The sequence below is a fragment of the Streptomyces sp. NPDC021080 genome, from assembly GCF_044333225.1.
Taxonomy (GTDB): Bacteria; Actinomycetota; Actinomycetes; order Streptomycetales; family Streptomycetaceae; genus Streptomyces.
In genome coordinates this window covers 659,001-716,671 of the sequence record NZ_JBIRQM010000001.1, presented here as the reverse complement: position 1 = coordinate 716,671, position 57,671 = coordinate 659,001, and the positions used below count along the sequence as shown (strand labels likewise).

Genomic DNA, 57,671 nt, shown 5'->3' with positions numbered 1-57,671 from the left:
CATGGTGAGTTCCCCGAGTCCCCAGGCCTCGATCGCGCGTGTGGCACGGGCCCGCATCTCGGAGACGGCGGCCGGGTCCACCGGGACCTCCCACGAGACGACGTGGTCGTCCCCGAGCGTGTGGGTGCGGGCCAGGAGCAGGGCGATGTCGTCCGGCTGGGGAACGGGCACGAGGTGCCGTACCGCCTCCGTGCAGAGCGCGTCGAGGTCGGGGTCCGGCCGGGCGAGCAGTTCCCCCAGCTGTGCCATGCCGAGTTCCATGTCGTAGTGCGCTCCCGCCACGAGGCCGTCCGTGTAGAGGCCGATCAGGGTGTTCTCGTCGAGCTCGACCTCCCGGCTCTCGAAGGCCATCCCGCCGAGGCCGAGCGGCGGCCCGGCGGGCAGCTCCGGATAGGAGAAGCATCCGTCGGGGGTGACGAACACGGGCGGCGGGTGTCCGGCCCGGGCCATCGAGCAGCGCCTGGTGACGGGATCGTAGACGGCGTAGAGGCAGGTCGCTCCGAGGAAGGAGGAGGAGGTGTTCCGGTCGGCCTCCTGCTCGGGGGTGCTCCGGTCGGCCCGCTGTTCCTGGGTGCGCTCCTCGCTGAGCCGGAGCACGAGGTCGTCGAGGTGGGCCAGCAGTTCGTCGGGGGGCAGCTCCATGTCGGCGAGGGTCTGCACCGCGGTGCGCAGCCGGCCCATGGTGGCCGCCGCGGTGATGCCGTGGCCGACCACGTCGCCGACGACCAGGCCCACCCGGGCCCCGGACAGCGGGATGACGTCGAACCAGTCGCCGCCGACCCCGCCGCTCGGGTCCGCGGGCAGGTAGGAGGAGGCCACCTCCAGAGCTGTCCCGCCCGACAGGGCGTGGGGCAGCAGACTGCGCTGCAGGGTGACGGCCGCCGTGTGTTCGCGGGTGTAGCGGCGGGCGTTGTCGACGCACAGTGCCGCGCGCGCCACCACCTCGCGGGCCAGCAGGACGTCGTCGGGCTGGAACGAGACCGGGTTGAGGGAGCGCAGGAAGGTGGTGAGGCCGAGGGCGGTGTTGCGCGCCCGCATCGGCACGGAGATGAGGGAGTGCAGCCCGTACCGGCGGATGCTGGCCGCTCGTTCGGGCTCCTCGGCGATCCACAGGTCGTCGTCCGGGTCGAGGACCTGCATGAGGACCGGCTCGCCGCTGGTGAGCAGGTGCACGTCGTGGGGCGGCGGGAGGAAGTCCGCCCGGTCGCCGATCCGGGCCACGGCCTCCGGGCACCCCTCCCGGACCGAACTCATGCCCGCGCGCCGCATGACGGGCTTGACGGGTGCGGGTCCGGCGTCCGACAGCCAGGCTCCGTGTCCCTCGGTGCTGAGGACGGATTCGAGGAGGTCGACGATGACGAAGTCCGCGAAGCGCGGCACGGCGAAGTCGGCGATCTCCTGGGCCGTGCGCATGACGTCGAGGGTCCCGCCGATGGTGGTCCCGGCTTCGTTGACCAGCGACAGCAACTGCCGGGCGTTCCACCGCTCGGTGACGTCCAGGACCATGTAGCACACGCCGGTGTAGGAGTTGTCGACGCCGAGCAGCGGGAAGAACGAGGAGGAGTAGGCGTGCCGCCGGTGCGGGTCGGCCCAGCTCCATCCCAGGTACTCGTAGTCGATCATCGGCTCGCCGGTCGCCAGGACCTTGCGCATCAGTCCCTCGATGGTCTCCGCCTGCAGCCCCGGCAGCAGTTCCGTCAGCCGGCGCCCGAGCCGCTGCCCGCGGGGCACACCGCCGAGGTGTTCCAGGGTGTCGTTCATCCAGACGTAGCGCAGTTGGAGGTCGAGCACCGCCATGCCGACCGGGGAGCGGGTCAGGAACCCGTCGAGGAAGGCCGGGCCCACCGTCCACTGCCGTGCGCGGTCCCGGGCCGAGATCAGGAAGCACTCGCTCTCGCCCATGCGGAAGGACGCGGAGACACGCAGGTCGGTGTCGACGCGCCGGCCGTCGCGGTGCCGCAGGGGGATGTGGCCGCTCCAGCCCATCCCGCCGCGGCAGCGCTCGGCGACCGCCGCCACCCGTGAGGGGTCCCGGGGCAGCGCGAGCAGACGGACGGCCGGGGTGCCGACCATCTCGGCCGCCGGATGGCCCAGGAGTGCTTCGGCACCCCTGGTCCAGCCCACCACCACCCCGTCGCCGGACACCACCACCGCCGCGTCGGTGGACGCGTCAAGGGGATCGCCCGGTTCTTCGGACACGGGTGCGTCGGAACCTTTCTGCGCAGAAACCATGAAGCTCTCATCCTCTACACGACCATGTTCCTGCTTGTCCGTCCGATGCGCAGGCCCGGCGGACGATCACCGCCCCGGAACGGCACAGAGCACCACTCGCTTCCAGACATGAACACGCCAATAGAGGATCCTGGAGTGGGCAAGGCCGGGGGCAGGGCGCAGCATGGAAGGGCCGGGGTCGGCACCCAGGTGCCCGGCAGCGGCGACGGAGCCCGGCACACCACGCCGGCCCGGTGGAGGAGGGCCAGGGATGACAGCCGAGTCCACGCAGTCCGACAGTGCGGGCCACGAACCCGAAGCGGCCCGGCCGACCGGCCTGCTGGACGTACTGCGCGTGGGCGCGCTGGTCCTCGACGCCGACGGGCGCATCGTGTTCTGGACCCCGCAGGCCCAGGAGCTCATCGGATACACGGCGGAGGAGGCGCTCGGCAAGTACGCGGCGCGTCTGATCATCCACCCCGATAACCTGCAGGCCGTCACCGAACTGTTCGCCGATGTCCTGGAGACGGGACGCAGTTGGGCGGGCGCGTTCCCCATCCGGCACAAGGACGGCAGCACCCGTCTCATGGAGTTCCGCAACATGCGGCTCCTGGACGATCACGGAGACGTCTACGCCCTGGGCATCGCCGCCGACCACACGCTGCTCCAGCGCGTGGAAACCGATCTGGCCCTCTCCGAGCGGCTGATCAACCAGTCACCCATCGGGCTGGCCCTGATGGACCCCGACCTGCGCTATCTCATGGTCAATCCGGCACTGGAGAGGATCGACGGCATCCCCGCCGAGGACCACGTCGGGCGTCATCTGCGGGAGACACTGCCGTTCCCCGACGTGGACACCGTCGAGTCCGCGCTGCGCCAGGTGCTCACCACCGGCACACCGCTGCTCGACCAGTACCACGTGGGCCGCCCGCCGACCGATCCCGACCACGAGCACGCCTGGTCCCTGTCCTTCTACCGGCTGGAGGACCCGGGCGGACGCGTCCTGGGCGCGGCCACCTCGGTCGTCGACGTCACCGAACGCCATCGCGCGGCGGCCGAGGCCGACCGCGCACGGCGTCGCCTCGCGCTCGTCGCCAGCGCCTCCACCCGCGTCGGCACCACGCTGGAGGTGGAACAGACCGCCCGTGAACTGGCCGACATCGCCGCCCCGGAACTGGCCGACGTGGTCGCCGTCGACGTCCTCGACTCCGTCCTGGCCTGCCGCCCGAGGCGCAGGCCGGACAACGGTCCGGAGTTCTTCCGCGCCCTCGCCCTGAAGGCGTCGCACCCGACCGTGGCTCTGCGCGCCGCCGACCCTCCCGGTGACCTGGCGACGTACGACGGCGACCGGCTGGTGACCCTGTGCGTCCACACCGGCAGACCGGTCCTGGTGCGGCACGTCGGCGAAGGCGATCTGCCCCGCATCGCCCGTGACGCCGAGGGAACGGCTCTCCTGGCGCAGGCCGGCGTCCACTCCTACCTCGCGGTGCCGCTGATCGCGCACGGCGAAGTACTCGGCGCCCTCGACCTCAAGCGCACCCGCAACCCGCTCCCCTTCGACGAGGACGACGTGGTGCTCGCCGGCGAGCTGGCCACCCGTGCCGCCGTGGCCATCGACAACGCCCGCTGGTTCCAGAGCGTGCGCAACACCGCCGTCACGCTGCAGCGCAGCCTGCTGCCCGAGCACCCCCCGCACCTCACCGGTCTGGAGGTCGCGTCCCGCTACCAGCCGGCCCAGTCCACCAGTGAGGTCGGCGGCGACTGGTACGACATGATCCCGCTGGCCGGCGACCGGACCGCCCTGGTCGTGGGCGACGTCATGGGCAACGGCATCGACGCCGCCGCCACCATGGGCCGGCTGCGCACCGCCACCTGTGCCTACGCCGACCTCGACCTGGACCCCGGCCAGGTGCTCCAGCATCTCGACAAGATCACGTGCGATCTGGAGCACTACATCGTGACGTGCATCTACGCCGTGTACGACCCCCGCAGCAGGCAGTGCCGCATCGCCAACGCCGGACACATGCCGCCCGCGCTGGTCCGTTCCGGTGCCGCCCCCGAACTGCTGCAACTTCCCTCGGGCGCCCCCCTGGGCGTCGGCGGCGTCGCCTTCGAGACCACCACGGTCGAACTCAACCCCGGTGACCTGCTCGTCCTCTACACGGACGGCCTCGTCGAGACGCGGCTGCACGCCATCGACGACCGTCTGAACGTCCTTCTCGACTTCCTCGACGAGCCGGACAGGCCGCTGGAGGAGATCTGCGACCAGCTTCTGTACGGTCTGCGCAACCCCGACGACCACGACGACGTCGCCCTGCTGGTCGCCCGCGCGAAGTAGCCCTACCGCTCCTCCGTGTTCTTCGCGTTCGTCGCGTCCTTGGTGCGCTTCGCGTTCTTCGTGTCCTTCGCGTTCTTCGTGTCCTTCGCGCGGCGGCGCGAGGAGACCTGTTCGCGGGTGGTGCGCCAGCGCAACCGGGCCTGTTCGACCACGCTGTCCCATTCACGGCGGACCGCGTCGTCGGACGGACGGTCGCCCTTGCGGATCCGGTCGAGTTCATCACGCATCTCGCGTCCGAGGGCCGCCGACGCGACGACGACGAACATCGCGGCGAAGAGCGCCGAGATCATCGCGAAGACGGCACCGACCGAGCCGTAGCGTCCGGCGTAGGAGTTGAACAGGCGCGGCAGATAGACGGACGCGCCCACGGAGTAGAGCGCGGTCAGCGCTCCCGCCGTGACGCCGAAGGGCAGCAGGTCGCGCCAGGGGATCCGCTTCGCGGACAGCGTCCAGCCGGTCCAGACGAGGAAGGCGACGCTCACCGGGATCTCGCACACCGAGGCCACCACCCCCAGCTTGCTGCCCCCGAGAACCGCGTGGAGCCACCCGGTGACGACCGCGTAGCCGCCGAGCCCGAGGATCCACCACAGGCCGTTCCTCGTGTTGCGGACGCTCAGCGGGGGCAGTTCCCACGTCTGTTCGAAGAGCCGCTGGGAGGCGCGCGCGAAGCTCAGTGTGGAGATGATCAGGAACAGGCTGCTGAAGACGCCCACGCCGGTGCTGGCGCTCTCGGCGGGGGCCAGGAGCGACTTCACCGCCTCGGCGCCCTGACCGGTGAGGCCGTAGCGCTGGATGATCCGCTCGGCGGCGTCGTAGTCGGAGAAGCTGCTCAGCAGGGCACCGATGAGGATCGTGAGCGGGATGAGCGCGGTGAGCGCGCTGGACGCCAGGGCCATCGAGCGATCGAAGCCCACGATCTTCTGGAACCGGTTGACGACCCGCAGCGCGAAGGCGGGACGCAGCCAGAACGTCAGCGTCCGGACGAGGCGCTCGCGCTGGATCCCCGCCGTCCTGTCCTCCGTATCCTCGGGCCCGGTATGCCGCTGCGAGCGTAGCCGACCGCTCTCGGACCGTGACGGACGACACGGCCGGGTGACACTGTCCGGGCGAGCGGCCCGCGCCGGGCCACCCGGCCGACGCTCACCCGGGTGACCGGCGGGTGTTCCGCGTGCTCATCCGTCGTCGGACAGGGCGATCTCCGCCCAGATCGTCTTCCCGCGGGCCTCCGGTCTGGTACCCCAGCTCCGGCTGACCTGCCAGGTGAGGTACAGGCCCCGGCCGCCCTCGTCGACCTCCTCGGCGTGCCGGAGGTGGGGGGCGGTGCTGCTGTCGTCGGTCACCTCGCAGACGATGACCGGGCCGTCGAGGATGAGACGGACATCGATGGGACCGTCCGAGTAGCGGACCGCGTTCGTGACGAGTTCGCTGACCACCAGCGTGGTGGTGAAGGCCTGCTCCTCCAGACCCCAGGCCGTCACCACGCGCTCCGCTCGCGCGCGCGCCTCGGCGACCGCCGCGGGGTCGTTGGGCAGCGTCCACGAAGCGACCCGGTCCGGTCCCAGGGCGCGGGTACGGGCGAGCAGCAGGACCGCGTCGCTCTCCACCTGTTCGGGTGTGAGCTGGTAGACCACCTCGTCACAGATCTCCTGCAGGGGCCGGGCGGCCGGCAGCAGCGCACCGCCGATACGGGCGAGCTGGCTCCGCGGATCGTCCGAGACGGCCCGCAGCATCGCCGTGTTGGACATCAGGAGGAGACTGCCCTCGGGGAGCTCGAACTCGGCCGTGCCGTACTTCGCCAGACCGCGGCCGAGCGGCGGCCCCGCGGGGACCATGGCGTACTCGACGGTTCCGTCGGGCAGCGCCACCACCGGAGGCGGATGTCCGGCGCTCGCGATGGAGCAGCGGCGGGTGATGGGGCTGTAGACGATGTAGAGGCAGGTGGTGTCCTGGTTCTCGTCGTCGGCCGGGGTGTCCGGGGGCCGGGGCCGTTCTCCGCCGAGGCGGGTCACCAGGGCGTGCAACCGCTCCAGAACCTCGTCGGGGGTCAGGTCGAGGACGGCCAGCGCGCTGATCGCGGCCCTCACCTCGCCCATGGTGGCGGCCGCCCGAAGGCCCTGCCCCGCCGTGTCGCCCGCCGCCAGGGCCACCCGCGCCCCGGACAGGGGGATGACGTCGAACCAGTCTCCGCCGGCGCCGAGCGGGTGGTAGCTGTAGGCGGTCTCCACCGCGGCGTGACCGACGACCCCGGCCGGTCGCAGGCTGAGCTGGAGGACACGGGCGGCCGATCGTTCCCTGGCGTAGAGCCGGGCGTTGTCCAGGCACAGCGCCACGCGGTCGGCGAGTTCGGCCGCGAGCGCGAGCTCGCCGTCGTCGAAGGGCTGCGGCGTGTGATGCCGGTAGCAGTGCGCCACTCCGACCACGGACCCGCGGGCGGCGAGCGGCAGGACGAGCAGCGAGTGTGCGCCCGCCTCGGCCAGGCGGCGCCCCCGGACCGGTTCCCGCTTCAGCCACGGGGCGTCCAGGTCCAGGTGCTCGAAGACGCGTGGCTCGAGGTCGGACAGACACTGGGCGAGCGGCGTTCCGGAGGTCAGGCCGATCGCCTCGCCGATGGAGGGAAGGTGCCGCTCCGCGTCCAGGGCGACGGAACGGCGGCCCGTGCACCGCATGGCCCCGTACTCCATGATGGTGCCCGGTGCGCTGGCCTCTCCGCGCAGGACGGAGTCCAGCACCTCCACCACCACGGTGTCGGCCAGCGCGGGGACGATCTCGTCGGCGAACTCCTGCGCCGTACGGAAGATGTCCAGGGTCGTGCCGATGCGCCCGCTCGACCGCTCCAGAAAGGCCAGGCGCGCCGCCGCCCGCTTCCGCTCCGTGATGTCGAGGACCGCCGTCGCCACTCCCAGGACGCCGCCGGCCGCGTCCTCCAGACGGAAGCAGGAGACCGACAGCACGATCTCGGATGAGCCGGGATCCAGATGGCCCCGCACCTCCACGTCGAGGGACGGCACGCCGGTCTCCAGTACCTCCAGCACCGTCTGCTCATAAGCCCCGGTGTAGAAGTCACCGGCCCACTCCCGCGGGTGGCGTCCGAGGGCCTCCTCCAGGGCGAAGGCGCGGACGTAGCGGGCGGCGGTGTTGAAGCGCACCAGGCGCAGCTCGGTGTCCAGGACGTGGAGGCCTACGGGCGACTCGGAGAAAAGCGCCCCGAGAACGGCCTCGTCAAGCTCCGAACCCGACCGGCCGTACCCGCCCAGCAATGCAACCATGACACTTCCGTTGACCGTTGACCACCTATACATTCCGTTTTGTCAGGGTTCCACCCTATGCGCTCACCGGTGACGCGCTACCGGAGCGCCGTCGGGGCAGGGACGAAGGCATCCCGCACCCCGCCCGTGCCGGGCGGCGCAGACGGGGCGGGCGGGGCGCCGGGCTCTAGAAGGGCGACAGGGTCAGACGGATCGCCGTGGGGGCGCTGTCCTGGATGAAGGAGGCAAAGTCGGCGACGTCGTCGAAGGCGAATCCGTAGGCCTTGCCGTCCTTGGTGGCCGCGTGAACGGCCTTGGAGTAGTGGTTGGTGAGCTTGGTCCGGTAGAAGTCCGCCGCCTTGGTGGTCGGCTGTGCCGGGTTGCTGAGCAGGGTGGAGCGGTTGAACCCGGCGCCGAGCACGGCGGCCACCGGTCCGGTGGTGCCGTCGTTGGGCGCGGCGAGGGTGCCGTCGCAGAAGAGGACGTCACGGGTGGAGGGCTTGGCGAACGAGACGGAGGCGGGCCCCGAGAAGGTGAACCTGCCCGCGCGCACCCGGCCGGTGAACGTGCCCGCATTGGTCTTGACGGTCAGATTCTTGCCGGTGTAGGTGCTCCACACCTGGTCGATGTACGGGGCGAGGTAGTTCTTGGCGAACACACCCGCGTCCAGGCCGTGGCCCGGGGCGATGATGCGGAGGTCACCGACCACGAGGGGCGCGAAGTCCGCGTTCTTCTTGATCGCGGCGAACGCGGCGGCCCGTCCGCCGTCCCGGACGACACCGGTCGTCTGCTGCTTGGCCCCGGTCAGCCGGATGTTCATGGGCACGCTGAACATGTCGACCATGGTCGTGTTGCAGAACATGCCGGCCGAGTTGTAGGTGAACTCGGCGCAGTCGTGCAGCACCCCGAAGCTGGGGTCGGACTTGACCCAGCCGGCGGGGAACTGGAGGGCCGCGTTGCCGTTGCCGTCCTTGATCGCCTTGAACTTCAGTTTCGCGCCCAGCGACACATAGATGCGGCCCGACATGAACGGGAGCTTGAGCCGGGTCTCCCCGCTCGCCGCCAGGGTGAGCGCGTAGTCGGTGAACCCGTCGGCGCGGTTGTCCGCGAGGGAGATGGGCGCCAGCTTTCCGTCCTGGGTGACACGGACCTGCTTTCCGTCCTGGTTGCCGACGATGTACACGTGCACCGACCCGTTGCCGAACGAGCCGCTGTTGTTGACGATCGTCAGCGGGAGCGAGCCCGTGGCGGCCTTGGTGGAGGCGTTCGTCTGGCCGGCCATGGCGTACGGCGCGATCGCCGCGGCGGCGGGCGCGGCCACGGCCGCGCCACCGAGGGCGAACAGCGTCTTGCGGCGGGTCAGGTTCCGCTGGTGACGAGGCGTCATGTGCCGGGTTCTCCTTGGTACTTGTGCCTGGGGGGGGGAGGCGGTGGGGGATCGCGGGGAGGGCCGGCCGCCGGAAGGGCCGGCCGGGCCGCGCGGGAGGACGGCGGATCGCCGCCGTCACGCCGGGCGCCGGACGGTCAGCCGAGCGCCCACTTCTGGTTGGCCGTTCCGGCGCAGGTCCAGATCTGCAGACGGGTGCCGTCGGCGGAGGAGTTGTCCTTGGCGTCGAGGCACTTGCCCGAGCCGGTGTTCGTCAGATCGCCGGCGGAGGCGAGGGTCCACTGCTGGGCCTTCGTGCCGTTGCAGGTGTAGAGCTGGACCGGGGCCCCGTTCTCGGTGGAGGCGGCCCGTACGTCGAGGCACTTGCCGAGCGCCCGTACGGTGCCGTCGGCGCCCACGGTCCACTTCTGGGCGTCGGCCCCGTTGCAGTCGTGGAGCTGGATCGGCGTCTCGTCGGCACCGGAGGCGCCGGCCACGTCGACGCACATGCCGCCGATGCCCTTGATGGGGCCGGTGGTGCCGGTCCCGGCGGTGGGCTTGCCGGAGTCCGCGGCGGTGACCCGCACGTAGTCGACGGTCATGGTCTGCGGGAAGGAGGTGGCGGAATTCGGGCTGCCGGGCCAGTCACCGCCCACCGCGAAGTTCAGGACGAGGAAGAACGGGTGGTCGTAGACCCACTTGTTCCCGTTCACGTCGGACGGCGTGCGGGTCTCGTACGCCTGCCCGTCCACGGACCAGGTGATGGCGGTGGGGCTCCAGTCGACGGCGAAGACGTGGAAGTCGTCCGCGAAGGCCTTGCCGTTCGGCAGCGTGTACGCGGCGCCGATGCCGCCGGCACCGGAGTATCCCGGGCCGTGGATGGTCCCGTGCACCGTGCCGGGTTCGTTGCCGACGTTCTCCATGGCGTCGATCTCGCCGCTGTTCGGCCAGCCCACGCTGCCCAGGTTGTCGCCCAGCATCCAGAAGGCGGGCCAGACACCCTGCCCGCGCGGCACCTTGATGCGGGCCTCGAAGTGGCCGTAGGCCTGGGTGAAGGTCTGCGCGGTGTTGAGGCGGGCCGAGGTGTACTGGCAGGTTCCGTTCCAGCACTGGAGCCCGCTGTCGCCGTTCTTGCGCGCGGTGATGACCAGGTGGCCGCTCCCGTCGAGGGCGGCGTTGTCGGTGCTCTTCGTGTAGTACTGCAGCTCATGGTTGCCGTTGCCCGAACCCCCGGTCTCCAGGGTCCACTTGGCGGAGCTCGGCGCGCTTCCGGCGGCTCCGTCGAATTCGTCGGACCAGGTCTGTGCGACCGAGGCGGCGTGGGCCCGGTTCGCGGCGGGACCCGTGGTGGTGAACAGGACACCACCGGCGGCCCCGGTGGCGAGCAGCAACGCCAGCCCTCCGAGGGACCATCGGCGTGCGCGATGAACAGCCATGACTGAACACCCCTTGTCTGTGCGGTGTGGGGGAGTGTGAACCCGCGCGGCGTCCACGTCCGCTGTGTGCGCAGGGAGAGCCCGTGCCATGTTGAGAGCGCTCTCTGCCGGCGGTGGACCGCACCGGTGGGCCCCGATGCTACGCACGAGTCATTGAGAGACCAACTGCCGCCGGTGACGGTCAAATCACTCTGACCTGCGGTTACTTGATGAAGGGCGAAGCGCCCACGGTTGCTTAAGACGCGTTTAACCCGCACTTAAGAAGGAGCGCTCCGCTTCCTGATCGCAATCCGCCCGGTCTGTCGCGGATGCGCCGATCGGCCACCGGAGCTCAGCTCCCACCGGGCGGTGACTCCCCGCTCACGGCCCCGGACAAACGGTAGACGAAGGTCGGGAATTCCTCACCGGTCGCCCGCCTCCAGGCGGGTACGACCGTGTCCGGGTACGCGGCGCGGGCGTCGGCGAACGCGGTGACGCAGCGGGCGTGGACGTGTGTCCGGTCGGTGCGGCGGGTGAGCGCGAGCAGGGAGCGCAGCGCCGCGACGGCGTCGTCGGTCCGGCCGTCGGCGAGGTGGGCCCGGGCCTCCGCGTCGAGCGCGCGGGCGAGACCGGACCGGGCGGCGGCCAGCGAGGCCGCGTACCGGGCGGCGTCGGAACCCGTCGACTCGTCGACGAGGATGGACTCCGACTCCGTGTAGCAGGCGACGGCCGCCCCGTGGTCGCCGGCGCGGCGCAGGACGCGGCCGAGCACCCGTAGACGGCGGGCCGTCAGGGCGTGGTAGGCGGACCAGTGGGACTCGGCCAGGCGGCGGGTGAGCGCGACCGCCTCCCGGGCCGCCCCGACCGCGCCGTCGAGGTCTCCGTCGGCCAGCCGCAGCAGACTCAGGTCCGCCAGGACCCGGGCGAGTTGCGGCTCGTGCGCCGTGGGGTCGAGCTCCGCCGCACGCCGGTACGCGGCCACGGCACGTTCACCCGCCCGGACCGCGTCGCGACGGTCGCCCGCGGCCTTGTGGCAGTCGGCCAGCCGCTCGAGACAGACGGCGAGGAGGGAGTCGTAGACGTCCGGACGTTCGTCGACGAGGCCGGCGCACCGGTCCACCGCCTCCCGCCGGCCGTTCGACTCGGCGGACAGGTCACCCAGTTCGCGGAGCTGATCGGCGAGGCAGTCGAGTGCCAGGACGAGCAGCGGTTCCCCCGTCGTCCGGTCCCTGCCCGCCAGGATCCGGGCCTCGGCCACGGCCTCCTCCGCGGTCGTCCGCGCCGCGGACAGGTCACCGGTGGCCTCCAGGCAACGGGCCAGGTCCACGAAGAGCCTCACCCGCAACGGCCGTACGATCTCGGGCGCGACCCGCAGCATGACCGGGTCGGCGTGGTCCCGGGCCTCCCGGCCGACCACCAGCGCCTCTTCGTGCCGGCCCGACGCCACCAGCCCCGCGGTGAGTTCGCACAGCACGCGGACGCGCACCAGGATCGTGTGGCTCAACTCGCGCAAGGACATGTCCCGCAGCAGCCCGGCGCACTCCTCGTAGGCGGCCACGGAGTCCTCCGTTCGGTGCAGGGCCGCCAGTACCAGCGCGTACGTGCGCAACGCCCCCGGCAGACCCCCCAGGGTCCGGTCCCGCCGGGTGGGGACGAAGCGACGGTAGGCGGCCACGCACTCCCCCGCCGAGCCCAGCGCGTCGTCCAGTCGCGCCAGGCCGAACTGTGCCTGCGCCCGCAGGTGCAGCTGGAAGGCCCGCTGCCCCGGCGACCACCGCGCGCCCGGTACGGCCGCGGCCGCGTCCAGCACCGTGTACGCCTGTTCGCAGTGGTTGACGAGCATCAGCGTGTGGGCGTGCCAGACGAGACTGCGGGCCAGCAGGTCCCGGTCCCGCGGGCGGGCGCCCTCCGCCCCCGCCAGCGCCCCGTACACGGCGGTCGCCTCCTCGGCCCAGGCCAGCCGGCGCCACGACGGGGGCGGCCGCAGCAGCACCCAGCTCGGGGCCAGACAGCGCGTCAGCGCGGCGCCGAGCAGCCGCCGCCCCGGGCCGGGGCTCAGCCGGGCCGCCGCCCGCGACAACGGCAGCAGTACACGCACCAGCCCCATCGGCGCCTCCCGTCCGGGATCCCTGACCAAAGGACGGCCGGGCACCCTCATTGGTTGCCTTCCCCGTCCGAGGACGGATCGTCCCGCCCGGCGGCGAGGAAACCGCCCGGACCCCGCACGCCGACGGAGGCCGCCGCCCCCGTCGGTCGCCCCGGGACGGCGACATGACGGCTCGGGGCGACAGCCTCCGTACCCGGACTACTTCAGGCCGTAGGCGCGGATCACCTCCTGGGTGATGCGGTTGCCCGCGTCGTCCCAGCCCTCGGCCTTCAGTGACACATAGCCGTGGTGCGGGGCGTCGTAACGGGCGCTCCAGGTACCGGACTTGCCCTTCGTCCGCACCGGGGTCCAGGTCGCGCCGTCGTCGTAGGAGACCGACAGTGTCGCGCCCTGGATCGTCCCGGCGCCGGCCGCGCCTTCGAGGTGGTGCGGGGTGAGCCGGAGCGTCTGGCGGCCGCCACGAGCGTCACCCGCCAGATCCGTGTCGACGGCGTAGTCCATCTGCAGCACCGCCACCCGGTCGATCACCGTCGGGTCGGTGACCGGGTCGGACTTGACCTGCCACACCGTGTGGGTGTGGGGGGACAGGCGGTAGGTGTCCGCGTCGCGGTCGGCGGTCAGGTCGAGGGTGTAGACCGACGGGGTGGTCGGCGGGCGGGTGATGGTGAGGGCCGACGAGCCGACGGTCTTGAGCAGGGTGCCGTCCTGGTAGACCGCCAGGCTGACCTTCGCCGGACCGTTGCTCTGGATGACGCCGCCGTGGCCGTCACCGCTGTCGGACCAGGGCTGGATGTTGAACGCGAGCGAGGTCTTCTGGCGCTGCGACCACCAGTAGGTGCCTCCGTTGGCGGGGTGCGTCACCGGCTTGAACCAGTTGTGGACCTGGAACGAGCCGGGCTTGTACGTGGTGCGCGTGCTCTGGCTCGACAGGAGCAGACCCGGCCCGGTGCCCATGCTCTCCACCCACCGCGTCCCCTCCTGCGCCGAGACGTAGTCGGTGCGGGTGCCGGGCATGTCCTGGCGCAGCAGGTACCCGGAGCCGTACTTGCGGTACGGACGGAAGCCGGACCGCCACTCGCCGCTCTGCGTGGCGGTGGCGCCGTGGAACCGCATCTCCACCGTGGCCAGTTCGGACGCGCGGGGACGGTAGGTCAGCCCGGTGGACGGGATCTGGCCGGGGTGCGGGTCGGACAGGTCGTACACGTACGGGGAGTTGGGCACGCCCTCGACGTCCAGCCGCAGCCGGCCGCGCCTGGCGTCGGCGATCAGCGGGGCCCCGTTGCGGGCGGTCACGGAGAACACCGGCACGGCGCTGTCGCCGGCGGAGGTGCCGACGGACTCGATCAGTTTGCCCGGCTGGTCGTCGACGACCAGCAGCAGCGCCGCTCCGGCGTCGGCCGCCGCCTGCGCCCGCTGCGCGCCGGTGAGCGCGCCGGAGCGGGTCACCAGCGCGACCTTGCCCTTGACGTTCAGTCCGGCGTACTCGGCGGGGGTGCCGGTGCCCGCGTACACCGCGTCCAGGCGCTTGTGCCCGTCGTACCGCGAGGAGTTGGCCTGGGCGACGACCTGGACGGGCCTGCCGTCGTCGGTGACGGTGAGCAGCGGGAGCGCCTTGCGCCAGCGGGTCTCGTACTCGAAGGTGCCCTGGGTCGTCCTGCGGGTGGGCAGCACGAACATGCTGTCGTAGGTGGAGGCGAGCAGGTACTGCACCTCCACGACGCCCACGCCGTACGAGTTGGCCGCCTGGCCGTCCGCGCGGTACCAGTTCATGGACAGGGCCCGGTCCTCGGTCCGGCGCGGGACCTCCGCGGTGACCTCACGGGTGCGGCTCGCGTCGAGATCGACGTTCCGGTCCTGGTCGAGGACGACCTCCGGGTCGCCCATCACCGCCATGCCGAGCGAGTCGGGGCCGTGGCTGCCGGGCACGTCCTGGTACGTCAGGAGGCTGTAGGTGCCCTCGCGCATGCGCAGGTCGAGCTTGCCGCTGTCGCCGACGGTCACGCTGTACGGGTCCTCGGTGCTGCCGAGGCGCTGGATCTCGACCCAGCCCGCGGCCGGCTTGCCGGAACGGTCCTTCATGGTGATGTGCAGGGTGTGGCGGGTGTCCTCCCGGTACAGGCCCACCTGGGTGCGGGCGAGCGTGGCGCCGGAGCCGTCCGTCGCGGTGACCTGGCCGAGGTAGCGGCGGCCGTCGGTGCCCAGGCCCGGCCTGGCGGTCGCGGTGACCGTCGCGGTGCCGTGCGCGGGGACGGTCACGGTGTCGGCGGAGAGGGTGAACATCCCGTCGGGGGCCGGGGTGCCCTTGCCCGCGGTCGGGTCGGTGTCGTACGGGCCGCCCGCGACGGAGGCGTTCAGCGCCAGGTGCAGCTCGGCGTCGGTGTCACCGGTGTTGGTGTACGTCACCGTGCGGTCGACCGGCGCGGAGTCGGCGTGCGGCCAGGAGTCGATGCCGAAGTACGCCGAGCCGGTCGCGGTGACCGTGGCGGCGGTCGCGGCGGAGAGATCGACGCGGCCCGAACCCACCTGGTAGGCGGTGTAGCCGGTCAGCTGCTTGGACGTGCTCATCAGCGCGTCCTTGAGCTGGTGCGCCTTCCAGTCCGGGTGCTCCTGGGCGAGGATCGCGGCGGCTCCGGCGACGTGCGGCGTCGCCATGGAGGTGCCGCTCATCGTCTGGTACCAGCCGGTCGCGGCGCTGCCGCCCGCCTTGGCCGCGAGGACGTTGACGCCGGGGGCGGAGATGTCGGGCTTGAGGGCGTAGTCGTTCAGGCGGGGGCCCTGCGAGGAGAACGACGCCCGCTTGTCGTTGGCGTCGACCGCGGCGACGGTCAGCGCCTCGTCGGCGACGCCGGGGGTGCCCATGCTCGCTTCGCTGCTGTAGTTGCCGGCGGCGATCACGAAGAGCGCGCCGCTCTCCTCGGTGAGCTTGTTGACGGTCTGGCTCATCGGGTCGGTGCCGTCGGACGGGTCGGACGAGCCGAGGCTCATGCTGACGACGCGGGCGCCGTGGTCGACGGCCCACTCCATGCCGGCGATGATCCAGGAGTCCTGGCCGTAACCGGCGTTGGAGAGCACCTTGCCGATCATCAGGTCGGCGCCGGGCGCCACGCCCTTCTCGGCGCCGTCGGACGCGGCTCCGCTGCCGCCGACGGTGGAGGCGGTGTGGGTGCCGTGGCCGTGGCCGTCCTGCACGGTCTCGTCGGGCACGAAGCTCTGCGACTCGCCGATCCGGCCGTTCAGGTCGGGGTGGCCGAGGTCGGCGCCGGTGTCGAGCACGGCGACCTTGACGCCCTTGCCGTCCAGGCCCTTCGCCCAGGCGGTGTCCGCGCCGATCTGCGCGGTGCTGTCCTTGAGGGTGGCCTTGACCTTGCCGTCCAGCCAGATCTTGGACAGGCCGTCACCGAGCTTGGGCGCGGCGGACTCCGTGACGGAGGACGCGGCCGGGGCGACGGACTTCCACAGCTTCCGGGCCTGCTTCTTGGCGGCCCGGACGGAGGTGGCGCGGATGGCGGGCAGGGAACGCACCCGGGTGGTGCCGGTCGGCGCGGTCCGGGCGGCGGGCGCGGTCTTGGCGCCGTAGCCCAGGATCAGCGGGATGCCGGTGCTGTGGGCGTCGTCGTAGCCCTGCTCGATGAGGGAGGTGACGTCGAACAGCCGCTTGTCGAGGCGGTTCGCGGCCAGGTAGGGCAGCACCTCGTCCGGGTAGACGTACAGGTCGCCGCCGACGGTCTCGGTGCGCACGCCGCCGGTGGCACCGGACGGGCGGGTCACGTCGGCGGTCTGCCGTCCGTCGCCCGCCTCGGTGACACGCACGATGTCACCGGTGAGGAGTGTGACGGAGTGCTGAGCGGTGCCCTGCGGGACAACGGGCTCCGCCCCCGGCGTCTCTGACGTGACGGCAGCCACCGCGAGGCCGGGTGGCCCCGCGAGGGATGTCAGGACTGCGAGGGTGCCGACCGCTGCCGCGAGTGCCGTGCGGCGACTCCGGCGGGAAGGTATGGGGGAGATCATGCAGCGCTTTCTACCCGCCCCGCGCCTTCGGAGGGAACGACCGGCGATGGCACGAAAGCGCCACGTCTCACATGTGCCAGATTGACGAACTCCCCATAAATCCAGGGCAGTTATGTCATAGGCCGCACTCTTGCCGTCGACCTTCGCCGGCCCGCGGGCGCACCCGCGCCGCCCGCGGCGTCCCTCGATTCCCGTCGGCCGGTCACGAGCCGCCGGGGGAGCCGGTCGGCGCCGTGGCGGCGGGTGCGGTCGTGCCGATCCCCGTGGTCGAGCCGGGCTGCGGAGTCTCCGCGGAGCTGCTGTCGGGCGAGAACACCTCGACGCCCACGAGCACCGCCAGCAGGAAGACCACGGCCCCTGCGGCCGCTCCCACGACGCGCCGCCGGTCCTCGAGGAGTTCACCGACCCCCGAACGCGGGCGCCGGCGCGACCGGTGGCCGCCACCCGCGGTGTCCCTCATCACCGACGGCAGGGCGTACGTGGTCGCGGGGCCCGTGGCCCTGGTGTCCTGCCGGTGCCGTCCGGGCTCCGGCGTCACCGCCGGGAGGGGCTCGGGACGCCCCTGCCAGGCGCCCGAGCTGTACCAGGCGGCCACCTGGAGCGCGGTGGGCCGGTCCTCGGGCTGCTTCGCGAGCAGACTGAGCAGGTAGTTCTCGAAGGCGGGCGGCAGATCGGCACCGAGCTCCCGCGGCGGGGTGGGGGCGGTGTCGAGGTGGTGATGGAGGACCGCGACGGGGCTGCCCGCCTGGAACGGCGGCCGTCCGGTGAGGAGCTGGTACAGGACGCAGCCCAGGGAGTACATGTCGGACGGCGGGCCCGCGGTCTTGCCGAGGGCCCGCTCGGGGGCCAGGTAGAGGCTGGTGCCGACGATCTGACCGGTCGCCGTCAGACCGCCCGCGGGATCGTCCATGAAGCGGGCGATCCCGAAGTCGCCGATCTTGACACTCCCCTCGGCGTCCAGGAGCAGGTTGCCGGGCTTGATGTCCCGGTGCACGATGCCCTGCTGATGCGCGGCGGCCAGCCCCGCGGCGGCCTCGGCGGCGATCCGCGCGACCCGGTCGGCGGGAAGTCTCCCGGCGCCGGTGAGGACACCGGCGAGACTGTCGCCCTCGACCAGCTCCATCACGAGGAACAGCCGGTTCTCGTAGGCCCCGAAGTCCAGTACACCCACCACGTGACGATGGTTGAGCAGGCCCGCGGTCTGGGCCTCCAGACGGAACCGGGCCGCGGCCGTCGGGTCGGCGTCCTGGGAGAGGAGCAGTTTGACGGCCACGGACCGTCCGATCATCTCGTCGTGGGCCCGCCACACCTCCCCCATCGCGCCCCGCCCGAGAGTGGCCTGCAGCCGATACCGCCCCGCTATCAGCACTTGTGCTTCATCCTCACGCCGTTGGGATTTCGTCGATCGCCACGGGTCAATGCCCTACCGAGCATGAGTGATCATCGGGGCGCCGCAGCAGGTTGAGCCTACTGCCAACACGACGGTGATCAGACGCTGTTCACCCTGGGCCTCAAGATCACGAAGAACCCTTCGGTGTGCCACCGGACTCTGACGGAACGTGACTCCGAAAGCCGCTCCGGACACCTTCGACAAGGGCGGACGTACCGGTCCCGTCCGAGGCGGCGCGCCCGCGTCGCCTCCGGCGGCGGCAGCCTGCACGATGGGCGCGTACCTCTCGCAGCTCGGAAAGGGCACCCCGTGATCAGCATCCCGGACCGCACGGCCCATGACGGTACGACGATCCCGGCCGTCGGCCTCGGCACCTGGCCGATGGACGACGCACAGGCCGAGGAGGCCGTGAGCCGCGCGCTCGGCCTGGGCTACCGGCTCGTCGACACGGCGGCCAACTACCGCAACGAGACCGGCACCGGACGGGGCATCGCCCGCTCCGGTGTCCCTCGCGAGGAGATCGTCGTCACCACCAAACTGCCGGGCAGACACCAGGGTCACGCGGAGACGCTGGCCTCCTTCGAGGAGTCCCGCGCCCGTCTCGGGCTCTCCTACGTCGATCTCTACCTCATCCACTGGCCACTGCCCCGCGTGGACAAGTACGTGGAATCCTGGAAGGCGATGATCGAGCTCCGCGACGCGGGCCTGGTGCGGTCGATCGGCGTCTCGAACTTCACGGCCGACCATCTCGGCCGGCTGGAGGCGGAGACCGGAGTGCTGCCGTCGGTGAACCAGATCGAACTGCATCCCTCGCTCCCCCAGGACGAGTTGCGCGCCTTCCACGCCGACAGGGGCATCGTCACCGAGAGCTGGAGTCCCCTGGGCCGCGGCTCCCGCCTCCTGGACGACCCCGGGCTCGGAAAGATCGCCGAGGCACACGGTGTGACGCCCGGCCAGGTCGTGCTGCGCTGGCACACACAGCTCGGAGCGGTCCCCATCCCCAAGTCCGCCGACGCCGGGCGGCAGCGGGAGAACCTGGACGTCTTCGGGTTCGAGCTGACTCCCGCCGAGATGACGGCCGTCGGCGACCGTCCGCGCCGGCGCCTCGGCGGCGACCCCACGACGCACGAGGAGTTCTGAAGGACCGGGGGCCCGGCTCGACGACACACCCGAGAACTCGAGGGCTCCGGGGCTCCGTGGCCCCGGAGCCCTCGAGCGTCCGGCCCGTGCGTCGGCCGGGGCCGGGGACCCGGTCCCTCGGCCTGCGCGCGGGCCGGAGGCGGGCTACGCCGGGTCGTGCACCGTACCGGTGAACTCCGGACCGTTGTGCCGCGTGCCGTTCTCCTCGTCGTAGATCCTCAGACGCAGCCGGACCGTCTCCGCGGGCTCGGTCAGGGAGTCGGCCACGACGGGAACGGCGATCTCGGTACTCGTCCGGCCGGGCGGGACGTCGACGTACAGGGAGAGGCCGCGCAGCTGCGACAGGGGTCGTGACGGCAGTGCTCCCTCGGCCGAGTACCTCGCCAGCCAGCGGGGATCGACGTCGGTGGTGGACAGTTCGGCGCCGGAGGCCACCGGCAGGACGACGACGTCGGCCGTGGTCTCCACGTCGGCGGCCCGGGAGAGGGAGATCCGCCAGGTCAGGCTCCCGCCCTCGGTGGCACTGGCAGCCGCCGGTGCCACCTCGACGGTGGGCGCCGGATCGTCGTTCCGCGCGGTGACACCGCCCCGGAAGGCGCCGGTCACCACGCCGTGGACCGCCTTCACGAAGATGTCGTGGGACACGTCGTAGCCGTAGCGCGTGTTGCCCCGGACCTCGATCGGCACATCGGGCACCGGACCGCCGGGCCGTACGGTCACCTCGCGCGAGGTGGTCCGGCCCGTGTCCGGATCGGCGACGAACAGCCGGACCGTGCCGCTCTTGTGCCCGGTGACCCGCACCGGCACGTGGTAGGTCCGCACGCCCGTGTCGCCCTCGTCGACGGTCAGCCGGCCGAGGTCGACGCGGGCCAGGTCCGCGGCCCGGACGGCGGGGGTTCCGGCGCTCCATCCCCACGAGTCGATGAGCCACGCCTGCCCGGAGCCGGTGCGCGGGACGATCTCCAGGGACTTCACCCGGTGCAGATCGACTCCCGCGCGGGTGGCGGCGGCCAGCGGCAGCCGGACCTCCTGCCCCCAGTAGGAGGCGGTGCGGTCGGTTCCGGGCAGGCCGTCGAGACGGGCGCTCCCCAGGGTTGCCCGGTGGCCGGAGGTGTCCGTCAGTCCGATGTCGAACCGGGCGTTCCTGGTGTTCGGCGGAACGATCAGGCGCAGGGCCAGGGCCTGGGAGCCGGCGACCGAGACCGGCTTCGCCGGGCGGATCCGGACGGTGGAGCCGGCGGCCGTCCACCGCAGGGCCACGGCGCGGCGTCCCGGCTCCTGCGATGCCGCCCAGGAGGCGAAGTGCGGCGAGACACCGCTGCGGCCGGAGCCGAGGCAGGCCGCCGACACGACCTCGGTGACCTCCTCGCACAGCCTGCCGCCGTCGACGGACACCTGTCCGTCGGGCAGGAACGCCGGAGTACGGCGTCCGCCGACCGCGTGGGTGAGAACCCGCGCGGGACCGGCGGAGGGCGCCCGCCGTCCCGAACCGTCGAGCAGCGGCCGTACCCGGTCGTCACCGGCGACGAACAGCCGCGCGGCGGCGGCGATGTAGGTCGCGCCCGCGGTCTGCTGCTGCCGGGCCGTCAGCCTCGTCGCGGTGCCGGGCGAGCACACCCGGTCGGGCTGGTCACCGTTCCAGAAGTCGTCCTCCGCCGGTGCCTGGGCCTGGCCCGGTGTCCATTCGCTGTTGAAGAAGTTGTGGTCGGCGCCGACCATGTAGACGGCGCTGTGCAGGGCGGCCCCGCGGCTGACCCCGCGGGTCGCGTCCACGTACATCTCGCCCTGGAGATCGGAGACGTCGCCGTCGCAGCCGGGCAGGATCGTCGCCGAGGGCACGTCCGGCGTGGGGTTCTGGCCGAAGAGGGTGGGGCCGATGAGGACGGTGCCGCGGATGTGCCAGCGCACCGGCCCGTGGTAGCCGTCCTGGTCGGCCGGGGCGCCGTACAGGCTGTCCATGGCGGCCCGGTTCACCCCCTCGCCGCCGCGCGAGTGGCCGACCAGCAGGACCCGCGACAAGTCGGCGGGGGCCGTCCGCCGCACGATCGGGGGCGCGGAGGCCGGGCGGGCGGACCAGTCCGCCCAGCGGGCCAGGTGCTGTCGCACCAGGGAGGACCTGGCCTGCGCGCCGCCGTCCTCCGCCGCGTAGTCCTGTCCGTTGATGCCGTTGGCGGCGATGGACACGGTCACGTATCCCTGCGAGGCCAGCAGCTTCTGGTCGGCGAGGTAGCCGCGGTAGCTCGGGATGGGGCGGGAGCCGGCGGGGCAGGGCCACGCGCCGCTCGTGTCGTGGCCGTGGCCGGTGTAGCAGGTGGCGTGGCGGCCGTGCAGGAACAGGGCCAGCGGCCGGTGTCCGGGAGCGTTCGTGGGGGCGACCACCACGGCGCGCATCTCCACGGGTTCGGCGAAGCCGGGCAGGCGGACCGAGGCAAGCTCGTAGTCGCCGGTCGCGGTCCGGTAGAGACCCGGTTTGCCGGGGTCGACAGTGTTCGCGGGCAGCCGGGCCGAGGGCTGGGCCGACACTCCGGGCCGTTCCGCGGGCCCGTCCGGTCCGGTGGGCCGGCTCGGAGCGGCGCCCGCCGCGTCCAGGCGCCGCTCGCCGGTCCGCGCCTGGAGGCCGGACGGTTTCCCGAGCTGTGCCGTGCCCAGGGCGAGCCGGAAGGAGCGGCCGTCCGGAGCACCGGCGGGCCGACCGAGGAACCGGTCTCCCGCGTAGAACGCGACGCCCGAGTCGCTGATGGGCACCGGCTTGTCCGAGTGCCAGACGAGCTGTCGCGCCGCTCCCTCGCCGGTGACGCTCCACCCGGCGGGGAGTTTGCCGTCGGTGTCCGCGGCCGGTGCGCGTCCCGCGACACGTGCGGAGCCGGCCGGGTCCTGATGTGCCTGGGTCGATCCTGGCGATCCCGCGACCGCTGCGAGCAGCACCGCAGCGACGACCCCTGTGCGCCGGACACGGAACAAGGTTCTTCTCCTCCTGGTCGGCATGCGCCCCCGTCGCCCCGTCGGTCCCGGAGCGCTCCCCCGTCCCACGAGGACGGGCGGGGAGGCCGGAGGGTTGCCTCGCGTCACAGGTGTTCCGTGCTCAACTCCCTTGCAGGCAAATGGAGTCGGGCACTCCGGCGAGAGGGAGGGCGCACCGGCGGAAGGACCGGAGGGGTGCGTCGGCCGGAGGACCGGAGGGGCGCCGGCCGGGGAACCGGGGTGGGGCGGCCGGCCTCGCGTCACGCGCCCCGGCCGCCGCCGTGCCCGGACGCGTGACGTGAGGCCGTCCTCAGCCGTCCTCGGGACAGATGAAGTTCCCGGAGGGTCCCCAGCGCGTCACCGGGTCCTCCTTCGCGGCCACGGCTCCGCACGTGAGGTCGGTGATCCTGGTGCCGTCCCCGGTGATCTCCCGGATGTCGATCTCCTTGTTCACCGGGTACTTGTGTCCCTTGCCGAAGGTCATGATCCCCGACTCGCCGACATAGTCGGTGACTCCGGTCGACTGGAGGTAGGTGACCACGGCGCTGGGGGTGAACTGCGGGTCGGTGACGGCGATGTCGTTCATCACCTTGAAGAAGACCTTCAGCGCGTCGTAGCCGGCGGCGGCGTCGCTGTCGGAGGAACCCTCGTACGCCTTGCGGAAGTTCGTGACGAAGGACCCCTTGTCGTCGGGCAGGCTGAACTGGCTGTAGAAGAGGCTGAGGGAGCTGTACTGCTGCGCCATGAGTTCCGGATGCAGCACCAGGCTGGGAGCCGCGCTCTCGGCCAGCACGGCGATGCGGCCCCGGTGCGTACGGCACTGCATGTCGTTCTGCAGGTAGTAGAACAGGTCGTACATGACGCTGGAGCGGCCCGCGTAGAGGACGAAGCCGTCGGTCCGGTGGATCAGGGCGCAGACACTGGCCGCCACGGAGGGCGTCTGGCTGTCGTTGCCCGATTCGCCGTACGGCACCGGGTAGACCGGCCCCGCCGAACCGTAGGCGTCGGTGAACCGCTTCTTCAGGTCCGCGCTGAAGTAGGTGTCGTGCGGGTCGAAGACCAGGACGGCGGCGGGGGCGGTGTGCCCCCGGGGAACCTCGGTCAGAGCCGCCAGCCGCGGTGAGCGCCGGGCGAAGGACGCCATGACGCGTGCGACGCGGGCGTCCGGCGCCGAGAGCTGGAAGTACGACACCGGGGAGTCGCCCTCGACCATGGGCTGGCCCGAGACACCGGTGCCGAGGACCGTGACCCCCTTGGCGTCGAGTTCCACGGCCGCCTGGAGGGACTCCGGACGGCTCTGGGTGAGGCCGATGACGCCCGCGATGTGGTCCCGGTGGATGCGCTCGACGATCATGCGGGCCACATCCACGCCGCTGTGGTTCTTCGTGTTGAGTCCGCCGTGCGATCCGAAGGTGAAGTATTCCCCCGCGTTGGCGACGAGCAGCCGGATCGGCATCTGGGACTTGAGGTTCAGCCTGTTCACCTCCTGCTGGGCGAGCAGCGCGCCGCGCAGCATCTGGAAGCCCGTGGGCACGGTGCGGCGCGACGTGGAGCCGACGCTCAGCGGAGCGAAGAAGACCAGGGTGCGATAGGGCTTCGAGCGGTCGACGTCCGCGTTCTGGCGGCCCAACCGGGCTTCGAGCGACCGCAGTTCGTCCGCGTACAGGCCGTGGGCCAGCTCGCAGGCGTCGCTGCCGTCGGTGATTCCCACCCGTTCGCCGGTGCCGACCCGCGGACACCAGGTGTCGGTGGCGCGGGGTGCGGTTTCGGCGCCGGTGTGTGCCGCACCGGGCCACGGCACCTGGAGCAGTCCGGCGGCGATCACGGCCAGCACGGCCACGGTCGCCGCGGCGGGACGCAGCCAGTCGCTCCGGCGCCGCTCGCGGGCACGCACGGTCCGCTGCACCGCGGGCCGTTCGGCGTTCGTCCCGTTGTCGGGCACGCGGGACAGCGGTACCGCGCGTACGGCTTCGGCCTGCTGCCCGCCGGCGCCCGCGGCGAGCACCGAGGCCACCGCCTGAGCCGTCGCGCCGTAGGTGCTCGGCCGGGCGTTCCGGCTCGGGGCACCGGGCCGGGGCAGGCCGACGGCGTACGGCGGGACGTCCGCCGTGGCGGCGCCGAGGACGAGCAGCGGGCAGGTCCCGGTCTCCTCGGCCACGGCGGAGTAGGAGTTGAGGAGTCTGCGGCTCGGGGACTCGTCGCCGCCGACCGTCGGCAGCAGCAGGACGAAGGGCCAGCGTCTGCGTGGCCTGCGCGCGCTCCACACCGGTGGGCGGGCCGCCCGCGCCAGGTCGTGGACGAGTGCGGTCAGCAGGATCTGCCGGACCACCGCCTCGTCGCGGGCCGATACGGCGGACGCCGCGGACCGGGCCGGGGCCGCCGGGGCCCCCGCGTCGGCGGGCGCTTCCCGGTCGGCCCTGTCCTGGGCCCGGGAACGCAGGTGGGCGTCACGCAGGGACAGGGCGGCGTTGAGGAAGCTGCGCCCCGGCTCGTCCAGCATCCCGCCGACCCACCGGAAGCGGGCGCCGCGGTCGATCCGTACGCCGTACGACCACCGCCACAGCCAGGCCAGTGGTGCGGTCACCAGCTTCGTGACGGCCGACCACTGCCGGGCGCCGAGTTCCTCGCCGAGGGCGCCGACCTCGGCGGCGAATCCGAACTTCCAGGCGTACTTGTCGTAGATCCGGTCGCGCAGCACCCGCCGTTCGTCCCGCACGTCCCCGTCGGCGACGGAGGCGCGCAGCACCGACAGACACGCGTCGAACTCGGGCAGCCGCAAGGTGCCGGAGCCGTCCGGCATGGTGACGCGCAGTTGCCTGGCGACTCTGTCCAGCAGCCGTACGTGGGGGCCGTCCCGCCTCTCGGTGTCCTCCCCGGGGTGCTCGCAGGCGAGCAGTTCCTCGTCGACCAGGGCGTGTGGCGCGAGGCTGGCCAGGTGGCCCGTCTCACCGGTGTGGAGGCGCACCAGGCGGTGGTGGTAGGCGTGCACCAGCGCCGAGAGCGCCGGATCGGGCTCGCCCTGCCCGGTGTCTCCCGGTGGGGCGCCGGTCGCGGTGGTGCCGTCCGCGGTCGCCTCGGCCGCGGGCTCGCGGGTGAGGAGCAGGGCGGGCAGCCGGTGCCGCGGACCGTGCCGCCGGTGCGGGATGCCGTTGTGGCGGTCGACGACGTACCGGTCGAGCACTCTGACGATGTCGTCGAAACCGCTGGGGAGGACGAGATCGGTCTCGTTCGTCCGATGGGGCTGCGGCACGCGGGTCCTCCCGGATGCTGAGAAACAGGAGGCGAGCCTAGGAATTCCCGGACGGGTTCACGGTGCTTTGCTGCTAAATGCCGCTCCTTGACCGATGGCGACCGCTTGCGTTCCGGATCGCGGGCACGGGCCCCGGCGCCGGGGATCGACGCCGGAGCCCGCACCGCACGGCTCAGGGCTGCAGGGGCATCGTCCAGCAGTTGGAGAAGGTGGGCTTGCCGGAGAGACGATCGGTGATCCAGTCGATGGCGTCGCCCTGGTCGGTGATGAAGGGCGCCATGTGGTTGGTGATCAGTTTGTCGCCGAGGTTCGGCAGGATGATGGCGTCGTAGGTGATGTCGGCGCCCTTTCGGCACCAGTCGACGGCGAGTTGGCGCGCCTGGGAGTGCGGGACGATGTCGTCCTGGACACCGGTGACCAGGCGTACGGGGCTGGTCGGCTTCAGGTTTCCGATGCGCTGGTTGTCGACGGTGGCCTGGAGCGCCGGCGTGTTCGCGACGAGGTCGCTGACGGACTCGCCGCCCTTCGTCCAGGACGTGCTCTTCTTGAACGCGTATCCGAGGATCGCGTCGGCGACGCACGTCGTGGAGAGGTCGTTCAGCGCGGCCTTTCCGGCGGCGTTGAGGTGCTCGTCGGCGATCGCCCGCAGGGCGGGGTCGGCCTGCATGAAGCCGTTGAGGGACCAGCCGAGGGCACCGGCGAGGGCGCTGCCGTCGATGCCCTTGATCACGTCGGTGAGGTCGGCGGGCGGTGCGCCGGCATAGGTGCCCGCCAGGGTGATGTCCGGGGCGTAGGAGGGCTGGAGTTCGGCCGCCGACGCGCTCGCGCCGCCGCCCTGGCTGTAGCCGTAGAGGCCGACGGGTGAGTCGGAGGTGACCGATGCGCCGGCCAGCCCGCGTGCCGCGCGGACGGCGTCGAGCAGCGCGTGGCCGCTGTCGAGGCGGTTGACGTACGTGTGGAGCCGATCGGTCGCACCCAGCCCGACGTAGTCGGTGACGACCACCGACACGCCTTTGGCCAGGAGCCGGTAGATCGCGAGGTCCTCGTAACCGACCGAGACCGTCTGGTCGTTCAGAGCGATCGGGTGCTCGAGGCCCATGGAGGCCGCGCACTGGTCGCCCTGGCCCATGGTGCCGGGGGCCACGGCCACCAGGGGGCGCGGACCGTCGCCCCTCCAGTCGGCCGAGGGTTCGATGTAGGCGCCGGTCACGGCGACGGGCTGCCCGTTGGAGTCGGTCGACTTGTACATCAGGCGGGTCGCGGTGCCGGGGAGCGGACCGTCGAGGCCGGGCAGGCTGATCGCGAGCGGGAGGGGTTCGCTGCGGATCAGGGCTCCGTTGGCCGCGGGGAGGTTCGCGGGCGGCGTGTAGAACGCGGGGATGGTGACGCCCCGGGACACGACGTCGTTCGCGCCGGCCGCCGCCGCGGGGAGCGCCTGGACACTCAGACAGGCGAGCACCGCGAGTGCGGTGGCGAGGAGGCGGCCGCGGTTAGCCGCGGTGGGCCCGGGGCGCGAGGCGGGCGAGGTCCGCTCCGCGCGGGGACGTCGGCCGGACGTCGGATGAGGCTGATGAGGCTCGTGGGGTCGTTCCATACGGCTCACTCCTGCTTCGTCAAAACGTGGGGGTCGTGCGGGCGGCCGACGGCGTCCATGGAGTGACGCCGGTTTCCGGCTCCGGTGCCGACCGAGTCGCCACCGCGGGACTACCGGTGGCGTTTCAGGTCGGTGAGGGGGAAGGGCAAGCACCCGGAGACGGACATGGGCACGACGGGACCGCACCCAGCCGCATCGCGGAGGTGGACAGGACGAAGGCACCGCCCGCGCGCCGTCGGCCGGGCGTCGCGCGGTGCGGCGCCCGCACGTCGTACGGCGCCGGGCGAGGCGGCATGTACTGAGGGTTCGTTCACGGCGAAGCCTGGGGGGCTCGTGGCTGCGGCTCCGCCGTTCTGTGCTGTCTCCCGCTGTCCCGTACTGCCCTGTTCCGGTACGTGTTCCCGGCAGCGGCGGAGGTCGAAGTCCCGTTCGACACCCGCTAGTTACTCCCAAGTCACATCTGGAGAGTAGGAGTGAATGTCACTCAGTGACAAGATGTCTGCGCACGTCTTTTCCGAGCGGCCGACCGCCCTCCACCCGACACCGGAAGACCCCGCCGCACGGACAACGGCCCACCCCGGCGGCCCGGTTGGCAAAAAGTTCGCCCGGTCTAGTCCAAAGGCCCATTTGGTCTAGTCCAACACCTTGACGTGATCGCGACAGAGCCCGGAAGCTGGAGCCTCCCCCACCCCTCTGGAGGCACAGTGAGACGTCTTCGCGCATGTCTGGGCGCGGCGGCCGCCGTGAGCCTGGCCGCGGTCGGCACGACCGCCCTCGTCGCGGGCAGCGCATCGGGCGCGACCACCGCGCTCGGCAACCGGTGGTACGCCGCCGCTCCTTACCTGATGCCGCTGGACAACGATCCGCCGGACGCGGGCGCCATCATGGACGCGACCGGCCTCAAGGCGTTCCAGCTCGCCTTCGTCCTCGCCCCCAACGGCGGTGGATGCTCGCCCACTTGGGGCGGGACCGCCGCGGTCTCCTCGGACACCGCCGTACAGTCGGTCGTCAACACCATCCGCGCCAAGGGCGGCGACGTCTCCATCTCCATCGGCGGCTACGGCGGCACCAAGCTCGGGCAGACCTGCTCGGACGCGGCCTCCACGGCCGCCGCGTACCAGCAGGTCATCACCAAGTACGGCCTGCACGCGGTCGACTTCGACCTGGAGGAGCCGGAGTACGAGAACACGGCGGCCATCAAGAACGAGATCGGCGCCGCCAAGATCCTGCAGCAGAACAACCCGGGCCTGTACGTGTCCGTCACCACGCCGGGAACGGCGGACGGAACCGGCTGGTTCGGCAAGCAGATGCTGCTGGAGGCGAAGTCGCAGGGCTTCACTCCGAACAACTTCTCCATCATGCCGTTCGACGGCGGCTTCAACGGCGCCGCGTCCCAGACCAGCGCGCTCGCCAACTTCAACACGATCCTCCAGTCGACCTTCGGCTGGGACCAGGCGACCGCGTACGCCCATGAGGGCTTCTCCGGGATGAACGGCCGCAGCGACAGCGGCGAGTACTTCTCCCAGGCCGACTTCCAGACGGTCCTGGACTTCGCCACCGGCCACAACATGGACCGCTTCACCTTCTGGTCCCTCAACCGGGACCGGCAGTGCTCGCCCGCCGACAACGGCGGCCGTACGTCCGGCACGTGCTCCAGCGTGGCCCAGAACTCCTGGGACTTCGCGAAGTACTCGGTGAAGTTCGCCGGCGCGACCCCGCCCACCGGCACCCCCACCCCGACGCCCACCCCGACGCCGACGCCCACTCCGCCGAGCAGCGGCTGCAAGACGCCCTGGAACGCGGCCACGGTCTACACCGCCGGCAACGAGGCCTCGTACAACCACCACAACTGGAAAGCCAAGTGGTGGACCCAGAACGAGACGCCCACCGGCGTCGACTGGGGCCCGTGGCAGGACGAAGGCGCCTGCTGACACCTGAACGGAGCCGGACGGGACGCACCACACGTGTCCCGTCCGGCTCCATCGGCTCCCGGGCGGCCGGCCCCATGAGGTTCCGGCCCTGGGACGAATGACCGCTTTGCCCTCGACGTCCCGTCGTCCGCACACGTTCTCCCTGCTCAGGGTCTTGCCGCGGCCCGCGATGCCTGGTCTTCTGTACGACCGGTGTGCACAGGGCGCCCCGCTGCATCACGGCCGGCTCCCGGCCCCGGTGACGCGGGGCCGGCGGGAGAGGCGAGGAACGTGGACTCAGTGGCTGGGCAGGACGTGCGGAGGCCGCTGCCCGAAGGACTGGGTGCGGCGCTGCGCGAGACCGCGGAGGAGATCGCCGCGCTGCTGCGGCCCGACGCCGACATGGAACGCCGGATCCCCGGCGCCGAGTGGAGCGTCGGCGAAGCGGCGGCCCATCTGGCCCTGGCCAACGAGCTGATGGCCCAGATAGCGGCGGGGCAGGCGCGCCCCTACGGGGACGGCACCCCGCAGAGCCTGGCCGAGGCCAACGAACGGTCGCTGGCGGAGTTCGGCGAACGGCGGCCCGAACCCCTGGCCGCGATGATCGTCGAACACGCCGACGCCTGCGCGAGGGCGCTGGAGGAAGGCGCTCCGCAGGAGCCCGTGGTCACTCCGCTGGGCCCGATGAGCGCGCCGGAGCTCGGGTCGTACCTGCTCACGCACATGCTCGGCCACGGCTACGACCTCGCCCGCGCGCTGGGCCGGCCGCACATGCTCGACCGGGCCCGGGTCGCACTGACCCTGCCGTTCCTGCTCCGGGCGATGCCGCGGGTGACCGAACCGCGCAACACCGCCGGCATGAACGCCCGCTACGCCATCCGGCTGTGGGGCGGCGGCGCGTTCGGCGTGACACTGGCCGACGGCGTGGTGAGCGTCGACGAGCAGCCACCGGCCGGGCCGGACTGCACCATCTCCATCGAGCCGGTCACGTTCCTCCTGATGGCGCTCGGCCGCCAGGGACAGGTGAGCCCCCTCCTCCGCGGCCGCATCCTCGCCCGGGGCCGCAAACCCTGGCTCGCGCCCCGCTTCCCCGGCCTGTTCACCGCGCCCTGAGCGCACGGACCACCCTCCGCGACGGTCACGAGAGGGCCGGCCGCGGCCCCGGCCCGGGTCGTACGGCGCCGGGAGCGGTCAGCCGAGCCTGCGGTCGAGGTTGAAGGCGGCGCTGATCAGCGCGAGGTGGGTGAAGGCCTGGGGGAAGTTGCCGCACTGTTCGCCGGTGTGGCCGATCTCCTCCGCGTACAGGCCGAGGTGGTTGGCGTAGGTGAGCATCTTCTCGAAGGCGAGCCGGGCCTCGTCGAGACGGCCCGCTCGGGTGAGTGCCTCGACGTACCAGAACGAGCAGATCGAGAAGGTGCCCTCCTCGCCCTTGAGGCCGTCGGGGCTCGTCTGCGGGTCGTAGCGGTAGACCAGGGAGTCGGAGACCAGGTCCTCGCCCAGGGCGTCGAGGGTGGCGAGCCATTTCGGGTCGGTCGGGGAGATGAACTTCCCGAGCGGCATCATCAGCAGCGACGCGTCGAGGACGTCGCTGTTCTCGCACTGGGTGAAGGCCTTGCGCCTGCTGGACCAGCCCCGGCTCATGATGCGCTGGTAGATCGCGTCGCGGGCGTCGCCCCAGCGCAGCACGTCGGCGGGCAGGCCGCGGTGCCGGGCCAGCCGCATGGCACGTTCGATGGCGACCCAGCACATGACGCGGGAGTAGAGGAAGGGTTTGCGGCCCCCGCGGGTCTCCCACACTCCCTCGTCGGGCTGGTCCCAGTGCTCGCACACCCAGTCGACCAGCCCGCGGATGTTGTCCCAGTGCGCGCTGGAGAGGGGCTGCCCCCACTTGTCGTAGAGGTAGAGGCAGTCGACGAGCGCCCCGTAGATGTCCAGCTGGAGCTGGCCGACGGCGCCGTTGCCGATCCGCACGGGAGCGGATCCGCGATAGCCCTCGAGGTGGGTCAGCTCCTGTTCGGGCAGCTCACGGCGCCCGTCGATGCCGTACATGATCTGCAGGGGGCCGTCGGGACCTACGTCCTCCGGTATGCTCGTCTGGACGTGCTCGGACAGGAAGCCCATGAAGGCCTCGGCCTCGTCGGTGAAGCCGAGACGCAGCAGGGCGTACACACAGAACGCGGCGTCGCGGATCCACACGTAGCGGTAGTCCCAGTTGCGCTCGCCGCCGATCCTCTCCGGCAGGCTGGTGGTCGGCGCGGCGACCATGGCGCCGGTGGGGGCGTAGGTGAGCAGTTTCAGGGTGAGGGCGGAGCGGTGCACCATCTCCCGCCAGCGGCCGCGGTAGCGGGACTGCGACAGCCAGTGCCGCCAGTAGCGCACGGTGGCCTTGAAGTCCCGCTCGGCCTCCGTCACGGCGCAGAAGCGCGGAGCCACCTCGTCGGTGATCCGGTCGAGGGTGAAGACGGCGGACTCCCCCTCGCGCAGCTTGAACAGCGACCACACGTCGTGTCCGGCGGCCTCGATCGGCACCGTGGACGTCAGGGCCAGCTTCAGCGCGGGTGTGGCGAAGACGGCCTGGCCGGCGTCGACACGCACGGTGTGCGGAACCGTCCCGTAGGCGAAGCGGGGGGCCACCCGCGCACGAAAGGGCAGGGTTCCGCGGACGCACACCACACGGCGGATCAGACGGTGCCGGTCGGCCTCACGGGACTCGTCGACCACCGGCATGAAGTCCTGGATCTCCCCGACCCCGTCGTCCGCGAAGAACCGGGTGATCAGCACGTTCGTGTCGGGGAAGTAGAACTGCTTCGTCCGCGCCGGAACGTCCGCGGCGAGTTCGAAGCAGCCGCCCCGGTCGGCGTCCAGGATCGAGGCGAAGACGCTGGGCGCGTCGAAGCGCGGGCAGCAGTACCAGTCGATGGTGCCGTCGGTGCCGACCAGGGCCGCGCTGCGCAGGTCGCCGATCAGGCCGTGGTCGGCGATCGGCAGGTAGCGGGGGGTGCCCGGTCCGTACGGGGCGCCGGGAGCACCTGGGGTCCCGGCCTCGCCGTACGGGGTACCGGGAGCGCCGAGGGGCACGTACGGGCCGCCGGGCGCGCCGTGGCGCCCGTCGTCGCCGTACGGGCCGCCTGGGGCGGCATGGGGCCCGTCGTCGGCTCGGACCCCGGAGTTCATGTCTGCCGTACCGGCCATACCGGCCTCCTCTGGGCCGTCACCCGAGCCTCCCCCTCCGCTCCAGGCTAACGAGTCGTCGGGGATCCTGGGCATGCAGGCACACGTGCCCGCATGCACTCGGGCATCCGTGCTCAGTGCTTCAGGACGACCTTGGCGGCCACGATGATCAGGCCGAGGGCCAGGTTGACGAAACCCTCGGCGACGACCAGCCCGCGGGAGGCACCGGCGCGGACGGCACTGAGGCACGCCCACATGACCTGCTGGGCCACCGCGATGGCGAGGGCGATCCACAGGCCCGTGTTCACACTCATCCCGAAGAGGGGGCTGAGGGCCACGGCGGCGGCGGGAAGGGTGGCCGCCTCGACGATGGACCACTCATGAACGCCGATCCGGCGGATCTGGCGCAGGGACCAGCGCTGACCGACGATGCGCTCCCCGGCGATCTGCGCGTACACATGGGTCGCCCAGAAGACCAGGCCGGTGATCAACAGCAGCATGACGGCCTGGAACCGCGGGTACTCCCCCGTCGTTCCGGCGGTGGCCACCACGGAGGCGGCCAGGATCGAGCCGTAGATCGCGCCCGCGTAGTCGGTTCGGTGGCCGGCCGTCCGGTCTGCGCCGTGCCCGCTCTCGGGCGGAACGCTGGAGCCACTCACCCGTTCACGGTAGGCGCCGGGCCCTGCCCACGCCCGGTGAGCGGGCCGTCCGGGCCACACGGAAGGGCTCCGCGGCGCCGACTGCCGCCTCAGCCGTCGTCACCGCGCTGTCAGGCACCGCCTCAGCCGTCGTCACCGCACAGCCGGGCATCGCCTCGGCCGTCGTCGTCCCGCTGTCGGACGGCGGCCGGGCGGAAGCACGCCGTGACCGTCTTCCCGTGCCGCCGGCACTGCGTGCCCCACTCGTCGGCGAGCATCCGCACGATGCCCACCCCGCGGCCGGACACCGCCCCCGGCTCCGGGTCCCGCCGGCACGGCGGCGTGGGGTCCTCGTCGTGGACACTCACCTGCAGGCATGCGCCGTCCCAGGTGAGAACGAGACGCGCGTCGCTGTGGGCGTGGATGTGGGCGTTGGTGAGCAGCTCGGACACCGTCAGCACGACGGCGTCCACCGTCTCGGGCTCCTCCGCCGTCCACGCCAGGCACTCCAGGTGCTCCCGGGTCCAGCGCCGTCCCGCGCTCACCCCTCCGGAGACCGGGAACGAGTGCGCCCAGCCCATCGCCTTGACCGCCATCGCACGGCCTCGCTTCCGTTCGTGTCGTCCGTACCCTCCCGTACCTGCCGTGTACCCGGAAGCCGTCCGTGCAGTCGGCACCGCCGCCGGTGCTCCGGCACATGGGCGCCCCTCCACTCCGCACTGCCCCGCGGACGAGTCCGGAAAGGGCCTCATGTGCTCGGTGCGGCGCCGGACGACACGTACATGTGCTCGGCACGGCGCCCGGACGACGTGGGGGGAGTCAATACGACACCTCGACCCGAACTTCCTTTTGAGGGAACCTGCACGCGAAAGGAACCACACGCCAACACTGTCCGTAGTATCTGTAAGCCGGGGCATACGCATCGAGTGCGGTCACCCAGCCATGCAGCACCGGTCACACCAACACGCCCTGCCCCGCGGCACCTTCCGGATGTGTTCATGTGGCGACCGTGCGCAGAGAGAGGTCCCATCGTGTCCGACACCAAGACTCCCACCGAACTGACATCGCAGTACACGGCCCAAGTGGTCGCCGACCTGGAGCGCAACGCCAAGGAACAGGAGCGCATCAGTGCGGAAATGGAGGCGCTGCAGGAGCAGTTGAACGCTCTGCGGCACGACCACGCCGTTCTCACCAACCTGCAGCAGGCGCTGGGTGCCACGGCCGCGCTCGTCGACGCCGACCCCGAGCCGGCGGCGGCGCCCTCGGTGCCTCGTCAGAAGACGTCCGCCAAGTCCGCCGAAGGCAAGCGCGTACGGACCCGGAAGACCGACACCAAGAAGGCCGACGCCGGGAAGGCCGCGGCGGCGCGGACGTCCGGAGCCGGGAAGCCCGTGGTCGAGGCCCCCTCGGCCCAGCCCACCCTCATCGACCTCATCCGCCGTTACCTCACGGAGCAGCGGGAACCGCGCTCCGCCGCCGAGGTGTCCACGGCACTGACCCAGACCCATCCCGACCGTCGCATCCAGACCAACGTCGTCCGGACCACCCTCGAGAACCTGGTGGCCAAGAGCCATGCCCACCGGGCCAAGCAGGGAACTTCCGTGTTCTACACGGCCGTCGACGCCGAGACGCCGTCCGCGCCGGCGCCCAGCGCGGAACAGCCGACGAAGGCGAAGGCGGAGACGAAAGCGAAGGCGGAGACAAAGGTGAAGGCGGAGCCGAAGGCGAAGGAAGCAGCCGGGACGGACAGCGACTGAACCGGTCGACATCGCCAGGCGTAAGGGACTTGGGCATCCGCACGGCCTCATGGGCCCCGCGGGCGAACGGTCAGGCGGTCACGACGGTCCACCACGTGTCCCGCGCGACCGCGCACCACACCTCTTGACGCGCCCTCCCCGCTCCCCCGAAGGCGATCCCGTCGTCGCGCGGACACGATGAAGCCGCGCGGGAGCCGGTGAAGTCCGGTGCCACGGCCGCGGCGTTCGCGCCGCGGCCCGGCGCCGTACCCGGGCTCCCGCCGTGAGGCGCTTCCTCGTTCGGTGCCGCGCGCCCGGGGAAGCGTTCAGGCCGTCACCTTGGCGATGAAGGCGGCGAGGTTCGCCACGGTCCGCTGGATCTTCTCCTCCAGGGTCAGCGACTCGTGCAGCCGCCCGCCGACGCCCGCGTCCCGCTTGCCCCGCACATACAGCGAACAGGCGAGGTCGCTGCACATGTAGGCACCGACCGAGTTGCCCTGCTGACCGGCCTTGCCCGCCTTGGGCGCGACCATCAGGGAGACGCCTCCGGTATGGGTGGTCACACACATCGAGCACATGCTGCGCCGCAACTGCCCCACGGCCGCACCGGGGCAGCGCAGCACGATGCCCTTCGGACCGTCACCCAGTTCGGCCACGACATAGGCGCGGTCGGGTGCCTGGGGGTCCCGCCAGCCGAGGTAGTCCAGGTCGTCCCAGGGCCGCTCGGCCAGGTCGCGCGGGACGGAGAGGCGCTTCGCCTCGCCCTTGGTGCAGTTCACGAACGCGCTACGGATCTCTTGCTCGGTCAACGGCTTCATAAGACCCACGGTAATTTGCCTAAAAGCTTTAGGCAAATGCATAATCGATTACGCCGACGAGAGCGAGGGCAGGAGAGCCATGGGCCGCGCTGGACTGAACGCCGAACGCCTGACACGGGCCGGGGCGGAGCTGGCCGACGAGGTCGGCTTCGATCAGGTGACCGTCTCCGCGCTGGCCAGGCGGTTCGACGTCAAGGTGGCGAGTCTGTACTCGCACGTGAAGAACTCACAGGACCTCAGGACCCGGATCGCACTGCTCGCTCTGGACGAACTCGCCGAGAGGGGCGCCGCGGCGCTGGCCGGACGGGCCGGCAGGGACGCCCTGACCGCCTTCGGGAACGTCTACCGCGACTACGCCAGGGAACACCCCGGCCGCTACGCCGCCGCGCAGCTGAGACTGGACCCGCAGACCGCGGCGGCGAGCGCGGGCGTCAAGCACGCGACGATGATGCGGGCGATCCTGCGGGGCTACGACCTCACGGAACCGGACGAGACCCATGCGGTCCGGATGCTGGGCAGCATGTTCCACGGCTATGTGAGCCTGGAGATGAGCGGAGGATTCAGCCACAGCGCCCCCGACTCGGGGGAAAGCTGGGCGCGCGTCCTGGACGCCCTCGACGCCCTGCTGCGGAACTGGCCCGCACCCTGAGTCCGCGCCCCGCCGGCCGGGCACGAGGAGCCGCCGGGCTTCCGGTCCCGCGCCCAGGGCCCGCACCGCCGGCGGTCGTGGTTCCGTGCCGGACACCGTCGACGCTGCCGGTGCCCGGCACGGAACCGTCCGTCATGCTCCCCTGCCGACATCGTGCATCGCCGTGCGTCACAGGCGCATTGCCGGTCCCCGGCAGTGTTGCTTAGGCTCTGCGTGCCGGTCACCGTCAAGAAGTCGTCACCGGGCCGTCAAGAGACCGGGGGACGAACTGATGGAACGGCAGACACCCGAGCAGTATCTGGAGGGCTATGCCCGGATACTGGCCGAGGTCGCCGTCACCGGGAGGCGCCTCACCCGGGACGAGATCGAGTCCCGGCGGTCCCTCGGCGAACGGGCCGCCGACGCCGGCCACGGCCTGCCCGCCCTCGTCAGCGCCCACCTCTCCGCCGCCCGTGCCGCCTGGCCCGCCGCACCCGGCTCGGCCGACCGGGCGCTCGCCGCGGTCCAACAGGTCGTCGACGCCTTCGCGGAGGGATACGGCCGGGCCCAGCTCCTCGCCGTGCGCAAGGAGGAGGCCGCCCGGCGGGAGTTCATCGACGACCTCCTCTACGGACGCAGCGACCTGGGCCGCCTGGCCGAGCGCGCGGAGCGCTTCGGTCTGCGGCTCTCCCCCACCCACGCCGTCGCCGTCGCCCAGGGCCCGGCCGCCTACGACGAGTCGGCGCCGGCACCCCGGCAGGTGGAGCGCGCCCTCATCGCCCGCTTCGGCGACCGCAGCATCCTGTTCACGACGAAGGACGGCAGGATGGTGTGCATCGCACCCGGCGAACAGGACGACGTCCTCACCCACTTCGCGAAGCAGGCGCACGCGGCGACCGGCGGCGGACAGGTGGCGATCGGCCGGCCCCAGCCCGGTCCCGGCGGGGTCGTCCAGTCGTACGAGGAAGCGCTGAACACCCTCGAACTCGCCGGGCGGCTCGGCCTGGACGCGCCCCTGCTGCACGCCGTCGACCTGCTGGTGTACCCGGTGCTGACCCGGGACCGCCAGGCGATGGCCGACCTCGTCCTCGTCGCGCTCGGCCCGCTCACCGGCGCCCGCGGCGGCGCCCAGCCGCTCCTGGACACGCTCACCGCGTACTTCGACACGGGCTGCGTCGCCGCCGCGGCGGCCCGTCGGCTCTCACTGAGCGTGCGCGCGCTGACGTACCGCCTCGAACGCATCCACCAGCTCACCGGCGCCGACCCGGCCGATCCCGCGCACCGCTACACGCTGCAGACCGCGGTCATCGGCGCCCGGCTGCTGGACTGGCCCGCGCGGAGTCTGTGACTCAGCGGTAGTCGGGGTTCGGGGCGTCCGGACGGCAGCCCGCGTCCCAGAGCGAACGCTGATTGCCGTGGGCCGGGATGCCTCCCGACCGCTTCAGCAGAGCCGCCAGGTGCATCAGGTTCCAGGTCATGAACGTGGTGTTGCGGTTGGTGAAGTCGTTCTCGGGACCGCCCGAACCCGGGTCGAGATAGGACGGACCGGGACCCGCGGGACCGATCCATCCCGCGTCCGCCTGCGGCGGGACGGTGTAGCCGAGGTGCTGGAGGCTGTAGAGGAGATTCATCGCGCAGTGCTTCACGCCGTCCTCGTTGCCGGTGATCAGACAGCCGCCGACGCGCCCGTAATACGCGTACTGTCCGGCGGAGTTGAGGACTCCCGAGCCGCTGTAGAGCCGTTCGACGACCCGCTTGGTCACCGAGCTGTTGTCTCCGAGCCAGATCGGCCCGGCCAGGACGAGGATGTCGGCGGCCATCACCCGCTCCTGAACGGCCGGCCAGTCGTCGGTGGCGAAGCCGTGCTCGGTCATGTCCGGGTAGACGCCCGGCGCGATGTCGTGGTCGACGGCGCGTACGACCTCGACCGTGACTCCCTGCGCCTCCATGATCGCGCTGCTCTTGTCCACCAGCCCCTCGGTGTGGCTCAGCTCGGGTGCGGGCTTCAGGGTGCAGTTGATGAACAGCGCGCGCAGGTCTTCGAAGCGGTACGCGTCGTCGGCTGCCGAGGGCGACGGTGACTCGGTCACGGGGGACTCCTTCGTACGGGGCTGCGGCGGTGAGGGCCGGGGCACGGACGTGGCCCGGTACCGGGTCCTGTCCGTGCCCGGGAGCAGCGTCTCCCGCGGACCCCGGCTTGTCCCCGAACGACGCACGGAAACACGTCGTCCGGTGCGCGCACCGGCGTGTCGCCCGCCGTTCGGGTGCGCGCCGTACGGTGTACGCCGCCCGGCGCGCGCCCCTTGCCGCAGGCCGCGTGCCGCGCCCGTGGCACCCGTCCACGGCCCCGGCGGCATGTCGCGCCCGACGTCTATGGTGGTGGCCGTGACGACGACTGAACGATGGGAACTGGGCGGCGACTTGAGCGTCGCACGCATCGGCTACGGCGCGATGAAGCTGACGGGCTGGCCGAGAGGCGAGCGGCCGGACCGGGACACCTCCCTGGGGATTCTGCGGCGCGCCGTGGAGCTCGGGGTGAACCACATCGACACCTCGTACTACTACGCACGGGACGGGGTGTCGGCGAACGAGCTGATCCGGGAGGCGTTGCACCCCTACCCGGACGACCTGGTGATCGTGACCAAGGTGGGCGCGCTGGTCGAGGGCGCCGACATCTCCCTGCCCGCGGCGGAGAAGACGGGCCTGACCCCCGACAACCTGCGTCGCGGTGTCGAGGCGAACCTCCGCTCGCTCGGCCTGGACCGGATGGACGTGGTGAACCTCCGGATGGGCGACCTCGGCGCGGCCGACACGGCGTCCCTCGCCGGGCCGCTGGAAACGCTGCTGGCGCTGCGCGACGAGGGCCTGATCCGGCATGTCGGCGTTTCCAACATCTCGGCCGACGAGTTCGCCGAAGCCCGCAAGATCGCGCCGATCGCCTGCGTCCAGAACCTCTACAACCTGTCCCAGCGCGGTGACGATCCGCTCGTCGACGCCTGCGCGGAGGCCGGGGTCGCCTACGTCCCCTTCTTCCCGGTCGGCGGCTTCCAGCCGGTCACCGCCGAGCACCTGGAGTCCGTGGCCGCGCGCCACGACGCGACCACGCCGCAGGTGGCGCTGGCCTGGCTGCTGGCCCGGTCGCCCGGCATCCTCCTCATCCCCGGCACCGGCTCCCTGGCCCACCTGGAGGAGAACATCGCCGCCGGGGCACTCGAACTGACCGCCGAGGACCTCGCCGAACTCGGGTGACGAACGCCCGGCGATCCGTTCCGCGCCGCCTGCAACCGAAGCGGCCCCGATCGTGTCTCAGCACACGACTGGAGCGCGTGGGGACCGGAATGCCCCACGCGCCCCACGTCTCGGGGAGGCATGGGTCATGAGCACATGGGCGGTACCGGGCTACGCCGAGTCCCGCGAGCTCGGTTCGGGGGCGAGCGGGCGCGTCGCGCTGGCCGTTCACGAGGAGACCGGCCATCCGGTCGCGGTCAAGTACCTCAGTGACGCGCTGCGCACCCGTCCGGGCTTCGTGCGGGAGTTCCGGGCGGAGGCCCGGCTGCTGGGCGGGCTACGCAGCGACCACGTGGCCGGCCTCTACGAGTACGTGGAGGGGCCCGAGGGCGCGGCCATCGTCATGGAACTGGTGGACGGGGTGTCCCTGCGGACCCTGCTGGGCCGACAGGCGCCCCTCGAACCGGAAGCCGCTCTCGTCCTCCTCAAGGGCTCACTGCTCGGGCTCGCCGACGCCCACCGCCTCGGCGTGGTCCACCGTGACTACAAACCGGAGAACGTCCTCGTCCGCAGCGACGGCACCTCCAAGCTCGTCGACTTCGGGATCGCCGCCACCGACGGCACCACCGCCGGCATCGCGGGCACCCCGTCGTACATGGCTCCCGAGCAGTGGACCGGTGCCCCCGCCTCGCCGGCCGCCGACGTGTACGCCGCGACCGCGACGTTCTTCGAGTGCCTGACCGGCCGCAAGCCCTACACGGGCGAGAACCTGGCCGAACTCGCCCTGCAGCACGTGGACGGGGTCATCCCCGCCGACGAGGTCCCCGAGCCGGTCCGCTCCCTCGTCCAGCGGGGCCTCGCCAAGACGCCCGAGCAACGGCCCGCCCATGCCGAGGACTTCGTCGCGGAACTCGAGGCGACGGCCGGCGGCGCGTACGGTCCGGACTGGGAGGAGCGCGGCCGCCGACGGCTCGCGGCGCTCGCGGCCCTGTGCCTTCTGCTGGTCCCCTCCGCCCCCTCCGTGCCGCGCCATGCCACGGACACCGCGCGCACGGTCCTCGGCGGGATGCCCGACTGGCTCCGGGCCTGGCAGCCGAGCCTCCGCTCGCTGCTCGTGTCCGGGGCCGCGCTCGTCGCAGCCCTCCTTCTGACGTACGGCATCGACCGGCACGCCCCGGACTTCGACACACCCCGAAGGGCGGCGGAGGCACTGGCCACCACCAGCGCGCAGCCGACCGGCGACGGCGGCCCCACGACGACGGCCCCGGGTTCCCCCGTGCCGTCCTCCTCGTCGTCCGCGACCGCCTCGCCCACGCCGTCCGGTTCGGCCTCGGACGCCACCGCACAACCGTCCGTGTCGGCGTCCGCGACCACCGACGCGTCCGCGTCGGCCACGGTCGCGCCTCCGACGGCGACGGCCACTCCGACGTCCGAGCCCACCTCGGCATCCCCGTCGCCCAGCCCCACCCCCACCGTCGGCGTCAAGTCCGTCTCGTTCAGCGGCTTCCGGCAGACGGGCACGGCGACGGCGGCGGCGACGGCCACCGTGACCACCGACGGGACCGGACCGGTCACCATCACGGTCGCCTGGTTCACCGGTGAGGTCAGCGGCCAGACCGGTACCCAGGACGGGGCGGCGGAGACGTACCGGCGCAGCGGCGCGACCCAGTACACCATCGCCCTCGACCACACGTTCTCGGGCACGGGCTGCTACTGGGGCGTCCAGGCCCACACCCAGCCGGCCTCCGCCGACGGCGGCGCCTGGCAGCAGCTTCTGACCCGGCGGTGCACACTGACATGAACAACGACTCCGGCGCCCCGGACGCCCCCTCCTCCGACGACGACTACAGCGCGACCGTGCTGGCCAGCCACTGGATCCAGCGGCCGGACTCCTCCGACACGCTCGCCCTCACCGACCACGCGGCGACACTCGCGCTGTCGGGAACCGGGCCGGAGGGCACCGCGGTCGAGGCCACCGCGATCGAGGGCGTCACGCCCGACCGGGTCGAGGGCACGCTGCTGCGCTTCGGGCCCGGCGTGAACGCCGACACCATGCGCCGGCTCGGCGCGGCTCCCGTGGCCGCGCCCGTACGCCGCCGGACCTGGCGCCGGCACGCCCTGCCGGCCGTGGTGCTGCTGGCGGTCGTCGCCTTTCTCCTGTGGCACCGGACCGCGCCGTCCCTCGGGGTGGACGGCGTCACGGTCACCGCCGCCTCGCCCTCCCCCGGATGCGACGAGACCGCCGACATCACGGGCACGGTCACCACCAACGGAACGCCCGGCGAACTCACCTACCGCTGGATCCGCAGCGACGGCACCTCCTCGAAGGTCCTGCACGAAGACCTGACACACAACCAGAAGCAGGCGAAGCTGCACCTGCTGTGGACGTTCCAGGGAAACGGCCGCTACGAGGCACGCGCCGAGCTGCGGCTGCTCTCCCCCGTGCACCGCACCGTCTCGACGAAGCTCACGTACCACTGCCCGTGACGGGCCGGCCGGCCGACTCCGGCCCGTGAACAGCCCCGCGGCATGACGGCGTGCGGTGGTTTCACACGCTCGACGGCGTGCAGCCGCTCAGGCCGGTGACGTAGTTGAGCTGGGGGCCGTAGCCGGCGAAGGTGGCGATCGCCCGGGGAAGCAGGGTGCGGCACGGGGCGCCCTGGCCGTCGGTGTACTGGACGGTGACGTCCACGGTGGTGTCGCAGTCGTTGACGACGGTCGTGTAGCGCCAGTCGCTGTAGTAGTGGACGCAGTCCGGAACGGGGGCCGTGTCGACGGCATCGCCCGCGAGGACAGCCCGACCGGCGTCCTGCGCGTCGGCGGGTGCGCCGGCGGCACCCAGCAGGCCCAGAACCGCTGTGGACAGACCCAGGGCCGCCCTGAGCCCGCGCGGATGTACGAAGCGGCTGGTGGTGAACATGGTGGCGTCCTTCATGTCGGCGAAAGCGGCGGCCGTGGAGCCGCGACGCAGGCCACCTTGCAACGCCTGCAAGAGTTGCGCAAAGTCATGCAACATCTTTCAGTCGATGATGAACTCTCAACCGAACCAGTACTGTTCACGAAAATGCCCTGATCCGGGCCTTGTGCCCGCTTCCGGCACGACATGTGTGCGACGCGCGGCGGACCGGGCGCGTCCGCCGCGTCCGCCGCGTTTCGCGCGGGCACCGAGGGACTGCCGGGGCCGTCGGCCGGCGAGCCGGGGTCGCGGTCGGCCCGGGGCGGGAGGGGCCGTGGGTCAGCCGGGCACGAGTGGGGCCGTGACCGGCTGCGGGGACGCGGTCAGCCGCGCGATCTGCCCTGGTCACGGCGGCCCTGTCGGGGCTGGCTACGGCCATGTCCACCGGCGCGGCGCCGGGACGGCGCCGGGGGCGCGTCCGCACTGTTGAAACCGGGCCCGCTCGGGGCGCTGAACCCGCCGGGAACCGCCGGCGCGACCGCGGGGGCACCCGCGGTGGCCGCCGGGGCGGACGGCGCGGAGGGGGTACGGGTACGGGGCAGCGCACGGCCCACGACGCGGGTGTGCGTCATCAACGGGGCGCAGGAGGCGCAGACTTCCATCAGGGTCCACACCTGGGCAATGGCCGGATCATGGCGCAGCACCAGCAGCACACTGCCCATGCAGTGCACCTGGGTGCCCTCGTGGGAGGCGCACTGCGACTGACGGCAGGCGCAGGCGGCGTCCGCGTGCACGGTGGCCGCGCGGGCGTGCGCCCCGACATGGGCCTCGGCGAAGCGGCGCAGTGCGGCGAGGTCACGGGACCGCGGCGGCATGGCGCAGGGAGAGGAGCAGGTGACCGACGCGGTGCGGTCGCTGTGGCCCGAGATGCGGACGGTCCACGTGCGTCCCGGACGTCGCGCCGCAGGTGATTCGGAGTGTGGGAGGTCCAAGACCGGCAGTCCTTCGGCAGTGGGATGTTCGCGCAGATGCGCATGGAGTTTCTTTACCCGCGCGGGCCGGTCCGTCATTCACCGGTGGGCCGCGAGCGTCCTCGAATCTACGAGCGATGGCGTGCGCGGGCCCGGACTGCTGTCGTGCGGGGTTGCGATCTTCCCACAGTGGCGCATCGGACGAGTTCGACCCGCCTGGGGCCCCTGAGGATATCCCCGCCGTGACGTGCGGGAGCTGGGGGGTGGGTGAAGCCTGTTCCCGCCGTGCCGGCCCGCCGGTCAGCGTTCGGTGCGCCCGCCCGTGACACGGTTCCAGAAGGAGCGGGTGGCACCGAATCCGGTCTCGTGGACCCACACATGCGTGCAGGACGGACACTGCAGGTGGAGCAGGCTTCCGGTGGTGGAGAGCAGGTAGCGCCAGTGGTCGGAGCACGACCGCCGCTGCTCGCAGGAAGCGCATCCGCGACTGTCGGCGCAGCTCGGGCACGCCACCCAGGCGCGCCGTCCTACGTCCGCCTGCGGATCAAGCGGCAGCACGGCCGTCTCCACGGCGGGGAAGCACGCCGACCGCGACGAGGTCGTCGTACACGCGCTGCTGCTGCTCGTCGAGACCGGAGTACAGGAGCGCGTACGCGGCCTCCTCCTGACGCATCACCTCCATCGGGTCCCAGTCGGGGCCGAGGGCCGTCAGGACCTGGGCCTGCCGCAGGACCTCCTGGGCGGTGAGGTCGACGGCGAACTCGACCAGCTCGGGGGTGTCCGGCCGACCGGCACCCGTCGGGCGCGGGGCTCCGGCCCCGTCGGGGCCATGCGGGAGCGGAGGGTTTCGTGGGGCCATGAGAGAGAACCTAGGAATGCCTTTCTTGCCGGACAAGAGGAGGTGGGCGAAGTCACAGCAGGTCGGGGCCGTGCCGGCGGGTCCCGCGGCGGACCGGCGGACTCGTCCGCCGGGGTCGCGCAGGGCGCCCCGCAGGACACCCCGGACCGACGAGTGTTTACGGATCCCCCACATCTCCACCATCCGTTGATCACACCATCGGTATGCTCCTGGGGCTCCATCCGCACCACTGAGGGGGGATTCCTCATGCGTATCCGCACCGCCCTGGCCGTCACCGCCGCCACTGCCGGCACGCTCGCCGCCATTGCCTCGGTTCCGGCCCAGGCCACGGAGTATTCGTCCGCGCTGAAGATCAAGGGCGTCCAGTACGACGCGCCCGGCCGGGACTCCAACAGCTGCTCCAGCGGCAACACCAGGGACGAATACCTGACGATCAAGAACTACTCGTCGAGCACGACCGTCAACCTGAAGGGTTACGTCGTCAAGGACGCCACGGGCAACAAGTTCACCTTCCCGGCGAACCACTACCTCGAGCCCGGGGACTACATCAAGCTCCGCGGCGGCCACGGCACCGACTCGGACGCGGGCAACGTCGTCTACCGCCAGAACTGCAAGTTCATCTGGAACAACGACAAGGACAGCATCTACCTGTACAAGCCGTCGGGCGCCCACGCCGACTCCCACGCGTACACCAAGTCGGCCAACGACCGTGACGGCAACGGCTACATCTCGTACCACGGCTGACCTGAGCCCCGGAGCCCGCCGGCCGGCCCCCGTACGCGTACCGGGCGCCGCCCGTCCGGCAACGGCCGTCCCGGGCGGAGCGATCACACGGTCGCTCCGCCCGGACGGAAACGGCCTCGCGGGCCCCGCCCTCAGCGCGGGCGATGGCTGAGGATGTCCCCCGGCTGGCAGTCCAGCACCTCGCAGAGGCGCGTCAGCGTGGTGAACCGGACCGCTCTCGCCCGGCCGTTCTTCAGGATCGACAGATTCACATGGGTGACACCGACCCGGTCCGCGAGCTCCGCCAGGGTCATCCCGCGTTCTTCGAGCAGGCGGTCGAGATGGACCTCGATCGCGTGCTCTTCCTTGTCCTCGGGCATCAGACCGTTCCGTCGAGGTCTTCTCGCATGGCGACACCGACGCGCATGATCCGCGCGAAGGAGAGAACGCCGAGGCCGGTGAGTATCGCCATGTAGGGAGCGTCCCACGAGATCAGCCCGGACAGAGCGCTGACGTCGCCGCCCCTGCTCAGAGAGTCGAGCAGCGCCTTCTCGCTCACGGACTTGCCGATCGCGGCGAGCACGCTGCCGGCCAGCAGCCACCAGCCCACCCTGCGCAGCCGCTCCGCCGTCCGCGCGGTGTAGAGGCCGTCGCCCTCGGCCCCCCGGATCAACCGGAGAACCAGCAGCAGCACTCCGACGGTGAAGACGAAGGAGGGCACCTGGGTCCCGGTGTGGAGCAGACCCTGAACGGTGCTGGGGTGGCTGGCGCAGTAGCTCGGGCTGGCGTCCAGGGCCACTCTGGCTCCCGGCGCCGCCTTCATGTCCATCGGCGGTACCGGGCCGCCCCCCACCGTCGTGCTCGTGTCCGTCGCGCAGACGGGCTTCTCGCCGATGCCGAGGATGTGCACCCCGTCCGCGAACATCGAGCCGAACACGCCCAGGACCATGGCCATCGCGAACAGCGACACGATGATCGTGACCGCGCTCGACATCGGCTCCAGTGGATTGCGTACCCTCGCCATGACTCCCCCATATCGATTATCGATGTTATCGAAAAACGATACAGAGCCCGCCGGGCCGCCGCAAGGCTGTTCGACTGTCGACGCCGGAGATGCGAGACCTCGTCGCGAAGAGACCTCGTCGCGGAGGTCCTCCCGGCCGGACTACGGGATCATGGTGTCCGGCCGCCGCGGACGGCACAGAATGGCTCGACACCGAACCGAGGAGCTTTCATGATCTTCATCACCGTCAAGTTCAGCGTCCGCCCCGAGGACGCGGAGAAGTGGCCGGAGATCACCGCCGACTTCACGGCCGCCACCCGCGCCGAACCCGGCTGCCTGTGGTTCGACTGGTCCCGGAGCCTCGACGACCCGACGGAGTACGTCCTGGTCGAGGCCTTCCGGGACGACGAGGCCGGGGCGTCCCACGTCCAGTCCGCGCACTTCAAGGCGGCACAGCAGACCCTGCCCCGCCATCTGACCGCGACACCGCGCATCGTGAACATGAAGATCCCCCAGGACGACTGGTCCCTCCTGGGCGAGATGGACGTCGAGGAGCAGCTCTAGAGGTGCCCCGGGGGCGGCGGGTGTCAGCCGTCGTCGGCGATCCGGCGCACCGCTTCCTCGTGCCGTGCACGGTAGTCCGCCCCCGGGTTCACCCGCAGCAGTGCCGCCAGTGCCTGAACGGCGCCCTCGTCGTAACCGGCGCGTTCGGCTTCCGCCGCAGCCCGGTCGAGCAGCAGGATTCCCTCGTCGCCGGCGCCGAGGGCCAGTTGGGCCTCGCCGCAGACGGTCAGCAGCAGGGCGCGGCGCGCCGCCTCCTCGTGCTCAGGTCCGAGGTCGAGCGCCGTACGGGCGGACCTGAGGGCTTCTCGGGGCTGGTTCGCGGCGAGTTGTATCCGGGCGAGATGCTGCAGCGCGAGCATCTCCGTGTGCGCGTCGGCTTCCTCGCGGGCCAGCGCGATGGCCCGGGTGCAGTTCTCCAGTCCGGCCGTGAGATCGCCCTGCGCGGCTTCGACGACGGCGAGGTTGATCAGCGCGGTCGCCTCGCCGAGCCGGTCGCCCGCCCGCCGGGCGAGCGGTGGGGAGAGTTCCAGCAGGGCGAGGGCCTCGGCCGGCCGGCCCTCCTCGCTCAGCACCCAGCCGAGCAGCGTGAGCACGCGCGACTCGGCGTACGGGTCGCTCTCCGACCGGGCGCATTCCAGCGCGATGTTCAGCAGCGGCACCCAGTTGTCCCGCACCCGCCACACGACTTGGGGCCATTGGAGCAGGATGATGCGCCAGGCGCGGTCGTCGAGGCCGGCGGCCCGGGCCGCCCCGACGGCCAGGGCCAGGTCCTCGCGTTCGCCGGCCAGCCACCGCATGGCGGACGCCCGGTCGGTGAAGTCCCGTACGGCAGCCGGACGGTGGAAGCCGTCCGGGAGGGTGAAGCAGGGCTCGCCGCCGGGCTGCGCGGTGTCCGCGGCGGCGAGCGCGGTGGCGATGTAGTGGTCGAGGACCCCGGTGAGGGCTTCACGGCCGGACTCCGGATCGAGGGTACGGGCGTAGAGACGTACCAGATCGTGGAGTTCCCATCGGCCGGGTGCCGTCTCGGTCACCAGGTGGGCGGCGGCGAGGCGTTCCAGCGCCGCGGCGGCGACAGGCGGGGCGGTGTCGGCCAGCGCCGCGGCGGTGAAGGGGTCGAAGTGCGAGCCGGGATGGTGACCGAGCCGGCCGAACTGGCGCAGCACGTCGGGCGGCAGCTGCTCCACGGTCAGCCGCAGAGCGGCGAAGACACTGGTGTCGTCCACGTCGAGATAGGCCAACCGATTCTGCTCGTCGGCGAGTTCGTCCGCGAGGTCGGCCAGCGTCCGCTGCGGGCGTCCGGCCAGGCGTGCGGCGGTGACCCGCAGGGCCAGAGGCAGTCCGCCGCACAGTTCGGCGAGTCTTCGTGCGGCCTCGGGCTCGGCCAGGACCCGGTCCTTGCCGAGGACCGCGGCCAACAGGGCCGTACCGTCCCCGGGTTCGAAACTGTCCAACGGGACCGTGACGGCCGCCTCGGAGGCGACGAGACCGTCCAGCCGGTGCCGGCTGGTGACCAGGGTGACGCAGTCGGCGCCGCTCGGCAGAAGCACGCGGACGGTGGCGGAGTCACGGGCGTTGTCGAGGACGACGAGCAGTCGGCGCCGGTGGGTCAGGGAGCGGAAGAGCGCGGCGGCGGCCGAGGCCGATTCGGGCACGCGGCGCGGGGGTACGCCGAGCGCCGGCAGGAACTCGCGGAGGACTTCCGTGAGATCGCTCTCGCCGGTGTCGCTGAAACCGCGCAGATCGGCGAAGAGCCGCCCGTCCGGGAACAGGTCGGCGTTGCGGTGGGCCCAGTGCACGGCGAGCGCGGTCTTGCCCACCCCCGGCAGCCCGGTGACCAGGCAGACGGGGCCCTCGCCCGCCGCGGCCCGGGTCAGCGCGGCCAGTTCGGCTTCCCGCCCGTGGAAACCCCGGGGCGGCCGCGGCAGCAGATCGGTGGGGTAGGGCACACCGGCCGGCGGAGGGAGGGCGACAAGGTCGTTCCGCAGGGGCGCCGAGCCGGAAGCCCCGCCCCCAGGTGCTTCCGGTGCCGGCAGCGGGAACACGTTCGCCGGGCTGTCCGAACCGTCCGGGGATGCGGAGGTCCCGGGAGACCCGGAGTACCCGGCGGATCTGGAGGCCCCGGAGTGCGAAGTGACCGGATACGGACCGTGCGACCCCGGCCGATGTCCTGCCTCCTGGGTCCTCGCCCCCTGCTCCCCGGCCTCCTGCCCCTCTACCGGCCCCTCCGCTCGCCCCTGCGCCTCTCGGTCCTGCGCCTGTCGATCCCGCGCCTCTGGATCCTGTGCCGCGGCCGGTCGCGCCGTTCCGGACGCGGACCCGTGCCGGATGGGCCCGGTGGCCTGCCGGCCGACTCCGGCGGACATCTCCTGGGGCGGCGCGGCGGCCGGGTCCGGGCCGTCCTGTCCGTGGGGATCGCCCCGCAGGATCAGGGCGTACACCTGGGTGAGTTCGCGCCCCGGCTCGACACCGAGTTCGTCGACCAGCAGCCGTCTGGTGCGGTGGAACCACGCGAGGGCCTCCGACTGGCGCCCGGCCCGGTACAGCGCGGTCATGAGCGACGCCGCCAAAGGCTCCCGCATGGGGTGGACGACCGCCTCCCGGCGCAGGACGGCGGCGGCACGGTCGTGCTCTCCCAACGTGGTGTAGCCACGGGCCAGTTGCTCGACGGCCGCCAGCCGTGACTCCTCCAGCGCGTGCGCGGCGGCCTGAAGCGGCGGGCCGGGGAACGCGCCCGCCAGGGCGGGCCCCTGCCACAGCGACAGGGCCTCCTTGAGCATCAGCACGGCGTCGTGGGCGTCCTGCTGCTCCCGGGCCAGCGCGAGCAGTTCCTCGAACCGCTGCGCGTCCAGCAGGGTTTCGGGTGCCCGCAGGGCGTACGCGTCGCCGAGCGTGGCCAGTTCGACCCCGTAGTCGGCGGCGTCCGCGCCGGCCAGCAGGGCGCGCAGCCGGGACACATGTCCCTGGATGACGCTCCGGGCGTGCAGGGGCGGTGCGTCGTCCCACAGACAGTCCGTCAGACGCGTCACGGAGACCGGGGTGTTGACGGAGAGCAGCAGCGCCGCGAGCAGGCTGCGGCGTTTGGCCGGGCCGAGCGGCAGCGGCCCCACGAGGGTGTCGACGGACACCGTGCCGAGCAGCCGGAACTCCACAGGTGCGATCCCTTCCAGGTGGGGGCACCCGAAGTTGTGGACGAAGAGCAGCCTGAAGGATATCGGGGGCACGGCGGGACGCCGACGGGGTACATCGAGGTCCGGCCAGGGACGGCGGGGCGGCCTGTCCGGCCGCGGGTCCCGGAACCGAGGAGCGCCGAGCGGAGTCGTGGCGCACCGAACACGACCGCGGAATGCGCGGCACGGCACGGTGAGACGGTCCGGCGCCCGCGGCACGGAACGGGCCGGTGACCCGGTCGCGGCACGGCAGGACGCTCCGGGCCTACGGGTTGAGGACGACCTTTCCCGCGACGGTGCCGGACTCGGCCAGCCGCAGGGCCTCGGCGGCCTCGGTCAGCGGCAGTCGGGCGGCGATCCGGGCGGTGACGTCACCGCGCTGGAGGGCGGCGAAGACCTGGGTGAGGTCGGTGTGCAGCCGGGCCCGGAAACGGGTCCGGGACAGGGCCCGGCCGGCCCAGATGTTGAAGAAGTAGGCGTGCCGGCCGTTGGGCAGGGCGTTCCACAGCCATACCCGGCCGAGCAGTTTGAGGACGGGCCACTGCTTGGAGCCGGTGTCGTCCCGGGTGGAGGCGCTGCCGTACGAGACGAGCGTGCCGCCGGGGGCGAGCAGCCGCCAGGAGTCGACGGCGCTGCGGCCTCCGACGTGGTCGAAGACGGCGTCGACGCCACCGGGCGCGAGTTCGCGTACACGTGTCGCGACGTCCTCGGCGCGGTAGTCGACGGGGACGACGCCCTGTTCCCGCAGGGTGTCGTGGTGGCGCGCCGAGGCCGTTCCGATCACCTCGGCGCCCGCGGCGCGCGCGAGCTGGACCAGGACCGAACCGACGCCGCCGTTGGCGCCGTGGACGAGGACGGTCTGTCCGGGGCGAACGTGTGCCTTGCGGTGCAGCATCTGCCAGGCCGTGATGCCGTTGACGACCACGGTCTCCGCCTCCGCCGCCCCGACCCCGTCCGGCACCGGTACGACGTCGGCCGCGTCCACGCGCACGTGGCTGGCCCAGCCGCCGACCTTGACGAGTGCGGCGACCCGGGTGCCGGCGAGCCCCGGGTCGACTCCCCGGCCGGTGGTGAGGACCGTGCCGACCAGGTCGTAGCCGGGCACGAAGGGGAACGGCGGCTGGTCGTAGTACCGCCCGCGGCGCATCTGCTGTTCGGCGAAGGAGACACCGGTCGCCTCCATCCGGACGACGACCTGGCCGGGACCCGCGACGGGCAGGTCACCGTGCCGGATCTCGAGCCCTTCCGGCTCCACCTTGCCCGGCAGGACGACCTCGACGAGCCCTTCGGCGTTCATGACGACCTCCATCGCACCACGCGAAAGTTATTAACCATTGCTTTAGTTAGAGGTTATAACTGACGGGCGTGAGCGTCAAGAACTTTCGTTAGAGCTTCTAACGCAGGGTCTGTGCGGCGGCTTCGACCGTCCACTCGATGTCCGGCGGCACGACACGGGCGCATCGCGGATTGCCGAGCGCGTCGGTCAGACCCAGACGGCCGACGAGGAGGCCCTCGCGCGCGGCGGCGGCAAGTACGTCGGCCGGGACGGCGTCGAGCATGAGCTTGGCCCGGCGGAACATGCTGAAGACACCCGCCTCGTCGACGGTGCCCCACGACAGATAGATGAACCGGTGCCCCAGGCGGTACTGCACGTAGGGACCCGTCACCTCGAGGCCCGCCGGCGAGGGCACGGCCGCGCATTCGAGGGTCCAGGTCGCGGACGCACCGTCGCCGGGCTGCGGATCGAGCAGTTCGGCCGGGCGGTCGCGGCGCTGCACCGCCACGTGGACGTTGCCGTACACCGAGCCGGTGCCCCGCCCCTCGGGGGCGGGGCAGGTGGATCCGGGCAGGTCGTCGGCGTCGATACGGATGCGCATACGAGCCATCATGCCGCCGAACCGTCCGGCCGACTCGAACGGATCACGTCTTCGACCCCGTCGAACCGACCGGCATGGGGTCACCGCCCCGCCTTCGGCGCCCCGGGCGGTACCGATGGTGTGCTCCGACGCCGCCCACCTGCTCCTCGCCCGGCTCCTGGAGCGGGTGACCGGCGCCACGGCTGAAGGCGCCGTGGCGCCGGGGCCACGGCGCCGCGAGCGCGGACTCAGCCGGACAGTGCCGCCGAGACCACCGCCTTCGCCTCGTCCTGCACCCGGCGCAGGTGATCGGTTCCGAGGAACGACTCCGCATAGATCTTGTAGACGTCCTCGGTGCCCGAGGGACGGGCCGCGAACCAGGCGTTCTCGGTGGTCACCTTGATGCCGCCGATGGGCGCGCCGTTGCCCGGCGCCTCGGTGAGGACCGCGGCGACCGGCTCCCCCGCGAGCGTGTCCGTGGTGATCTGCGCGGGCGAGAGCTTGGCCAGCAGGGCCTTCTCCTCGCGCGACGCCGGGGCGTCGATGCGCTCGTACGCGGGCTCCCCGAAGCGCGAGGTGAGTCCGGCGTAGTGCTCGGAGGGCGTCTTCCCGGTCACTCCCGTGATCTCGGAGGCCAGCAGGGCCAGGATGATGCCGTCCTTGTCGGTGGTCCAGACCGAGCCGTCGCGGCGGAGGAAGGAGGCACCCGCCGACTCCTCGCCACCGAATCCGAGGGAGCCGTCGACCAGCCCGTCCACGAACCACTTGAATCCGACGGGCACCTCGACCAGTCGGCGGCCGAGATCGGCGGCGACCCTGTCGATCATTCCGGACGACACCAGGGTCTTGCCGATCCCCGTGCCGGCGGGCCACCGCTCCCGGTGGGTGTAGAGGTAGGCGATGGCGGCGGCGAGGTAGTGGTTGGGGTTCATGAGCCCGCCGTCCGGGGTGACGATCCCGTGGCGGTCGGCGTCGGCGTCGTTGCCCGTGGAGATCTGGAACCGGTCGCGCCGCTCGATGAGCGAGGCCATCGCGTAGGGCGAGGAGCAGTCCATCCGGATCCTGCCGTCCCAGTCCAGCGTCATGAACCGCCAGGTGGGATCGGTGAGCGGGTTGACCACGGTCAGGTCCAGGGAGTGCTGTTCGGCGATGCGCCCCCAGTAGGCGACCGAGGCCCCGCCCAGCGGGTCGGCGCCGATGCGGACCCCAGCCGCGCGGATCGCGTCCAGATCCAGCACCTGCGGCAGATCGGCCACATAGGTGCCGAGGAAGTCGTGGCGGCCGGTGCCGGGAGCGGCGAGCGCCCTGGCGTAGGGGACGCGCCGTACGCCCTTGAGTCCGTCCCTGATCAGTTCGTTGGCCCGGTCCTGGATCCAGGAGGTCGCCTCGGAGCCCGCGGGGCCGCCGTTCGGCGGGTTGTACTTGAAGCCGCCGTCGGCCGGCGGATTGTGGGAGGGAGTGACCACCACACCGTCCGCGAGGCCCGCCGACCGTCCGCGGTTGTACGTGAGGATGGCGTGCGACACCGCCGGGGTGGGCGTGTAGCCGTCCGCGCCGTCGAGCAGCACCGACACGTCGTTGGCCGCGAACACCTCGAGAGCGGTGACCCTCGCGGGCTCCGAGAGCGCGTGGCTGTCGGCGCCGAGGAAGAGCGGGCCGTCGATGCCCTGGCCGTCGCGGTATTCGCAGATGGCCTGGCTCGTGGCGGCGATGTGGTCCTCGTTGAACGCGGTCGCCAGTGAGGAACCGCGGTGTCCGGACGTACCGAAGGCGACGCGCTGGCCGGGTTCGGCGGGGTCGGGGTGGAGCGCGTAGTACGCGGTGACCAACCGGGCTACGTCGACGAGGTCCTCGGGGCCGGCCGGACGGCCCGCTCGCTCGTGCTGCATGTGCCCGCACCTCCACATCGGTGGTTCTTCGCTGGTGGTCCCATCCTTCCCCACCGGACCGGACGCCGGCACGGTTCCGGCGAGGCAGCCCGAGGGGGCGCCGGACCGCATCCCTGGGACAGCGGCCGGGCACCTGGGGGAAAGGGCGGCGGCCTCGCGGGGGTTCCCCGCTGTCAGGCGTGGCCGTTCTCCTCCGCGGGAGGCGGTCTCGGCGTGGGGTTCCCGGCGGTCAGATGTTCGAGAACCTGCACCAGTTCCTGGCAGGCCAGCTCCACGGAGCGTCGGGTGTTGCGCTGTTCGGTGATCACGGCGGACAGGAGGAGGGCTGTCAGGGCCATGGTCCCGTTGAACGCCTGCAGCTTGATCATGACCTCGGTGTGACTCAGCTCGTGGAACGAACCGACGTCCTCCGTGGCCGCGACGGTGGCCATGACGGAGGCGAAGAGAGCGCAGGCCAGGCTGCCCGGGAGCTCGAAACGCAGCGCCGCCCAGACGAGCAGCGGATAGACGAGGAACAGCAGGCTGATGGAACTGCGCGTGGCGATCGGCACCATGACGCCGACCGCGATCAGGAGTACCGCGGCCTCCTTCCATCGCGTCAGGTTCACCGGGAGGCGTACGGCGTACAGCATCAGAAGGAGCGGGGTGACGATCAGGACTCCCATCGCGTCGCCCACCCACCACGCCAGCCAGACCGGCCAGAAGTCGCCCAGGGCCAGTTTGTCCGTGCCCACCAGCAGACCGACGTCCATGGACGCGCTGATCGTCATGGCGCCCAGAGCGGCCAGGAACACCAGGGCGAGGCCGTCGCGCAGACGGCTGAGATCGGTACGGAAGCGCACTCCGCGCAGCAGGAGGTAGGCACAGATCGGGGCGATGGTGTTCCCCGCGACGATGCCGGTCGCGGAGGGCTGGACCGAGGAGAACGAGGCGAGGGACAGGACGACCAGGAAGGCCCCGATCGCGATCCCGAGCCACGCCCGGATCCCGAGGAGCAGCAGGGCGGCGACCGCCACGCCGGTGGGCGGCCAGATGGGGGTGAACACCGCTCCTTCGACACTGAGCCGCCGCATGAGTCCCAGCCGCCCTGCTCCGTAGTAGCAGGCGGCGATCACCAGCGTCTGAAGAGCGACGACGGCCGACCGGCGCATCTCCTGTGCAGCCACCACAGAGCCATCAGACACCGCCGGGGCCCTGTCGGCGAGGCGAGCGGCACCCGCATGCATGCCACGCGTGACGGCGGGCGCGTCACCGGAGCCGGACGACGGCCCCGTCAGCGGGGACGGACGGTGGGCGCGCCGTGACGGACCACGAGGACGGCCGCGTCGTCGTCGTGTCCCACGCGCTCGGCGCCCTTGATGACCGCGGCGGCCAGTGAACCGGCGGACAGGCCCGCGAGGGCGGCGATTCCGGCGAGCCGTACGACCTGGTCGAGCCCTTCGTCCACGTTCATCGAGGGGCCCTCGACGACACCGTCGGTCAGCAGGACGAAGACCCCACCGGTGGTGAGACGGTTCCGGGTCACCGGGTACTGCGTCCCGGCCTCGATGCCGAGGGGCGGTCCGCCTTCGTCCTCGGTGATGCCGGACTTTCCGTCCGCCGACGCCCAGACGCAGGGTATGTGCCCGGCCCGCGCGCTCTCCAGCATGCCGGTCGCCGGGTCGAGCCGCATGAAGGTGCAGGTCGCGAAGAGGTCGGAGCCGATGGACAGGAGGAGGTCGTTGGTCCGGGCGAGCAGCTCCCCGGGTTCGCTCGTGACGGAGGCGAGGGCCCGCAGGCCGACCCTGACCTGCCCCATGAACGCGGCGGCCTCGATGTTGTGGCCCTGCACGTCCCCTATGGACAGGCCGATGCGCCCGTCGGGCAGCTGGAAGGCGTCGTACCAGTCCCCGCCCACGTTGAGGCCGTAGCAGGCGGGCGCGTACTGGACGGCCACGTCGAAGCCCGGGGCGGAGGGCAGGTCGCCCGGGAGCATGCCGCGTTGCAGCGCGATGGCCAGTTCGACCTGTGAGCGCTGGAACTCCGCGCGTTCACGTGCCTGAGCGGTCAGCGATCCGAGCCTGGCGAGCAGCTCGTCGTCGTCGCCCGTCGGCAGCTTGCGGGACATCGACCACCCCGAAGGAAATGCCACAGAGGAAAGAAGTGCTAATAAAACGCCACTATCGGATCATAACGACCGGGGCGACGGGACCCGACATCGACCGGAGCGATCGGGCCGCACGTCAGACGGTCGTGTGCGGCAGGCGGCGGTCCAGCCATCCCGGCAGCCACCAGTTCGCCTTCCCCATGAGGAACATGAGGGACGGCACCAGGACGAGGCGCACGACGGTGGCGTCGAGGACCACACTGATGGCGAGGCCGAGGGCGAGCATCTTCACCACGACGGCCGGTGAGCCGGTGAAGGACAGGAACACGGCCGTCATGATGAGCGCGGCACAGGTGATGACCCGCCCGGTGAGCGAGAGACCGATGCCGACGGCCCGCTCGTTGTCCTGGGTCGCGTGCCACTCCTCGGCGATGCGCGAGAGCAGGAAGATCTCGTAGTCCATCGACAGGCCGAAGACGATGGCGAACATCATCATCGGGACGTAGGACTCGATCGGTACGGGCTCGCTCATGCCGAGCAGGCCGTCGCCCCAGCCCCACTGGAAGACGGCGACCAGGATGCCGTACGAGGCACCGGTCGTGAGCAGGTTCAGGGCGACCGCCTTGAGGGGGATCACCAGGCTGCGGAAGACGACCGTCAGCAGCAGGAACGCGGCGACCAGCACGATGCCGATGATGAGGGGCAGGCGTCCGGTGACGGTGTCCCGGAACTCGAGCTGGCCCGCGGTGCTGCCGGTCAAGTGCCCTGTCGTGCCGGTGCCCTTGAGGGCGGCCGGCAGGGCGGTGTCGGTGAGCGTCGCGAACAGGGCGTCCGTGGCGGCCGATTGGGGACCGGTGGCGGGAACGACCGTGGTGACGAGGACCTTTCCGTCCGGGCTGGTCACCGGTGGCGTGACGCGGGCGACGCCGTCCGTCTCCGGCAGTTCGCCGGTGAGCAGGTCCGCGACCCGCTCGGCGGACACGGTGGCGTGGGCGAGGTCGACGACCAGGGTGAAGGGGCCGTTGGCACCCGGCCCGAAGCCGGGGCCGTCGGCGTCGGCCGTCCAGTCGTAGGCGTCGCGGGTGGTGCTGCCCGCCGGATCCGCGCCGTCGTCGATGTGCCCGAGGCGCATCGAGAACAGCGGTATCGCGCAGAGGGCGACCAGGGCGAATCCGGCGGTGAAGAACGTCCAGGGGCGCCGGGCGACCAGGCGTGCGTACCGGTGCCATCCGTCGTGGTCGCCGGCGCTCTCCGCGACCGGCCGGCGGCGGACCCGGAGTACGTCGACGCGGCGGCCCACGAGCCCCATGGCCGCGGGCACCAGGGTGAGCGCCGCGGCGGCGGTCACGACCACCGCGACGGTGGCGGCCAGACCCAGCCGCCCGATCATGGTCAGACCGCAGGCGTACAGGCTGAGCAGGGCCACGGCCACGGTGACGGCGGCGACCAGAACGGCCTTGCCGCTGACGGCGGTCGTGCGGGCGACCGCCGTACGGGGATCGTCGCCCTCGATCACGTACTGACGGAACCGCGTGATCAGGAAGAGCGCGTAGTCGATGCCCACGCCGAGCCCGATCATCGTGGCCAGCGTGGGTGCCGAGGTGGCGAAGGTCAGCGTGCCGGCGACGATGCCGACCACACCGAGGCCGACGCCGACGCCGATCAGGGCCGTGACCAGGGGCATGAGGGCGGCGGCGACGCTGCCGAAGGCGAGCAGCAGCACGATCAGCGCGGCGCCGACGCCGGTGGCCTCGGCGGCGGCGTCGTTCGCGGGAGCGCGCACGATGTCGTGCAGGTCGCCTCCGTAACCGACGCCGATTCCGGCGTCCCTGGCGGGAGTCGTGGCCTCGTCGAGCCGCTCGGTGTATCCGTGGCCGAGCGACTTGAGCTTCCGGTCGAAGGACACCGCGGTGTACGCGGTCGCGCCGTCGGAGCTGGTCACCGGCGCGGCGACGGCGGTGACATGGGGCAGGCCCTCCAGACGGCGGAGCGTCGTCTCCACGGCGGCGGCGTGGTCGGACACCTTGCCCGAGCCGACATGGAAGACGACCTTCCCGCCGGGCGCGCCCGCCGCAGGGTCGGACTTCTCCAGCAGGTCCGCGCCGATGCTCGTCTGACTGTCGGGAAGACCGACCTCGTCGCCGAAGGTCGCCCCGACCACGTGCCGGCCCGCGAAAGCAGCCGCCAGCACGAGCAGCCAGGCGGCGATCACCCACACGCAGTGCCGGGCACAGAAGGCTCCCGTGCGGTGCAGGGCGGACGGCCGGGGCGCGACGGGAAGCGGCGCCGGGGACAGCGGGGCAGGGGAAAGGGACACCGCGCCTCCAGAAGAAGTGACAGGGCTGCCACCACCTAACCGGGAAGATGGCAGCGCCGTCAATTGTCACCCCTGACATTTTTTAGTCAGACCTGTCAGACCTGTCAGACCTGTCAGGCGGCCAGGCCTGACAGGTCGCCAAGCGGCCGGGCGATCAGGTCTGACAGGCGGTCAGCTGTCCGCCTG

General features: G+C 71.9%; 42 protein-coding genes (2 of these 42 cut by a window edge). 12 read left to right on the top strand and 30 right to left on the bottom strand.

Annotation, left to right across the window (positions count from 1 at the left end):
• On the bottom strand, positions 1–2,232 hold the 5' portion of the coding sequence (locus ACH4S8_RS03155) for a SpoIIE family protein phosphatase (protein ID WP_398390362.1). 261 nt of this gene lie to the left of the window's left edge; the window shows 2,232 of its 2,493 coding nt (coding positions 1–2,232); the start codon lies at positions 2,230–2,232; its stop codon lies beyond the left edge, outside the window.
• Positions 2,233–2,482: 250 nt separating this feature from the next.
• Between ACH4S8_RS03155 and ACH4S8_RS03150 the strand changes: the two genes are divergently transcribed.
• The gene (locus tag ACH4S8_RS03150) at positions 2,483–4,549 is read left to right on the top strand and encodes a SpoIIE family protein phosphatase (protein ID WP_398390360.1); all 2,067 of its coding nucleotides are present in this window, start codon (positions 2,483–2,485) and stop codon (positions 4,547–4,549) included.
• 2 nt (positions 4,550–4,551) lie between these two features.
• Here the strand turns inward: ACH4S8_RS03150 and ACH4S8_RS03145 are convergent, their stop codons facing one another.
• From ACH4S8_RS03145 to ACH4S8_RS03115, 7 genes are all read right to left on the bottom strand, one after another.
• Positions 4,552–5,445 carry a YhjD/YihY/BrkB family envelope integrity protein gene (locus ACH4S8_RS03145; protein WP_398390358.1) on the bottom strand — a complete coding sequence of 298 codons (894 nt, stop codon included), beginning with the start codon at positions 5,443–5,445 and terminating at the stop codon, positions 4,552–4,554.
• A 276-nt stretch (positions 5,446–5,721) separates the two neighbouring features.
• Positions 5,722–7,815 (bottom strand): SpoIIE family protein phosphatase, encoded by a 2,094-nt coding sequence (locus ACH4S8_RS03140; protein ID WP_398390356.1) that lies wholly within the window; start codon positions 7,813–7,815, stop codon positions 5,722–5,724.
• 166 nt (positions 7,816–7,981) lie between these two features.
• Positions 7,982–9,181: a beta-1,3-glucanase family protein gene (locus ACH4S8_RS03135; RefSeq protein ID WP_398390354.1), complete on the bottom strand. Its 1,200-nt coding sequence runs from the start codon at positions 9,179–9,181 to the stop codon at positions 7,982–7,984.
• A 137-nt stretch (positions 9,182–9,318) separates the two neighbouring features.
• Positions 9,319–10,596: a ricin-type beta-trefoil lectin domain protein gene (locus ACH4S8_RS03130; protein ID WP_398390353.1), complete on the bottom strand. Its 1,278-nt coding sequence runs from the start codon at positions 10,594–10,596 to the stop codon at positions 9,319–9,321.
• A 331-nt stretch (positions 10,597–10,927) separates the two neighbouring features.
• A complete protein-coding gene (locus ACH4S8_RS03125; protein WP_398390351.1) occupies positions 10,928–12,682 on the bottom strand; it encodes a hypothetical protein in 1,755 nt (584 codons plus the stop codon).
• A 198-nt stretch (positions 12,683–12,880) separates the two neighbouring features.
• Positions 12,881–16,492, bottom strand: a complete 3,612-nt coding sequence (locus ACH4S8_RS03120) for a S8 family peptidase (protein WP_398390349.1) — start codon at positions 16,490–16,492, stop codon at positions 12,881–12,883.
• A 400-nt stretch (positions 16,493–16,892) separates the two neighbouring features.
• A complete protein-coding gene (locus ACH4S8_RS03115; RefSeq protein WP_398390347.1) occupies positions 16,893–18,059 on the bottom strand; it encodes a serine/threonine-protein kinase in 1,167 nt (388 codons plus the stop codon).
• Positions 18,060–18,389: 330 nt separating this feature from the next.
• On the opposite strand from ACH4S8_RS03115, the gene ACH4S8_RS03110 reads away from it, so the two are divergent.
• A complete protein-coding gene (locus tag ACH4S8_RS03110; protein WP_398390346.1) occupies positions 18,390–19,220 on the top strand; it encodes an aldo/keto reductase in 831 nt (276 codons plus the stop codon).
• Between the two features lie 144 nt (positions 19,221–19,364).
• Here ACH4S8_RS03110 and ACH4S8_RS03105 read toward each other — a convergent pair whose 3' ends face one another.
• The 3 genes from ACH4S8_RS03105 to ACH4S8_RS03095 form a co-directional block, all read right to left on the bottom strand.
• On the bottom strand, positions 19,365–22,181 hold the full coding sequence (locus ACH4S8_RS03105) for a hypothetical protein (protein WP_398390344.1): 2,817 nt from the start codon (positions 22,179–22,181) through the stop codon (positions 19,365–19,367).
• Positions 22,182–22,491: 310 nt separating this feature from the next.
• Positions 22,492–25,431, bottom strand: a complete 2,940-nt coding sequence (locus tag ACH4S8_RS03100) for a hypothetical protein (RefSeq protein WP_398390342.1) — start codon at positions 25,429–25,431, stop codon at positions 22,492–22,494.
• A gap of 172 nt (positions 25,432–25,603) precedes the next feature.
• Positions 25,604–27,025: a lipase family protein gene (locus tag ACH4S8_RS03095; protein ID WP_398390341.1), complete on the bottom strand. Its 1,422-nt coding sequence runs from the start codon at positions 27,023–27,025 to the stop codon at positions 25,604–25,606.
• A 704-nt stretch (positions 27,026–27,729) separates the two neighbouring features.
• Here ACH4S8_RS03095 and ACH4S8_RS03090 point away from each other — a divergent pair.
• Positions 27,730–28,956, top strand: a complete 1,227-nt coding sequence (locus tag ACH4S8_RS03090; RefSeq protein ID WP_398390339.1) for a chitinase — start codon at positions 27,730–27,732, stop codon at positions 28,954–28,956.
• A 270-nt stretch (positions 28,957–29,226) separates the two neighbouring features.
• Complete coding sequence (locus tag ACH4S8_RS03085; protein ID WP_398390337.1) at positions 29,227–30,048, top strand: maleylpyruvate isomerase family mycothiol-dependent enzyme; 822 nt, start codon at positions 29,227–29,229, stop codon at positions 30,046–30,048.
• Positions 30,049–30,126: 78 nt separating this feature from the next.
• Here ACH4S8_RS03085 and ACH4S8_RS03080 read toward each other — a convergent pair whose 3' ends face one another.
• From ACH4S8_RS03080 to ACH4S8_RS03070, 3 genes are all read right to left on the bottom strand, one after another.
• Complete coding sequence (locus ACH4S8_RS03080; protein WP_398390335.1) at positions 30,127–32,127, bottom strand: glycoside hydrolase family 15 protein; 2,001 nt, start codon at positions 32,125–32,127, stop codon at positions 30,127–30,129.
• Positions 32,128–32,240: 113 nt separating this feature from the next.
• On the bottom strand, positions 32,241–32,765 hold the full coding sequence (locus ACH4S8_RS03075) for a hypothetical protein (RefSeq protein WP_398390333.1): 525 nt from the start codon (positions 32,763–32,765) through the stop codon (positions 32,241–32,243).
• A gap of 122 nt (positions 32,766–32,887) precedes the next feature.
• Entirely contained in the window at positions 32,888–33,340 is a 453-nt protein-coding gene (locus tag ACH4S8_RS03070; protein WP_398390331.1) for an ATP-binding protein, read from the bottom strand.
• 435 nt (positions 33,341–33,775) lie between these two features.
• Between ACH4S8_RS03070 and ACH4S8_RS03065 the strand changes: the two genes are divergently transcribed.
• A complete protein-coding gene (locus ACH4S8_RS03065; protein WP_398390328.1) occupies positions 33,776–34,501 on the top strand; it encodes a hypothetical protein in 726 nt (241 codons plus the stop codon).
• 305 nt (positions 34,502–34,806) lie between these two features.
• Here the strand turns inward: ACH4S8_RS03065 and ACH4S8_RS03060 are convergent, their stop codons facing one another.
• On the bottom strand, positions 34,807–35,298 hold the full coding sequence (locus tag ACH4S8_RS03060) for an FBP domain-containing protein (RefSeq protein ID WP_398390326.1): 492 nt from the start codon (positions 35,296–35,298) through the stop codon (positions 34,807–34,809).
• 79 nt (positions 35,299–35,377) lie between these two features.
• Here ACH4S8_RS03060 and ACH4S8_RS03055 point away from each other — a divergent pair, with 79 nt between their 5' ends.
• Positions 35,378–35,947 carry a TetR/AcrR family transcriptional regulator gene (locus ACH4S8_RS03055; protein WP_398390324.1) on the top strand — a complete coding sequence of 190 codons (570 nt, stop codon included), beginning with the start codon at positions 35,378–35,380 and terminating at the stop codon, positions 35,945–35,947.
• 271 nt (positions 35,948–36,218) lie between these two features.
• Positions 36,219–37,274 (top strand): PucR family transcriptional regulator, encoded by a 1,056-nt coding sequence (locus ACH4S8_RS03050; RefSeq protein WP_398390322.1) that lies wholly within the window; start codon positions 36,219–36,221, stop codon positions 37,272–37,274.
• Position 37,275: 1 nt separating this feature from the next.
• On the opposite strand, the gene ACH4S8_RS03045 is transcribed toward ACH4S8_RS03050, so the two are convergent.
• Positions 37,276–38,016, bottom strand: a complete 741-nt coding sequence (locus tag ACH4S8_RS03045) for a flavodoxin family protein (protein ID WP_398390320.1) — start codon at positions 38,014–38,016, stop codon at positions 37,276–37,278.
• Between the two features lie 283 nt (positions 38,017–38,299).
• Between ACH4S8_RS03045 and ACH4S8_RS03040 the strand changes: the two genes are divergently transcribed.
• The 3 genes from ACH4S8_RS03040 (at position 38,300) to ACH4S8_RS03030 (ending at position 41,641) form a co-directional block, all read left to right on the top strand.
• A complete protein-coding gene (locus ACH4S8_RS03040; protein WP_398390710.1) occupies positions 38,300–39,175 on the top strand; it encodes an oxidoreductase in 876 nt (291 codons plus the stop codon).
• A 127-nt stretch (positions 39,176–39,302) separates the two neighbouring features.
• Positions 39,303–40,955: a protein kinase gene (locus ACH4S8_RS03035; RefSeq protein ID WP_398390318.1), complete on the top strand. Its 1,653-nt coding sequence runs from the start codon at positions 39,303–39,305 to the stop codon at positions 40,953–40,955.
• Positions 40,952–41,641, top strand: coding sequence for a hypothetical protein (locus tag ACH4S8_RS03030; protein ID WP_398390316.1), 690 nt, complete (start codon positions 40,952–40,954; stop codon positions 41,639–41,641). The genes ACH4S8_RS03035 and ACH4S8_RS03030 overlap by 4 nt, the downstream gene beginning before the upstream one ends.
• Before the next feature lie 61 nt (positions 41,642–41,702).
• Here ACH4S8_RS03030 and ACH4S8_RS03025 read toward each other — a convergent pair whose 3' ends face one another.
• The 4 genes from ACH4S8_RS03025 to ACH4S8_RS03010 all read right to left on the bottom strand — a co-directional run bounded on the left by ACH4S8_RS03025 (position 41,703) and on the right by ACH4S8_RS03010 (position 43,880).
• On the bottom strand, positions 41,703–42,074 hold the full coding sequence (locus ACH4S8_RS03025; RefSeq protein WP_398390314.1) for an alpha-amylase: 372 nt from the start codon (positions 42,072–42,074) through the stop codon (positions 41,703–41,705).
• Between the two features lie 359 nt (positions 42,075–42,433).
• Positions 42,434–42,925 (bottom strand): hypothetical protein, encoded by a 492-nt coding sequence (locus ACH4S8_RS03020; RefSeq protein WP_398390312.1) that lies wholly within the window; start codon positions 42,923–42,925, stop codon positions 42,434–42,436.
• Positions 42,926–43,321: 396 nt separating this feature from the next.
• The gene (locus tag ACH4S8_RS03015) at positions 43,322–43,579 is read right to left on the bottom strand and encodes a hypothetical protein (RefSeq protein ID WP_398390310.1); all 258 of its coding nucleotides are present in this window, start codon (positions 43,577–43,579) and stop codon (positions 43,322–43,324) included.
• The gene (locus ACH4S8_RS03010; RefSeq protein WP_398390308.1) at positions 43,566–43,880 is read right to left on the bottom strand and encodes a DUF6400 family protein; all 315 of its coding nucleotides are present in this window, start codon (positions 43,878–43,880) and stop codon (positions 43,566–43,568) included. Before ACH4S8_RS03010 ends, ACH4S8_RS03015 begins: the two co-directional genes overlap by 14 nt.
• A 246-nt stretch (positions 43,881–44,126) precedes the next feature.
• Here ACH4S8_RS03010 and ACH4S8_RS03005 point away from each other — a divergent pair, with 246 nt between their 5' ends.
• Positions 44,127–44,624 carry a lamin tail domain-containing protein gene (locus ACH4S8_RS03005; RefSeq protein ID WP_398390305.1) on the top strand — a complete coding sequence of 166 codons (498 nt, stop codon included), beginning with the start codon at positions 44,127–44,129 and terminating at the stop codon, positions 44,622–44,624.
• 131 nt (positions 44,625–44,755) lie between these two features.
• On the opposite strand, the gene ACH4S8_RS03000 is transcribed toward ACH4S8_RS03005, so the two are convergent.
• Together ACH4S8_RS03000 and ACH4S8_RS02995 are read right to left on the bottom strand one after the other, a co-directional pair.
• Positions 44,756–44,983: a helix-turn-helix domain-containing protein gene (locus ACH4S8_RS03000; RefSeq protein ID WP_398390304.1), complete on the bottom strand. Its 228-nt coding sequence runs from the start codon at positions 44,981–44,983 to the stop codon at positions 44,756–44,758.
• Entirely contained in the window at positions 44,983–45,627 is a 645-nt protein-coding gene (locus tag ACH4S8_RS02995; protein ID WP_398390302.1) for a DUF2975 domain-containing protein, read from the bottom strand. The genes ACH4S8_RS03000 and ACH4S8_RS02995 overlap by 1 nt, the downstream gene beginning before the upstream one ends.
• Before the next feature lie 210 nt (positions 45,628–45,837).
• Between ACH4S8_RS02995 and ACH4S8_RS02990 the strand changes: the two genes are divergently transcribed.
• Positions 45,838–46,170: a putative quinol monooxygenase gene (locus tag ACH4S8_RS02990; RefSeq protein WP_398390300.1), complete on the top strand. Its 333-nt coding sequence runs from the start codon at positions 45,838–45,840 to the stop codon at positions 46,168–46,170.
• 23 nt (positions 46,171–46,193) lie between these two features.
• Here the strand turns inward: ACH4S8_RS02990 and ACH4S8_RS02985 are convergent, their stop codons facing one another.
• From ACH4S8_RS02985 to ACH4S8_RS02950, 8 genes are all read right to left on the bottom strand, one after another.
• Complete coding sequence (locus ACH4S8_RS02985; protein ID WP_398390709.1) at positions 46,194–49,319, bottom strand: BTAD domain-containing putative transcriptional regulator; 3,126 nt, start codon at positions 49,317–49,319, stop codon at positions 46,194–46,196.
• Positions 49,320–49,602: 283 nt separating this feature from the next.
• Positions 49,603–50,634: a medium chain dehydrogenase/reductase family protein gene (locus ACH4S8_RS02980; RefSeq protein ID WP_398390298.1), complete on the bottom strand. Its 1,032-nt coding sequence runs from the start codon at positions 50,632–50,634 to the stop codon at positions 49,603–49,605.
• A gap of 97 nt (positions 50,635–50,731) precedes the next feature.
• Positions 50,732–51,214 carry a DUF5990 family protein gene (locus tag ACH4S8_RS02975; RefSeq protein WP_398390296.1) on the bottom strand — a complete coding sequence of 161 codons (483 nt, stop codon included), beginning with the start codon at positions 51,212–51,214 and terminating at the stop codon, positions 50,732–50,734.
• Positions 51,215–51,441: 227 nt separating this feature from the next.
• Entirely contained in the window at positions 51,442–53,082 is a 1,641-nt protein-coding gene (pgm, locus tag ACH4S8_RS02970) for a phosphoglucomutase (alpha-D-glucose-1,6-bisphosphate-dependent) (RefSeq protein WP_398390294.1), read from the bottom strand.
• Positions 53,083–53,255: 173 nt separating this feature from the next.
• Positions 53,256–54,251 carry an MASE1 domain-containing protein gene (locus ACH4S8_RS02965; protein ID WP_398390292.1) on the bottom strand — a complete coding sequence of 332 codons (996 nt, stop codon included), beginning with the start codon at positions 54,249–54,251 and terminating at the stop codon, positions 53,256–53,258.
• 104 nt (positions 54,252–54,355) lie between these two features.
• Positions 54,356–55,189: a PP2C family protein-serine/threonine phosphatase gene (locus tag ACH4S8_RS02960; protein WP_398390290.1), complete on the bottom strand. Its 834-nt coding sequence runs from the start codon at positions 55,187–55,189 to the stop codon at positions 54,356–54,358.
• A 115-nt stretch (positions 55,190–55,304) separates the two neighbouring features.
• Complete coding sequence (locus ACH4S8_RS02955) at positions 55,305–57,485, bottom strand: MMPL family transporter (protein WP_398390288.1); 2,181 nt, start codon at positions 57,483–57,485, stop codon at positions 55,305–55,307.
• 171 nt (positions 57,486–57,656) lie between these two features.
• On the bottom strand, positions 57,657–57,671 hold the end of the coding sequence (locus tag ACH4S8_RS02950; protein WP_398390287.1) for a hypothetical protein. It continues 759 nt past the right edge of the window; 15 of the gene's 774 nt are visible here — the last part of the coding sequence; its start codon lies beyond the right edge, outside the window — the gene reads right to left on this strand; it ends in the stop codon at positions 57,657–57,659.

Coding starts and splice junctions, on each gene's coding strand:
- ACH4S8_RS03005 (WP_398390305.1), top strand. CDS start 44,127: ATGCGTATCCGCACCGCCCTGGCCGTCACCGCCGCCACTGCCGGCACG.
- ACH4S8_RS02960 (WP_398390290.1), bottom strand. CDS start 55,189: ATGTCCCGCAAGCTGCCGACGGGCGACGACGACGAGCTGCTCGCCAGG.
- ACH4S8_RS03060 (WP_398390326.1), bottom strand. CDS start 35,298: ATGAAGCCGTTGACCGAGCAAGAGATCCGTAGCGCGTTCGTGAACTGC.
- ACH4S8_RS03150 (WP_398390360.1), top strand. CDS start 2,483: ATGACAGCCGAGTCCACGCAGTCCGACAGTGCGGGCCACGAACCCGAA.
- ACH4S8_RS03125 (WP_398390351.1), bottom strand. CDS start 12,682: ATGGGGCTGGTGCGTGTACTGCTGCCGTTGTCGCGGGCGGCGGCCCGG.
- ACH4S8_RS03130 (WP_398390353.1), bottom strand. CDS start 10,596: ATGGCTGTTCATCGCGCACGCCGATGGTCCCTCGGAGGGCTGGCGTTG.
- pgm (WP_398390294.1), bottom strand. CDS start 53,082: ATGCAGCACGAGCGAGCGGGCCGTCCGGCCGGCCCCGAGGACCTCGTC.
- ACH4S8_RS03070 (WP_398390331.1), bottom strand. CDS start 33,340: ATGGCGGTCAAGGCGATGGGCTGGGCGCACTCGTTCCCGGTCTCCGGA.
- ACH4S8_RS03095 (WP_398390341.1), bottom strand. CDS start 27,025: ATGGAACGACCCCACGAGCCTCATCAGCCTCATCCGACGTCCGGCCGA.
- ACH4S8_RS03050 (WP_398390322.1), top strand. CDS start 36,219: ATGGAACGGCAGACACCCGAGCAGTATCTGGAGGGCTATGCCCGGATA.
- ACH4S8_RS03145 (WP_398390358.1), bottom strand. CDS start 5,445: ATGGCCCTGGCGTCCAGCGCGCTCACCGCGCTCATCCCGCTCACGATC.
- ACH4S8_RS03055 (WP_398390324.1), top strand. CDS start 35,378: ATGGGCCGCGCTGGACTGAACGCCGAACGCCTGACACGGGCCGGGGCG.
- ACH4S8_RS03080 (WP_398390335.1), bottom strand. CDS start 32,127: ATGGCCGGTACGGCAGACATGAACTCCGGGGTCCGAGCCGACGACGGG.
- ACH4S8_RS03140 (WP_398390356.1), bottom strand. CDS start 7,815: ATGGTTGCATTGCTGGGCGGGTACGGCCGGTCGGGTTCGGAGCTTGAC.
- ACH4S8_RS02995 (WP_398390302.1), bottom strand. CDS start 45,627: ATGGCGAGGGTACGCAATCCACTGGAGCCGATGTCGAGCGCGGTCACG.
- ACH4S8_RS02975 (WP_398390296.1), bottom strand. CDS start 51,214: ATGCGCATCCGTATCGACGCCGACGACCTGCCCGGATCCACCTGCCCC.
- ACH4S8_RS03030 (WP_398390316.1), top strand. CDS start 40,952: ATGAACAACGACTCCGGCGCCCCGGACGCCCCCTCCTCCGACGACGAC.
- ACH4S8_RS03025 (WP_398390314.1), bottom strand. CDS start 42,074: ATGTTCACCACCAGCCGCTTCGTACATCCGCGCGGGCTCAGGGCGGCC.
- ACH4S8_RS03035 (WP_398390318.1), top strand. CDS start 39,303: ATGAGCACATGGGCGGTACCGGGCTACGCCGAGTCCCGCGAGCTCGGT.
- ACH4S8_RS02990 (WP_398390300.1), top strand. CDS start 45,838: ATGATCTTCATCACCGTCAAGTTCAGCGTCCGCCCCGAGGACGCGGAG.
- ACH4S8_RS03040 (WP_398390710.1), top strand. CDS start 38,300: ATGGTGGTGGCCGTGACGACGACTGAACGATGGGAACTGGGCGGCGAC.
- ACH4S8_RS03010 (WP_398390308.1), bottom strand. CDS start 43,880: ATGGCCCCACGAAACCCTCCGCTCCCGCATGGCCCCGACGGGGCCGGA.
- ACH4S8_RS03135 (WP_398390354.1), bottom strand. CDS start 9,181: ATGACGCCTCGTCACCAGCGGAACCTGACCCGCCGCAAGACGCTGTTC.
- ACH4S8_RS03000 (WP_398390304.1), bottom strand. CDS start 44,983: ATGCCCGAGGACAAGGAAGAGCACGCGATCGAGGTCCATCTCGACCGC.
- ACH4S8_RS02980 (WP_398390298.1), bottom strand. CDS start 50,634: ATGAACGCCGAAGGGCTCGTCGAGGTCGTCCTGCCGGGCAAGGTGGAG.
- ACH4S8_RS03020 (WP_398390312.1), bottom strand. CDS start 42,925: ATGCCGCCGCGGTCCCGTGACCTCGCCGCACTGCGCCGCTTCGCCGAG.